The organism is Bradyrhizobium sp. AS23.2 (genome assembly GCF_001908185.1).
Lineage (GTDB): Bacteria > Pseudomonadota > Alphaproteobacteria > Rhizobiales > Xanthobacteraceae > Bradyrhizobium.
This window is the reverse complement of record NZ_LGHM01000041.1, coordinates 1-56980: the sequence shown is the minus strand read 5'-3', so window position 1 is coordinate 56980 and position 56980 is coordinate 1. Positions and strand designations below refer to the sequence as shown.

The following is a 56980-nucleotide window of genomic DNA, read 5'->3' as shown; positions in this document are numbered from 1 at the left end:
ATCTCCTGCGCAAGGCGACGCCTGCCCAGATCGCACAGGCCAAGGATCTGCTCGCCGGCGGCAGTGCAACCGCATCGCACCGCGCTCCGTTCTGCGGCATCGCGCTGATCGGCCTGCGCGGCGCCGGCAAGTCCACGCTGGGCAAGATCCTGGCGAAGAAGGTCGGCTGGAGCTTCGTCGAGCTCAACAAGGAGGTCGAGCAGCAGAACGGGCTCTCGGTCGCCGAGATCATCGCGCTCTACGGCCAGGAAGGTTTTCGCCGCATGGAGCAGGCGGCGCTGCAACAACTGCTCGCCCGCAACGAGCTGATGGTGCTGGCGACCGGCGGCGGCATCGTGTCGGAGCCGCTGACCTTCGACCAGATCCTGACGTCGTTCTACACGATCTGGCTGAAGGCCGAACCCGAGGAGCACATGGCCCGCGTACGCCGCCAGGGTGATTTGCGTCCAATGGCCGACGACCGCTCTGCGATGACGGAGCTGCGCAACATCCTCTTGAGCCGCGAGCCGCTGTATTCGCGCGCGACCGCGGTGGTGGATACCGCGGGGCTCAGTGTGGACGCCGCCGCCGCACGTCTCATCGATGCGGTCCGTCCGGTGCTGCAGAACGAGGCCCGCAGCTTTGGGCTGCGCAGCGTGGCGCTGTAGAAAGATTAGACCCCGCGACACCTACACCCACCGCTGTCGTCCCGGACAAGCGAAGCGCAGATCCGGGACGACAGCGGTGTTTGTGCGCGACCTCGAATGACCTATATCCGAGCCCAGCAACAAGCCTTGGGATAGATCTTGGGATAGATGATGACTGACAGTGACGTCGCAATCTCCATGTTCGAGCGGATCGGCGGCAGCGCCACGATCGATCGGCTCGTCGACCGATTCTACGAGCGCATGGATACGCTGCCGGAGGCGAAAGTCATCCGCGCCATGCATGCGGCCGACCTTGGCCTGATCAGGGATGTGCTGAAGCGCTATCTCACCGAGTGGACCGGCGGCCCGCGACTCTATTCGGTCGAGAAGGGGCATCCGCGGCTGCGGCAGCGGCACATCGGTTTTGCCATCGGCGATGCCGAACGTGACGCCTGGCTGCTCTGCATGCGCGGCGCGCTGGAGGAGACGGTTGTTGATTCTGCCGCGCGGCAAAATTTCGACCGGGCGCTATCCGGCCTTGCTGACTGGATGCGCAACCGGCAATGAACACATCGGGAGCCGACCGCACACCCGTGCCTTGCGGCCCGTGAAGACGTGGCATGCCCGCGTGCAGCCCTTCGACGCATCAGGCGATTTGAATTCCGTGCAGGTCACCTGCTAAGCTCAGATTATGACCGAGTCCCTCCCCGATACCATCCGCCGCCTCTACACCGATCCCGGCGAGTACATCGACAGCGATCATCCCGCCGTGCGGCAATTCGCCGAGACCGCCGTGCGCGCCGATGCGAGCAATCGCGAAAAGGCGAGCATGCTCTACAAGGCGGTGCGCGACGGCATCCGCTACAATCCCTATGTCAGCATGCGCGTCGCCGAGACCTTTCGCGCCTCGAGCGTGCTCGCCGCCGGGCAAGGTTATTGCGTCGGCAAGGCCGCGCTCTATGCCGCCGCCTGCCGCGTCCACGGCATTCCGGCCCGCGTTGGCTTTGCCGATGTAAAGAACCATCTCACCACCGAGAAGCTGCGCCAGAGCATGGGCACGGACATGTTCACCTGGCACGGCTTTACCGAGGTCTATGTCGACGGCGCCTGGCGCAAGGCGACGCCGACCTTCAACGACACGCTCTGCGCCAAGGTCGGCGTGGCGCCGCTCGATTTCGACGGCCACACCGATGCGCTGCTGCATCCGTTCGACGGCGCCGGCCGCGCCTACATGCAATATGTCAACGACCGCGGCAGCTATCACGACGTGCCGGCGAAGTTTTTGATGCGCGAAATGGCGCGCGAGTACGCCAACATGCAGGGCGAAGCTCTTGCCGGCCGCGACATGGAGCGCGAGGCCTCAGAAGCGTGAGTTGCGTGAATTCGCGGAGCGAAACCCACCGCTTTCCATCCGCAGATCCCACCTCACAAGCGGCGCGGCGGGTTACCCCTTGCAAATTCTCTCGTGGCGCGACCGAACTCGCGGCCCTGCTGCCCCACCCTACTCAGCAGCTCCGCTAGAGCGTTTTCGAGCGAAGTGGACACCGGTTCGCGTAAAGAAAACGCGTCAAAACAATAATCTAGTGTCCTGAACCAAAAGTCCGTTGGCTTTAGTTGGCGGGCGAATTGTAGGTGGAGAAGCGTTCGATCGAGCTAAGAATGTCGTCGGCTGATTTGGTCCATCGGAAGGGCCTCGGATCAGCGTTGTGATGTTCGATGAATGACACGATCTCGGCACGTAGCGCCGCCACACTTCGATAGATGCCGCGCCTGATTTTGCGCTCGGTGATGAGTGCAAAGAAGCGTTCGACCTGATTGAGCCAGGATGAACTTGTTGGCGTCATGTGAACGTGCCAGCGCGGTCTCTTGGCCAGCCAGTTGCGGATCAGCGGCGCCTTGTGGGTCGCGTAGTTGTCCATCACGAGATGAACGTCCAGATCGTCTGGAACAGCGGCTTCGATCTCATCGAGAAACTTACGGAACTCTTTGGCGCGATGGCGCCCGTAACACTTGCCGATAACCCGGCCAGTCGCGACGTCGAGGGCGGCAAACAGCGATGTGGTACCGTGACGCTTGTAGTCATGACTGCGGCGTGCCGGTTGGCCGGGCCGCATGGGAAACATGGGTTGGCTGCGGTCCAGCGCCTGGATTTGCGACTTCTCGTCAACGCACAACACGATGGCGCGCTCAGGCGGGGCCACGTAGAGGCCGACGACGTCGCGAACCTTGGCGACAAAGTCGGGGTCGGTTGAGAGCTTGAAGGTCTCCAACCGATGTGGCTGCAGGCCGAAGGCGCGCCATATCCGCTGTACCGTCGAGACTGACAGTCCACTGGCCCGCGCCATGCTGCGCGAGCTCCAGTGGGTGGCGTCGGAGGGCTTCGTCTCCAGGGTGCGGACGATCATCGCCGCGATCTGGGCATCCTCGACAGTGCGCGGCGTCCCCGACCGCGGTTCATCCCGAAGCCCGTCAAGCCGATGTTCGGCGAAGCGCCGACGCCACTTGCCGACCGTATCGGGGTCGATACCCAGGCTGGCCGCCACGATCTTGCTCTGCTCGCCTTCAGCACAGGCCAGGATGATCCGAGCCCGCAGCGCCAAACCCTGCGCTGTGCTTCGGCGTGAGGCCAGCGACCTCAACTCGGTGAGCTCAATCTCATTCAGTTCCAGCGGAGCAAAGCGTCGGCCCATAGCCAATCCTCCCCAAAGTGAGGAGATTCCGCCATCATCGAGTCATTCTGGAGTCCGCTGAACTTCAGATTCAGGACACTAGAGCCCCGTTCCGATTCCATCGGAACGGATATGGCTCTAGACCGTCCAGTAGTGCGGATGCGGATAGGACCGCGAGCGGTCGCCCCAGTCGAAGGCATCGCCGTCGAACTCGCAGGGGCCGCTGCGCAGGTCGTCCTCGATCAATTCGACCCTGAACGCCTGCTGCGCCGGATCATAGCGCAGCGCGCTCCACTGGACCGGATAATGATGGTGGGTGCCGAGCAGCCCGCCGGTCTTGATCACTGCATAGGCGACCGTGCCGCTCACCTTGTCGAGCATCAGTCGCTCGATCGTGCCGAGCTTCATGCCGTCGCGCCCGAAGACGGCGACGTGCTCCACGCGATCACTGGGAACCATGGTGTGCTGCATGGCTGCCTCCCGGGTCTCTGGTGTTGCGCGATATTATAGCGGCGTAGGGTGGGATTGCGAAGCGTAACCCACCACGTCGCGTTGGCAAATTCCGCTATCGCTGTTGGCCTGGTGGGTCATGCCTTGCAGTTTCGGTCGTGGCACGCGCCGAGATCGTGGGGCGCCAACCCATCTTGGGATCACGCGGATCGAGCGTTCAGCTCCGTCCGCTCCATGCCCGGCACGGCCGGCGCTGCCCCTGCGTTCGCAATGAGCTGCAACCGTCGCAGCGAGGCGGCGTTGCCGCGAAGCTGGGCGGCCATCTCCTCGGCGGGCATCGGCCGGCCGAGGAGATAACCCTGCACGGAGTCGCAGCCGAGGCGTCTCAGATGCGCCAGCTGAATCTCGGTCTCGACGCCTTCGGCGAGCACCTCGAGCCCGAGCGCCTTGCCGAGATTGACGACCACGGCACAGATCTCCATGCCCTTGGCATGATCGGGAATATCGCGGACGAAACTCTGGTCCACCTTCAGCTTGTCGACCGGAAAGCGCTTCAGATAGGCGAGCGACGAGTAGCCGGTACCGAAATCGTCGATCGCGAGCTTGACGCCGAGTTCCTTCAGCGCGGCGAGCGTGGCTTCGACATCGGTGCCCTGTGCCATCAGGCTGCTCTCGGTGATCTCGAGCTCCAGCGCCTGCGGCTCGAGACCGGTTTCCGCCAGCACGCCGGCGATCGTCCTGGCGACGTCCGGACGCTGGAACTGCTGCGACGACAGGTTCACCGCCATGATGTCGAGCGCGAGGCCTTGGGCGCGCCACTCCTTCATTTGACGGCAGGCCTCGCGCAGCGCCCATTCACCGAGCGCGATGCTGAAGCCGGTGTCCTCGGCGACCTTGATGAATGCCCCCGCCGGAATCACGCCTTCGCCCGGTGGCGCCCAGCGCAGCAGCGCCTCGACACCGTTGAGGCGACCGTCGGTCGCGTTCACCAGCGGCTGGTAGTACAGCAGGAACTCGTTGCGCTCGAGGCCGCGACGCAGGCGGCTTTCCAGGCTGACACGCCTGTTCGCGGCCTCGGTCAGCGCGGGGGGTGTAGAAACGGAACACGCCGCGGCCCGCGGCCTTGGCCTCGTAGAGCGCGGCATCGGCATTGCGGACGAGCTGGTCGACAGTGCCGCCGTCGCGGGGAAAGCGGCAGATGCCGATGCTGGTGCCGATGTAGATCTCCTGGCCGCCGCTGAGCACGAAGACCGACACCAGCGCATCGATCAGGCCCTGCGCGAGCTCGGAAATGGCGACATCGTCGAGCAGGCCGGGCGTCAGCACCACGAACTCGTCGCCGCCCACGCGCCCGAGCAGCGCCTCCGGCGACAATCCGAGCTGGAGCCGCTCGGCCACGAGGCGCAACAGCTCGTCGCCTGCCGCGTGCCCGAGACTGTCATTGACGTTCTTGAAGGCGTCGAGATCGAGCAGCAACAGCGAGCCCTGGGGACCGGCAGCGTCATTTAGCAGTGCTGCGAGCCGCATCTCGATCATGCGACGGTTGGGCAATCGCGTCAGCGAATCGTGATGCGCGAGATAGGCAAGCTCGCCCCTGCTGCGCGTCAACGCCCGCTGCGGCGCCACCACGCCGGCGACGAACAGCGCGCGGTAGAGCATGGCATAGGCGACCGCCTTGTAGACGTGCCCGAGCAGGTTCAGGAGGTCGCCGGGGGCGACGTAGAGCGTCAGCATGAGCTCGGCAAGCCCGAGCACGCAGGAGCCCGCAGCAAGATAGCAGAGGTTGGCATTCCGCCAGCTCTTGCGCCGGCGCAGCAGCAGCAGCGCCGCGAGGAAATAGGTTCCCGCCAGGCCACACTCGGCGCTGATCTTGAAGGCGGTCAGGCTGCCGTTCGACGTGACGTTCCGCGGCAGCAGGTCGCCATGGGCGAGGCTGATCCACCACACCAGTGCGCTGCCCGCGAGCGCAACCACCACGGCAGCCACGGCAGTATTCGGCGACCAGCTACGCGCTGGCAGAAGCGCAACAGCGATGAGCGCCAGCGCAGCGAACGCACGGCCGGCAAGCCAGAACTCGATCGTCAACTGCGGCCCGCTCTCGCCCAGCGCCGACGGCATGCCGGGATAGGTCATGGCGTGAGCGAAATCGATCACCGCCACGGCAAGGAAGGCCGCGGAGAGCAGCACGATGTGACTGTTGAGCTTCTCCCCGCGCAGATTCCAGCCGAGTCCGAACACCATCAGCGACACCGCCATGGCGGTGAATTCGAGCGCAGTGTGCACCGGCAGGTAGGACAGCGGCGTGAAGAAATGCACGACCGGCAAGAGCGGTGCGGCAAGAAGCAACGCCGTGAGAGCCGCGACCACGAACGCCAGGTGACGGATCTGCGGTTCGATCGCTCCACCGGTGTCTCGAGAGATCATGGGATACAATCAGCGGCTGTTGCGTGGCAATGCGGAAATAGGATGAATTCAACCACTCAATCGTGCCCATGAAGCCGTTAAGAAAGCCGGAACGCATCATACGCCACGCAACTGGCGTTAATGGTTCTTTGACGCCAGCGGAGGCACGCGACGTCGCGACACGCGACGTGCGCTACGGAATTACCACCTACAGCAATTGAGAGCACACCGACCCGGCGCCTTCACGCAGCAACGGCAGGAAGCGGTCGATCATCTCAGCCGTCGGCACACGGTCGACATGGGCGCCCATGTTGATGGCGGCGACGATGGTGTCGTCGTAGCGGCGCACCGGAACGGAGATGGAGCGGAAATGCGGCTCGGCCTCGCGGTCGACCAGCGAGTAACCCTGTGCGCGGTCGGCGATGATACTTTCGAGCAGCGATTTCGGATCGGTCACCGTGCGCGGCGTCAGCGCCTCGCGGCGCATCGCTTTCAATCGCGCGCGCAGTTCGACATCGTCGAGCTGGCCGAGCATGGCGCGGCCGACCGAGGTGCAGAAGGCCGGGAGGCGATAGCCAATCTCCAATCCGCCCGTGAACACCCGCGCGGGGCCGCCGCGCGCGATGAACACGACATCATCGCCGTCGAGCACCGCGAGCGAGGAGATTTCCTGCGCGGCGGTTGCGATGCGATCGAGCACGGGTTGAAGCACGGCGACGAGCTGGCTCGATCGCAAATACGACGCCGCGAGCGTCAGCACATGTGGCGTCAGCGAGAACAGCTTGCCGTCGCCGCTGACGAAGCCGCCACGCTGGAGCGTGAACAGCATGCGCCGGGCGGTGGCGCGCGGCAGATCGGCGGCACGGGCAAGGTCACTTAGCGTCATCGGGCCCGCCGTCGCGCCAAAGCACTGAAGCAGGCGCAGGCCGCGATCAAGGCTCTCGACGAAATCCGTCGCGCGCTCGTCGGTCTCGCTCCGCTTCAGCTTGGGCATGGTCCTCGGGACAATCCTGCAAAATAGTGCTTGCTGCCGGTCCAAGGCATGTCATAATTCGCCCATTCGTTCAATAGGCGAACAAAACGCTTTGGGTAGTTTCGGTTAGGTTAGCCGGTCTCACGCTCCCTCGCCCCGCTTGCGGGGAGAGGGTGGGGTGAGGGGGAGTCTCCACAGGGACGGTGATGATTGCCCTCGCGGAGAGTCCCCCTCACCCGGATCGCATCTTTCGATGCGATCCGGCCTCTCCCCACACGCGGGGCGAGGCGAAGAAAAACGTGCTCCGCTGACCTGATCGACAACGATCCTCATCAAGAAGGACGCGACCGCCATGATGAGCCAGGAGCAGAACGACCTGATCACCCGCACCGGTCCGAAGGACCCCTGCGGCAAGCTGATGCGGAGCTATTGGCAGCCGGCGGCGCTGGTCGATGAGCTCGAGGGCGAGCGGCCGATCCGTCCCGTCAGGCTGCTTGGCGAGAACCTGGTGCTGTTCCGCGACGAGACTGGACGCTACGGCCTGATCGATCGCCACTGCGCGCATCGCGGCGCCGACCTCGCCTTCGGACGGCTCGAGCATGGCGGCCTGCGCTGCGCCTTCCACGGCTGGCTGTTCGACGCGACAGGCCAATGCATCGAGACGCCGGCCGAGCCGAAGGACTCGAAGCTCTGCCAGAACATCAGGCAGCGTTCCTATCCCGTGGTGGAGAAGAGCGGCATCCTCTGGGCCTATCTCGGCGAGGGTGAGCCGCCGGCGTTCCCGGAGATCGACTGCTTTGTCGCGCCGGGGACGCACACTTTTGCGTTCAAGGGCCACATGGCCTGCAACTGGCTCCAGGCGCTCGAAGTCGGCATCGATCCCGCGCACGCCTCCTACCTGCATCGCTTCTTCGAGGACGAGGACACTTCGACCGCTTACGGCAAGCAATTCCGCGGCGCCTCCGCCGGCTCGGATCTGCCGATGACGAAGATCCTGCGCGAATACGACCGCCCGATCATCAATGTCGAGCACACCGAATACGGCCTGCGGCTGATCGCACTGCGCGAGATCGACGAAGAGCGCACCCATGTGCGCGTCACCAACCAGCTCTTTCCGCACGGCTTCGTCATCCCCATGAGCACGGAGATGACCATCACGCAGTGGCACGTGCCGGTCGACGACGAGAACTGCTACTGGTACGCGATTTTCACCAGCTACACGAACCCGGTCGACAAGAAGAAGATGCGCGACCAGCGGCTCGAGCTCTATGAGCTGCCGGACTACAAATCGCGCAAGAACAAGACCAACGATTACGGCTTCGATCCGCACGAGCAGCAGACGGCGACCTATACCGGCATGGGCAACGACATCAATGTCCACGACCAGTGGGCGGTGGAGTCGATGGGCGCGATCCAGGACCGCACCAAAGAGCACCTCGGCCAGAGCGACAAGGCGATCGTGCAGTATCGCCGCCTGCTGCGGCAGGAGATCGAGAAGGTCGCCGGCGGCGAGAAGCCGATGCTGTTTTTGGACGAAGCCAACGCGCGCAGCATCCAGGGACCGGCGACCATGGACGGCATCGGACCGACCCGGGGCTGGGAAACCTATTGGATGGAAGTCGACGTCAAGCGCCGCCGCGGCGCGCCCTGGACCGCGCCGGTGCCGAAGGATATCGCAGATAACGTGCATCGGCTGACGGCGGCGGAGTGACGGTGCCGCTTCCGGCCAGCCGGGCACGACGAGGGCTCCACAATCTCCGCTGTCATGCCCCGCGAAGGCGGGGCATCCGGTACGCCGCGGCCTCTCGTGGACACACGACCGTCTCTGGAATACTGGATCGTCCGCCTTCGCGGACGATGACAGCGTGGGTTATGCTCTCGACGAGCAGCAAGGAGCCATCATAGTGACTTTCGTCGCGCGTCATGCGCTGTGGTCGGATGAGCAGAAGGACGCGGCGACGCGCATGCGCCGCATCGTCGAGGAGAAGAACCTCGAGGTCATCCGCCTCGGCTTCCCGGACCAGCACGGCATCCTGCGCGGCAAGACCATCATCGCCTCCGAGGCGATCGCCTCGCTCGAAAGCGGCTGCTCCATCACCACCACCATGCTCGCCAAGGACACCTCGCACCGCACGGTGTTTCCGGTGTTCACATCAGGCGGCGGGTTCGGCATGAAGGAGATGGAGGGCGCGGCCGACGTGTTGATGGTCGCCGATCCAACCACGTTCCGCGTGCTGCCCTGGGCGCCGACGACGGGCTGGGTGCTGTGCGACCTCTATTTCAACGACGGCCGCCCCGTGCCCTTCGCGACGCGCGGGCTCTATCGCAAGGTGCTCAATGATCTCAGCAGCCGCGGCCACGATTTCGTCGCGGGCCTCGAGGTCGAGTTCCACATCTTCAGGCTCGATGACCCACATATGCGCGCGGAAGACGCCGGCCAGCCCGGCACGCCGCCCTCGGTGAGCCTGCTCAGCCACGGCTATCAATACCTCACCGAGCAACGTTTCGATCAGATGGAGCCGGTGCTGGAGATCCTGCGCCGCGACATCGTCGCGCTTGGGTTGCCCTTGCGCTCGGTCGAGGTCGAGTTCGGCCCCAGCCAGTGCGAATTCACCTTCCAGCCGAAGAAGGGCCTGGAGCCTGCCGACAACATGGTGCTGTTCCGATCCGCGGTGAAGCAGATCGCGCGACGTCACGGCTACCACGCCACCTTCATGTGCCGGCCGAAGCTTGCGAATTTGTTCGCGAGCGGCTGGCACCTGCACCAGTCGATCGTCTCGCGCGCGAGCGGCGAGAATCTGTTCATGGCGAAGGAGAACGGCCAGCCGCTCAGCGAATTTGGCCGCGCCTATCTCGCCGGCCTGCTCGACCACGCCCGCGCATCGACCGTGTTCACCACGCCGACCATCAACGGCTACAAGCGCTACCGCTCCTATTCGCTGGCGCCTGATCGCGCGATCTGGGGCCGCGACAATCGCGGCGTGATGATCCGCGTGCTGGGCGGGGCCAGCGACACCGCGACGCGCCTGGAAAACCGCGTCGGCGAGCCCGCCGCCAATCCCTACCTCTACATGGCCTCGCAAATTCTGTCGGGCCTCGACGGCGTTGACCGCAAGCTCGATCCCGGTCCTTCCGCCGACACGCCTTACGAGACCAAGGCGCCGCTGTTGCCGAAATCGCTGCGGGAAGCCGTCAGCGCGCTGAAGGACGATCCGTTCTTCCGCGAGAAGCTAGGTGCCGAGTTCGTCGACTACTACACCCACATCAAGAACGCCGAGATCGACCGTTTCCTGGCCGAAGTGACCGACTGGGAGCATCGCGAATACTTCGAGGTGTTTTGAGGCAGATATGCCTCACGCCCCCGTGAGGCGACTTCATCCGATCTATTCCGACGACATGTTGGAGCCGGCCGACGAAGCCATTTTCCTCACGCCGCGAAAATCGCCGGAAAGACACCCGGCCCATTATGCCACGCCATGATGAACAATGGAGTTCGGTCATGTGGGGTCAATTATTCAGCCTGATCTATCGTCTGTCCTGCCGGGCCACGCTGATCAGCATCGGCACGCACCACCTGGCAAGGTAGCGGCCAACCAGCGCCAATTGGGTAAGGTGGATTGACCAGATAAGGCGTGCTCCCATGCGCAAGTTGATTGTGATTGCCGCGATGTCGCTGCTCGCAACACAGGCCTCTGCCGGAGGCTCGCGGAGCCTCAGCTTGGCGGCAACAAATGCAAGCCAGCAAGCGACCGAGCCCCCGGCCGCGACGGCAACAGTCGCGCCGCCGGCAAATGCCCAGACGGCCACCACCACTCCCGCTTCAACCCCGCCGGCCGCAGCGTCGCAAACCGCGACGGCTCCTGCTGTAACGCCGGCGCCGGTTGCCGGCACGGGCGAAGTGGCCAAGCCGAAGCGCCGTCAGCCGTCAACCGAGGCTCGCGTGATCCGCGAACTGCACCGTCACGGGATCTATTGGTAAGAACGGAAGGCCCTCTTCCGTCATTGCGAGCGCAGCGAAGCAATCCAGACTGCCGCCTCGGAAAGATTCTGGATTGCTTCGCTGCGCTCGCAATGACGAAGCTGATGGAGCGGGACCTCAAATCCCGAGATATTTGTGCTGCAGGTCCGGCTCTGCCATGAGCTCGTCCGACGTGCCGCTCCACACCGTCTTGCCGCGCTCGATGATATAGTGGCGGTCGCAGATGCGGGCGAGGTGGTCGACGTTCTTGTCGACGACCAGGATCGACTGCCCCCGGCTCTTCAGCAGCGACAGGCAGTGCCAGATCTCTTCGCGGATCAGCGGCGCCAGCCCCTCGGTCGCCTCATCCAGGATCAGGAGCTTTGGGTTGGTCATCAGCGCACGGCCGATCGCCAGCATCTGCTGCTCGCCGCCGGAAAGCTGGTTGCCCATGTTGGACGCGCGCTCGGCGAGGCGCGGAAACATGACGTAGATGGCGGCAAGCGTCCAGGGATTGCTGCTGCCGAAGCGGTCGGCCGCGGCCGCGACCAGGTTTTCGCGCACGGTGAGGTTCGGGAAGATCTGGCGGCCTTCGGGCACGAGGCCAACGCCGAGCTTCGCGATCCGGTAGGACGGAAGCTGCCTGACCTCGACGCCCGCAAAGCGGATCGCACCGGCACGCGCCGGCGTCAGGCCCATGATGGAGCGGATGGTGGTGGTCTTGCCCATGCCGTTGCGGCCCATCAGCGAGACCATCTCGCCCGCCTTGATCGACAGAGACAGGCCGAACAGCACCTGGGAGAGGCCATAGCAGGTCTCGATGCCGTCGACGTCGAGCAGCGTGTCAGCCATCACCTTGTCAGACATGGCGCACCACATGCTGCTCGCCGAGATAGGCGCGCTTGACCTCCTCGTTCGCCCGGATCGCGGCCGGCTCGCCCGAGGCGATGACGCGGCCATAGACCAGCACCGAGATGCGGTCGGCTAGCGCGAACACCGCGGGCATATCGTGCTCGACCAGAACGATCGAGACTTCTTTCCGCAGCTCCTGGAGCAGCTTCACCATGCGCTGTGACTCGGTGACGCCGAGGCCCGCCATCGGCTCGTCGAGCAGCAACAGCTTCGGCTTGCTCGCGAGCGCGACCGCGAGCTCCAGCTCACGCCGTTCGCCATGGCTGAGCTTGCTCACCACGACGTCGGCGCGGTGCAACAGGCCGACGCGGTCGAGCGCGGCATGCGCGGCATCGCGCAGGCCCCTCTCCTTGCGCGCGTTGGCGAAGAAGCGGAACGACGTGCCGGCATGGGCCTGCGCCGCCAGAGCCACGTTGTCGGCGGCGGTGAAATCGAGCAGCAGTGAGGTGATCTGGAACGAGCGGGCGAGGCCCAGCGCGCAGCGGCGATAGGCCGGCAGGTAAGTGATGTCTCGGCCGCCGAGCGAGACGCTGCCGGAATGGGGCTCGAGATGCCCGGTGAGCTGGCTGATCAGCGTGGTCTTGCCGGCGCCGTTCGGCCCGATGATGGCGTGCAGCTCGCCGCTCGCAACGTCCAGCGACACGTTGTCCGTCGCGGTGATGCCGCCGAAGCGGCGCACCAGCTTTTCGACGCGGAGCAGGGGTTCAGCCACGGCCAACCCTCCCGAGCAGGCCCATGATGCCGCCGCGGCCGAACAGCACGATCAGCAGCAGGAGCGGGCCCATGATCAGCGCCCAGTATTCGGTGATCTGCGACAGGAACTCTTCCAGCAGCAGATAGACGACTGCGCCCATCACCGGGCCGAACAGCGTTCCCATGCCGCCGAGGATCACCATCACCATGAGGTCGCCGGAACGGGTCCAGTACATCACGGCGGGACTGACGAAATCGGTGTTGTTGGCGAGCAGCGCGCCGGCGAGGCCGCACATGGTGCCTGAGATGACGAAGCAAGCGAGCTGGTAGCGCTTGGCGGGGAAACCAATCGCCTGCATCCGCTGTTCGTTGGAGCGCAGCCCCTGCACGACGAGACCGAAGCGCGAGTTGGCGATGCGCCAGATCACGAAGATCACGCCGAGGAGGCAGACGAGGCAGAGATAATAGAACTGCGTGCGGTTCGACAGGTTGATCAGCCCGGAGAAGTCGCTGCGCTTGTACACCGTGAGGCCGTCATCGCCGCCGTAACGCGCAAGGCCTGAGGCAACGTAATAGGCCATCTGTGCGAAGGCGAGCGTGATCATGATGAAATAGACGCCGCGGGTGCGCAAACTGAGCGCGCCGATCACGAGCGCGTAAGCCGCCGAAGCGGCCAGCGCGACCGGAAACTGGATGAAGCCGGAGCCGACGCCTTCCTGCGCGAGAATACCGACCGCATAGCCGCCGATGCCGAGATAGGCGGCGTGGCCGAAGCTCATCATGCCGCCATAGCCCATGATGAGGTTGAGGCTTGCGGCCGCCAGCGCCAGGATGACGATGCGGGTGAACAGCGTCAGGATGAAGATGTTGCCGGAGAGCTGGGAATAGAGCGGCAGCAGCACGAGGCCCGCCAGCATCAGGGCCGTGACGGCCTTGCTCGCGCCCAAACCCTTCATCGACGGCTGGCCGGAAACAGCCCCTCCGGCCGCACCACCAGCACGATCGCCATCAGGAGATAGATCAGCATCGAGGACAGCGCGGGCGCGGCGGTGGAGGCGGCAGTCGAGCTCAGCACCTGCCGCAACAGGTTGGGCAGGAAGGCGCGGCCGAGCGTATCGATCATGCCGACGAAGATCGCGGCGAGGAACGCGCCGCGGATCGAACCGATGCCGCCGATCACGATGATGACGAAAGCGAGGATCAGGATGTTCTCGCCCATGCCGATCTGCACGGTGAGGATCGGCGCCTGCATCAGCCCGGCGAGACCCGCGAGCGCAGCGCCAAGACCGAACACCAGCGTGTAGAGCAGCTTGATGTTGATGCCGAGCGCACCGATCATCTCGCGGTTGGAGGCGCCGGCCCGGATCAGCATGCCGACGCGGGTGCGCATCACGCCGAGATAAAGCAGGAGCGCCACCAGCAGCGCGACGACGATGATGGCGAGGCGATAGGCGGGATAGTGAATGCCGGGCAGGATCGGCACCGGCACCGTGAGCCAGGCCGGCAGCGGCAGCGCAAGACCTGCAGGGCCCCAGATCAGCCGCACGGCTTCATTGAAGAACAGGATCAGGCCGAAGGTCGCGAGCACGTGGTCGAGATGGTCTCGCCCATAGAGATGCCGCAGCGCACTCATCTCGAGCACGATGCCGAGCACGAGCGTCGCGCCGAGCGCCAGCAGCGCGCCGAGCAGGAAGCTGCCGGTCCAGGCCGCGAAGGTCGCCGCAAAATAGGCGCCCATCATGTAGAGCGAGCCATGCGCGAGGTTGACGAGATCCATGATCCCGAACACCAGCGTCAGGCCAGCGGCGAGCAGGAACAGGAGCAGGCCGAACTGCAATCCGTTCAAGAACTGTTCGACGACGAGCAGCATCAAAACTCTTTCAGGCGCACGCAGCGTCGCGCCGATGTTCGAACACGGTCGCCATCAGTGAAAGAGCTCCCCCCCGCCTCTTCAAGGCAGAAAAATGGGTAATGGCAGTATCGTTCCGAGGCAAGAGCGATTTGGTGCCAAACATGCACTTTGTTGCATCCAGGTCCATGCGGTCGAAATCCGCCTAGCAAGAAGGCCGCCGCGCGAATGGGGCAACCTGCCGCACCCAAACGAGTACCCTCCTCCCGGTGAGCCGAGAAGAGGGCGCGAACGTCGTCGGGATGAGAGAGAAAAGGAGGGCGCGCCTAGTGCGATGTCATCCGCCGGGGAGGATCATCCGGTTCGGCGAGCCCGCTGCTTGCGGTCGAGGCCTCCAGCGCGGCCATCCGGAACAGGTAGGCGAGCGTCGCCAATCCGGAGTCTTCCGCCATCTGCGCCAGCTCGAGCGCCATGTCGGACATGTAGCCGAGATTTTCGTCCTTGGTCTGCGCCATTGTCTGGCTGTCTCGCATCATGTTCGACATTTCAGGCGATCTTTCGTTGCGCGGCGAAGCCGCAGAGGTTGGCACGGGCGACGGCGTCCAAACGTGGGCCGTCCTGGCGCACGACCGAAGTCATGCCAATGCGATTGTGCAGGGCAGCGAGCGTCTCCTGTCGAATGTCGATGGTCGCCGCCATGGTGCAGGCGTTCTCCACCAGCGCCGGCAGACCAAGCGGTGTCACGACGAAGCCGGCTTCATGGAAGCGCGGCAACCACCATGTTTCCATGATCGCGCTGACCTGCGCGATGCCTTGGCCGAGGCAGAACTCCTGGACCGCCGCCATCAATTGCAGATTGAGAGCGCCGGCGCGGCGATCGCGTACGACGAAATAGCGCGACCATTCCCAGACCAGCGGATCCGCGGGGCAACCGCGAACCGCAGCCAGATGCGGGAAGACCTCGCTCATCATCGAGGGTTTGGTCGTCGGGTAGAGCCTGTGACCGCCAATGACGCGGCGCCCCTCCAGCGCGAGCAGATAGACAGCGTCTTCGTTGTCATAGGAGTCGATCTCGCGGCAATCCGGCTTGCGCAGCGCCTCCCAGCGCCGTTCCTCGACAAAGATGTCGTGACGCAGCCGGAAATGCTGCTCGAGCACGTCTTGGTACAGGTGGCGATTTACCGCAGAAATTGCGTGAATCATGGACTCCACCCCATTCGACCTTAATGGGGGAAGCCTCCGCGAAAAGAGGAACGTTCGATATTGGGAAATTTCCCAGTGTGTCGCTCAGGGACTGATGATCTTGTGGCGAATCGCCAGCGCAACAGCATGCGTACGGTTGACGGCGCCGAGCTTGCGCGCCGCGGTTGCAAGATGCTCCTCGGCGGTACGCTGCGTGATGTGCAGGATCTCGCCGATTTCCCAGGCCGACTTGCCTTGCGAGGCCCAGGCGATCACCTCGCGCTCGCGCGGCGTGAGGCGTGTCGACTGATCGGGCGCCGGGTCGAGCAGACGGCGAATGTGGTCGAAGCCATACATCGCCATCAAATGCAGCGCCGGCTTGCTGCGAGGATTGAGGTCGAGATGGACACCGCCGAGCGACACCGCGGCCTCGTAACCGGTAAGCCCGTGGATCGGGACGGTGAAGCCGCGCGACATGCGAAAATCGGTGGCGCGGTTCATCACCTCGGCCGCACTCGGCTCGAGTTCGGCATCATAGGGCGCTTCCGACCACTCGAACGGATTGACGGATTGCCGGCACAGCCGCACCACCGGATCGAAGCGATCGTAGTTGTTTTCGGTGTAGAGGCTGAACCATCCCGCCGGCCAGCGCTTGGCGAGGACCATCTGTGCAAACTGCTGGTCGGGATTCGGCAATCCCGTTACGATGATGGTTTCGAAGCCGAAGCGACCAAAGGCTGCTTCGAGCGCATCCATGGCATCTGGAACCTTGCGATAGGTCCCCAGACCTTCGATGAAGTCGAGCGCCTCCCGGCCATAATCTACGGCGGACATCGGTGCGTTTCCTGACCCTTGTCGTCAGGTATAGCATGGCTTTGGGGACTGCCTCAATTCGCCGTTCCCGTAGTTTCCCGGTATTCCCCGTGCGCCGAAGATTTAATCTACTTGTGGAGGAAATTGGATCAAGATGCACCTGACGGCGCCCAAAGCGGAGAGCCACGATGGAAGACGAGAACATCGCCCTCAATAGTGTGCTCGGCCTGGAGCTCAACCGCGTTTTTTTTCGCCGTGCGCGAAACGGCAAACAAGCAGAAAATCATCGAATTCGCGCGCGACGTGCTGGAAAGCGAGCGCACGAAGCCAGCCGACACCGCCTCGCCGGAGGGACCGGCGAGCTGAGCCACGTTGTTGCAGCAATTGCGCGTCAGCGACACGAGCCGCTTCTGCATGCCGTTTCACCATTCGCATGTGGCGGCATAGTTGAATTGATCTGATCGTGATCCTCAACCGCCTCGCTGTTGGCGCCGTCTAGCCCAGCGATCTGCTTCTGAGATCGATCAGGGTGCGCCGCCCAACGGACGTCAGTTCATCCAGAGCGGTGACGCCCGAGCGGGCCGCGTCCAACAGCCGTGCGGCAATGAGCTTCCTGCTCTCATGATCGCCGCCATGTCTGATATCTTTGAAGGCCGCATCGAGTGCGGCATCCAACACGGTTTGCACGCGACCTTCGAACTCGCTCATCTCGTCCTCCCCATCCGGCAGGGCATCCGCCGCGGCATCATGAGCCACGGCGGCGCGGTCGTATGTACAGAAGTGAACGCAGCGATCCGGAAACCGGATACGACGACGATCAATTTTCGGGAGACAGAGATCAGCGCGCTCGCGGAACCCTGGCAACGGGCCGCATGGCGGCAACGAAACTCGAATTCCGCGGCATCCGCTTCTTCCATCGCCAGAACGGCCGCTACTTTCCGACGCCGGAAGCCGAGAACATCTTTGAGCAGATCAACGGCGTCTACAAGAAGGTCGACGATCTCTCCGAGATCATCTCCAAGATCGGCCGCGGCGGACTATCGGAATTGCGCATCGGCTCGGTGCCGAGCATCGCGCAGGTGATGGTGCCGCGTGCGATCGAGCGCGTCCGGCGCCGCTATCCCGATCTCGGCATCGACATCAACATCCTCAAGCTCGAGGAAGCCATCGACTATCTCATGCTCGGCCGCGGCGAGTGCGTCGCGATGAGCTACCGGCTCGAGCATTCCGGCCTCGACTTCATGCCGCTCGCCTCCGGCGAGCTCTATTGCATCGTGCCGCCCGGCCACGAGCTTGCCGGGCGCAAGCAGGTCTCTGCCGCCGAGATCACCCGCTATCCGCTGATCGGCATCGACCCGAACGACCCCTATGGACGGATCATCGCCGAGATCTTCGCGCGCAACCGGCTCGACTACAACATCACCATCCGCGCGCGCTTCGGCACCACGGTCTGCGCGCTGGTGAAGGCGGGCCTCGGGATCGCCATCATCGACCAGTTCACGGTGGCGCATGGCGGCTACCCTGGGATCGAGCTCTTGAAGATCACCGAGCCGACGCGGTTCGACACCTATATCGCGGTGAAGCGCGGCGCGCCGCTGTCGCTTCACGTCGAGCATTTCATCGAATCCCTGCACGCCGAGATGCGTGCAGTCGAGCCGTCCCGCGGCAACGGCAAGGTGCCTGCGGGACGCGGGCGGAAGAAATAACATGATGTTAGGTTTGCCGGACCAAAGGGTAATTGTGTTAGGCAGCGGAAAGGCTATCGTCGCACTTGGAATTGCGCGGTTTTCCCCGCTAATGGCCAGGACCGAACGCTCCGAACAAGACGATAGTGAATCATGTCGAAGCGCGGATACACCGCCAGCAGGAAGCTCCTCACAGGCCTGATCGGCGCGCCGATCGCGCATTCCGCTTCCCCCGCCATGCATGAGCGCGCCGCCGATGCCCTCGGCCTGCGCGGCCACTACCAGCTCATCGAGGTCGCCGGCGCCGATGCGACCGGGCTCAGCCTGATGCTCGAGGGCGTGCGGCGGCTCGGCTTTGCCGGCGTCAACGTCACCTACCCCTACAAGGAAGCGGTGGTCCCGCTGCTCGACGAGCTTGCGCCGGGTGCGGCTGCGATGGGCGCGGTCAACACCGTCGTCGTCAGGGACGGCCGCCTGACCGGCCACAACACCGATACGACCGGCTTTGTGCGCGCGGTGGCACCGCTGCTGACGCCGACCGGGAACGCCGTGGCCGTGATCGGCGCCGGCGGCGTCGGCAAGGCAATCGCGTTTGCGCTGGCGAGCCTTGAGGTTTCCGACATCCGCATTTTTGATAGTGAGCCGGCGCGTGCCGAGACGCTCGTCTCCCTGCTTGCCCCGCGGGGCGGCGTGAGGGTCGCCGCAAGCGTCGAGGATGCGCTCCAGGGCGCAACCGGACTCGTTAACGGCACGCCGGTCGGCATGCTGCCGAACCGGGGCATGCCGGTTACGGCCACGCTGCTGCATGACAAATTGTGGGTCGCGGATGCCGTTTATTCGCCGCTGATCACGCCGCTGCTCGCTGCAGCGCAGGAACGCGGCGCGCGGATCATGACCGGACGGGAGCTGGCGATCTATCAGGCCGCGGACGCCTTCGAGCTGTTCACGGGCCTTGCCCCATCGACCGAAGTCATGGGAGAGGCTTTCGACGAGGTGATGGCGGCGCGAAGTTCGACCTATCACGCAGCGTAACCGAAGCGGCCGGACACAAGGCCGCGGACAACATCAACGGAAATGGGAGGAGAGTCCATGAAATCGACCCTGCTGGCGGGCGCCGTGCTTGCCTTCGCGACTGCAACCAGCGCGCACGCACAAGCGATCAAGCTCGCCGACGTCGCCGAGCTTTCCGGCGGCGGCGCCACCGTCGGGACGAACTGGAAGAACGGCATCGACCTCGCGATCGAGGAGATCAACGCCAAGGGCGGCGTGCTCGGCCGCAAGCTCGAAGTGACCCACGCCGACTCGCAGTCGAACCCCGGCGTGGCGCGCGCGCAGGTGCAGAAGGCGCTCGACGCCGAGCCCTATGTACTGCTCGGACCCGGCTATTCCGGTTCGGTCAAGGTGACCGCGCCGCTCGCGGCAGAGGCCGGCATCACGCAGATCATGGGCGGCGAAGCCGCCGAGCTGACGCAAGCCGGAAACAAATTCCTATTCCGCACGTCCTTCGGCCAGCAATCCTCGATGCCGAAGGTCGCCAAATACATCCACGACGACATGAAGGCGAAATCGGTCGCAGTGGTCTGGGTCAACAATGATTTCGGCCGCGGCGGCCGCGATGTCGTCGTCAAGGAGCTCGACCGCCTCGGCTCCAAGGTCGTCGCCGATCTCTCGACCGAAGCCGGCCAGGCCGACTTCGCCGCCGACGTCGGCAAGATCAAGGCTGCCAATCCCGACGCAGTGTTCGTCTATCTCAACGAGGAAGAGAGCGCCCGCATCCTGAAGGAGCTGAAGCGCCAGGGCGTCGCCGCGCCGCTGATGGGTGAGACCACGCTGATCGGCCAGAAGGTGATCGAGCTCGCGGGCGACGCCGCCAATGGCGCGCGCGGCCATGTCGGGCTCACCACGGACGCCCCGGTCGACCTGGTCAAGGGGTTCCGTGAACGCTTCTCCAAGAAGTACAACTATGTGCCTGATCACAACGGCCTGAAGGGCTATCTCGCCGTCTACATGGTGAAGGCCACCACCGAGAAGATGGGCAAGGTCGATTCCAAGGCGTTCGCCGACGCGCTGCACGGCCTCACCATCAAGGCCGCGGACGAGCCGGGCATCCTGATGGACGTCACCTTCGATCAGAACGGCGACATCGATCGCCAGAGCTTCCTGGTCGAGGTGGTCGAAGGCAAGCAGGTCGTGAAGCAGGTGCTGCCAAAGGTGAAGTGAGATTCTGCCCTTCTCCCTCGCCCCGCTCTTCGCGGGGAGAGGGTTGGGGTGAGGGGCTGCTTCCGCAAAGACGGTGAGAGATGAGCTCGCGGAGCGAGCCCCTCACCCCACCCTCTCCCCGTAAGGACGGGGAGAGGGAGCGATAGGCCTGAATTCGCGTCGAGTTCACCCGGGCTCTAACGATCAAAGAGAACCCATGTCCAATATGTTCGATCTTCTGGTCGCGGGACTTGCCACCGGCGCGATCTACGCGCTGGTCGCGGTCGGCTTCACGCTGCTGTGGCAGACCTCGCAGACCATCAATTTCGCGCAAGGCGAGTTCGTGATGCTGCCCGCGTTCCTGATGCTGGCGGCGATGCATGTCGGCGCGCCGTTCTGGCTCGCGATCATCCTCGGCATCCTGTTGTCGATGATCCTGCTCGGGCTCGCCTTCAAGCTCCTCCTGGTCGATCCGATGATGCGCCATGGCGTGCTGCCGCTGGCGATCGCCACCATGGCGCTCGCGATCGGCATCAAGGAGGCTGTGAAGCAGTTCTTCAGCGCCGAGGCCTCGCCCTTCCCCTCGATCGTGCCGACCGGTGACATCTCCATCCTCGGACATGCCGTCTCGCTGCAAAGCATCGGCGTGCTTGTCGTCGCCATCCTCGCCGTGGTCGGCCTGACCACGCTGCTGAACCGCACTTCGCTCGGCCACCAGATGCAGGCGGCAGCGCAGAACCCGACGGTGGCGCGCATCATCGGCGTGCCGGTCGAGCGCATGATTCTCCTGACCTTCCTGATCAACGCCTTCCTGGTTGCGCTCGCCTCGCTGCTGATCACGCCGATCTATCTGGCAAAATTCTCCTCCGGCGAGGTGCTTGGCCAAGCCGCCTTCATCGCCGCGATCGTCGGCGGCTTCAACCAGGTCCGCGGCGCGATCGCGGGCGGCCTCTTGATCGGCGTGCTCGACAATCTCGCCGCGAGCTACGTCTCCACCCAATATCGCGCGGCGGTGCCGCTGATCTTCCTGATCGTTGTAATCCTGTTCCGGCCGCAAGGACTGCTCGGCCGCGCCGAGGAGCGCACGGTATGAGCGGCTTTGGCAAACCCCTGAAGATCGCGCTCGGCCTTGCCGTCATCGCGGCGCTGATCATCGTTCCCATGAACTTCAACCGCTACGGCCTGTTCATCCTGAGCCAGTGGGCGGTCATGACCATCGCCGCGATGGGACTGAACCTCACGCTCGGCTATGCCGGCCAGGTGTCGCTGGCGCAAGGAGCCTTCGTTGGCATCGGCGCTTATGCCGCCGCTATCACGACCACCCACGGCTGGCCGCTGCCGGCCGCGATCGTGGTCGCGATCGTCCTGAGCTTCATGGTCGGCTGGGTGCTCGGCTACCCCGCGCTGCGCGTGCAGCATCACTATCTCGCCTTCGTCACACTCGCCTTCTCCACCCTCGCCTTCCTCGTGTTCCGCAACGAGAGCTGGCTCACCGGCGGCATCTACGGCATCTCCAATATTCCGCGCCCGCACGTCTTTGGGCTGGCGACCAACAAGCCTCTGCCGTTCTACTATGTCTGCCTCGGCTCGCTCGCGATCGTCTCCCTGACGGTCTGGTGGCTGATCCGCTCGCCCTGGGGCCGCGCCTTCATGGCGCTGCGCGAAAACCCCTTGCGCGCACAATCGCTCGGCATCGACACCCGGCGCTACACGCTGATGGCCTTCGCGATCGGCTCGGCGCTCGGCGGCGTCGCCGGGGCGCTCTATGCGCCACTGACGCAATATATCGATCCCGTGCCGTTCAACCTGTCGCTCTCGCTCGACCTCCTGATGATGGTGATCGTCGGCGGCGCGGGTTTCTATTTCGGCCCCTTCATAGGGGCGATGATCGCGGTGCTGCTGCCCGAATGGCTGCGCTTCACCGAGGGCTATTATCTGATGCTCTATGCGATCGCGGTGATGCTGCTCCTGATCTGGTCGCCTACCGGCATTCTGGGAATTCTCGATCGCACCATGGCCGCGCGACGTACCAAGGCGGCCTCCGCTCTGCGCGCCGTCGCGAAATCGCGCATGGAGACGGTGCAATGAGTGCGGTGCTCGAAGTCACCAACATCAAGAAGAACTTTGGCGGCATCAGCGCCGTTGACGGCGTTTCCTTCGACGTGCGCGAGGGCGAGATCCTCGGCCTGATCGGCCCGAACGGCTGCGGCAAGTCCACCCTGTTCAACTGCATCCTCGGCCAGCTCACCCCGAGCGGTGGCGAGGTCAAGCTCGACGGCAGGGTCGTCACCGGCCTGCGTCCCGCCGAGCTCAACAAGCTCGGGGTTAGCCGCACGTTCCAGCTCCTGCAGGTGTTTCCAAAACTCTCGGTGCGCGAGAACCTGATTCTCGCAGGCCAGGAGCATCAGGGCAGCATGGCCTCGCGCTTCGTCGGCCGCTCCGATGCCGGGCTGACGGAGGCCGCCAATCAGATGATCGGCTTCTTCAAGCTGGATCATCTCGCCGCCGAGCCGGCCGGCGGTCTCTCCTACGGCCAGCAGAAGTTGCTCGACGCCGCCATGGCCTTCATGGGCGGCCCGCGCCTGGTGCTGCTGGACGAGCCCGCCGGCGGCGTCAACCCGTCGATGCTGTCGGACCTGAAGGAGCGGCTGGTTGCGATCAACCGCGAGAAGAACGCCACCTTCGTCGTGATCGAGCACAACATGGAATTCGTGATGTCGCTGTGCTCGCGTGTGATGGTGATGGCGGAAGGCAAGGTGCTGGCGATGGGACGGCCGGACGAGGTGCGCAAGAACCCCGCCGTGATCGAAGCCTATCTCGGACACTAAAGCGCGATGGAGATTGAGATGAATCGTCATCGCGCTTTGGTTTTATTGTTTGCGCATGATCTCCGCGCAAACGCGTTCCGCGTTTGTTGCGAGGGAAAACCGCTTCACACTTTTCCGGATCATGCTGGAGGGAGCGAGCCATGAGCGACCCGATCCTCTCGGTTCACAATCTCGTCGGCGGTTACGGCAAGATGACGATCTTGAACGGCACGACATTTTCGGTATCGCCGGCGACCATCACCACCATCATCGGCCCGAACGGTGCCGGCAAGTCCACCGTCTTCAAGGCAATCTTCGGCCTGCTCAAGCTGCGCGAAGGCAAGATCAGCTTTGCGAACCGTGACGTCACGAACTTGAGCCAGCGCGCGCTGCTCAATGCCGGCATCTGCTACGTGCCGCAGGGCCGCAACATCTTTCCCGAGCTGTCGGTGCGCCACAACATCGAGCTCGGCGGCGTCGCCGCCGGCAACGGCATCGACCTGCAGAGGCGGATCGAGGCAGCGCTCGACCTGTTTCCCGCGCTCCGCCGCAAGTCGGCTCAGCAGGCATCGACGCTCTCTGGCGGCGAGCAGAAGCAGCTCGAAATCGCCCGCTCGCTGCTGCTCGAACCGAAGCTCGTCCTGATCGACGAACCCTCGATCGGCCTGTCGCCGCTGATGGTGCAGCAGACATTCGACATCCTCAAACGCTTGCGCGACCGCGGCGTCACCATCCTCATGATCGAGCAGAACGCGCGCTCGGCGCTGGAGATCTCCGATTTCGGCATCGTGCTCGAACTCGGCCAGACCCGCATGGTCGACGGCGCGAAGCGCATCCTGAACGATCCACGGATCGGGCAACTCTTCCTCGGCGGCGCCATGGAGGACAACGCAGCGTGAACAAGCGTTCGATCGCAACGGTCTCCCTTTCCGGCGCGCTCGACGAAAAGCCCCGCGCCATCGCGTCAGCCGGCTTCGACGCGGCCGAGATCTTCGAGAACGACCTGTTGTCGTTCGGCGCCAGCCCGAGCTGATGGCGCAGCTTCGCGCCAATCACATCCTCTACGACCGCGAAGGCGACGGCGAGTTCTTCCAGGTCTACACCCACATCTTCGACGAGCGCTTCTTCTTCGAGATCGTCGAGCGGCGGAACTATCAGGGGTTTGGCGTGGCCAATGCCGGAATCACGCTCGCAGCGCAGGCCCGCGAGGTGCAACCCGCGAGCATGCCGCGGGTGTAAGCTCTATCCACGCCGTCATTGCGAGGAGCGAAGCGACGAAGCAATCCAGCGTCTCTCCGCGGAAAGAGTCTGGATTGCTTCGCTTCGCTCGCAATGACGGAGTGGCGGGGTGAGAGCCCTCTCCCCGCTTGCGGGGAGAGGAAGAGGCAACGCCTCACTTCATCGGGCACTTGTCGTGGAAACGATCCTGGTCATTCTCGACGATGGTGGCGACCGTCTTCAGCGCGAGCTGGCCTTCAGCGTCTTTCACCACGTCCTGCAGATAGAAGCTCTGCACCGGGATGTGGTTGTTGCCGAACTTGAAGGCGCCGCGCAGCGACTTGATGTTGGCCTTCTCCATCTCGGCCTTCATCGCGTCCTTTTTGCTGGTATCGCCCTTCACCGCGACAACCGCACTGTTGATGAGCTGCGCCGCGTCATAGGCTTGCGCGCCGTAATAGGTCGGACGCAGGCCGGTGTACTTCTTGCGGTAGTCAGCGACGAAACGCTTGTTCTGCTCGTTGGGCAGGTCGTTCACCCATTCCTGCGCGCCGGGAACGCCGAGTGCGTTCTCCTTCTGCAGCGGCAGCGAGAGCTCGTCGACGGTGAAGGCGGTGTAGAGCGGCATCGTGCTCTTCAGGCCCGCCTGCGCATATTGATTGAGGAACTGCACGCCGGCTGCGCCGGGATAGAACACGAAGATCGACTCCGCGCCCGAGGCGCGCGCCTTGGAGAGTTCGGCGGAGAAGTCGAGCTGGCTCGGCCACACCGTGTATTCCTCGCCCTTGATCTCGCCCTTGAAGGTGCTCTTCACGCCCGCGAGCATGTCCTTACCGGCGGCGTAGTTCGGCCCGATCAGGAAGACGCTCTTGACGCCCTTCTGGTTCATGTAGAGGCCCATGGCGGCCGGCGTCTGGTCGTTCTGCCAGGAGGTTGAGAACACGTAAGGCGAGCAGAGTTCACCCGCGATCTGTGACGGCCCGGCATTGGCCGAGATCAGGAAGGTCTGCGAGTCCACCGCGGTCTTGAGCGAGGCCAGCAGCACGTTCGACCAGATGTAGCCGACGATGAAGTCGACCTTGTCGGACTGCACCAGCTTCTCGGTCTTCTGCTTGCCGACATCGGGCTTCTGGCCGTCGTCCTCGTAGATCACTTCGACCGGCTTACCGTCCATCTTGCGCCCCATGTGATCGAGCGCGAGCTCGAAGGAGTTGCGCATGTCGTTGCCGATCACGGCGGTCGGGCCGCTGAAGGTCGAAACGAAACCGATCTTGATGGTGTCGCCGGCGAATGCCGGGCTCGCCAGCGCGAGCGCAGCCGCGCCCGCCAGCCAGAATGCCGTCCTCATAACCACTCCCCTCCTAATTATTGCTCCCGGAAACGGGGTGATCGCCGCCCCGGGGCCTGTCTCTATTGAACGCAAAATCTGTCGAGCCGCCAATGGCTCAGCGCCTGCCCCTGCACCATATTTCGCCCCAATCGGGGATGGCAAGAAATATAATTCTACTCACTTCGGCGAAGGCTGCGGCGCTTTTTCGCGGGAGATCCATACACCCGGCCTATTCCCCGATTGAAGACGGCTATTGGACCGCGGCACCCGATCCGCACTTAAATGGGGGAGTACAGCAGCGAGATTCGAGGGCGCATCATGACCACGACACCGCATCGCGTCGTCATCGTCGGAGCCGGCTTCGGCGGGCTGGAAACGGCGTACCGCCTCGCGGGCGCACCTGTTACGATCACGCTGATCGACCGCCGCAACCATCATCTGTTTCAGCCGCTGCTCTACCAGGTCGCGACCGCGTCGCTGGCCACCAGCGAGATCGCCTGGCCGATCCGCCACCTCATGCGCGACCGGCGCGAAGTGACGACGCTGTTTGCGACGGTCAGCGGCGTCGATGCGTCGCGCCGCTGCGTGGTGATCGATGACGGCAGCGAAGTGCCATACGACACGCTCGTGCTCGCCACCGGCGCGCGCCATGCCTATTTCGGCCACGACGAATGGGAGCAGTTCGCGCCGGGCCTGAAGACGCTGGAGGACGCGACCACGCTGCGCCGGCACATCCTCGTGGCGTTCGAGCGCGCGGAGCGCGAGACTGATCCGGCAAGGCGCGCGGCGCGGTTGACCTTCGTCATCGTCGGTGCCGGTCCAACCGGCGTCGAGCTCGCCGGCACCATCGCCGAGATGGCGCACCACACCTTGCCCGGCGATTTCCGCAACATCGATACGACCAAAGCGCGCGTGGTGCTGATCGAGGCAGGCCCGCGCGTGCTCGCCGGCTTTCCCGACGAGCTCTCGGCCTATGCGCAGGCCTCGCTGGAGAAGATCGGCGTCGAGGTCGTGCTCGGGCAGGCCGTGACCGACATCGATCGCGAAGGCGTCGTGTTCGGCGGCACGCGGCTCGACGCAAAAACCCGGATCTGGGCCGCGGGCGTGCGCGCCTCGCCCGCCGCAGAGTGGCTGGGGGCACCCGCCGATCGCGCCGGACGTGTGCAGGTCGAAGACGACCTGACAATTCCCGGCCACCCCGAGATCTTTGCGATCGGCGACACCGTCAGCATCAACGCCTGGGACGGCAAGCCGGTGCCCGGCATCGCGCCTGCCGCCAAGCAGCAGGGGCGCCATGTCTCCGATACCATCAAGGCACGGCTGCGCGGCGCACCGACGGGCCCGTTTCGCTACAAGCACGCCGGCAGCCTCGCGCAGATCGGCAAGCGACTCGCCGTGATCGATTTCGGCCGCATCAAGCTGCGCGGCGCGATCGCGTGGTGGATCTGGGGCATCGCCCACATCTACTTCCTGATCGGCCTGCGCCACCGCCTCAGCGTCGCCCTGAGCTGGCTCTGGATCTACGCCCGCGACCAGCGCGCCGCGCGGCTGATCACGCAGGGAAGCAGCAAGGTGGTGGGGTGAGGCTTCTCTCGTGTCCCGGACGCGGCGCGGCATGCCGGGCGATGCGAAGCATCGTCCCGTATGACGCGACGCAGAGCCGGGACCCAGAAGTCGTGGGCCCCGGCTCTGCAGCGCAGCGCTACGCGCTGCACTGCGTCCGGGGCACGAGGCCTACTTCACCAACTCACACCCGCCTTCCGCCATCGGCCGGAACGCCTGGTCCGCGGGGATCGTCGAAACCAGCTTGTAATAGTCGTACGGATATTTCGACTCCTCCGGCTTCTTCACCTCGAACAGATACATCGGGTGCACGACGCGGCCGTCCTGGCGGATCGTGGTGTCGCCGAACAGTCTGTCCTTGCCCCTGAACTTCTTCATCTCCGGCACGGCGTCCTTGGCATTGTCGCTGCCGGTGGCCGCCACTGCGTTGAGATAGGCGAGCGTGGAGGCATAGACGCCGGCCTGGTTGCCGCTCGGCATCTTGCCGTTCATGCCGGGTCGCGCGGCGAAGCGCTTTGCGAAGGCACGGGTGTCGTCGTTCATGTCCCAGTAGAAGGCTTCCATGAGTTGCAGTCCCTGGGCCACCTTGATGCCCATGCCGTGGATGTCGTTGATGAAGAGCAGGAAGGCCACGAGCTTCTGGCCGCCCTGCTGAACACCGAACTCGGCGGCCTGCTTCACCGTGTTGATGGTATCGCCGCCGGCATTGGCAAGGCCAATCACCTGCGCCTTCGAATTCTGGGCCTGCAACAGGAAGGAGGCAAAGTCGGAGGTGCCGAGCGGATGCTTCGATGAGCCGAGCACTTTGCCGCCGTGCCCATCGATGTATTTCTGCGCTTCTGCTTCGATGCCCTTGCCGAGGGCGTAGTCGACCGTGAGGAAATACCAGTCCTTGCCGCCGCGCGACATCATCGCGGCCGCCGTGGTGTTGCCGGTCGCCCAGGTGTCGTTGACCCACTGGATGGTGTTGGGCGAGCAGGCCTTGCCGGTGAGATCGGAGCTTGCCGTGGACGACGCCAGGAAGGTCATGCGGCTGTCGCGCAGCAGCGCGTTGATGGAGAGGCCGACGGCCGAGTTCGGCACGTCGACGATGGCGTCGACACCTTCGACGTCGAGCCATTTGCGCGCGATCGCGTTGCCGACATCGGCCTTGTTCTGGTGGTCGGCGTAGACGATCTCGACCTTGATGTTCTTGCCGCCGCCGTTGAAATCCTCCGCGGCCATGCGCGCGGCCTCGACCGAGCCCATGCCGTTGGTGTCCTGGAAGATGCCGGAGATGTCGTTGAGCACGCCGATGCGCACGACATTGTCGGAAATCTCTGCGCTTGCCGCGCCGCTCATCAGGCTCGCGGCCAGCGCAAGCGTCCACTTCAAGTGTTTCATTGTTCCTTCCCCGTTTGATGTGATGCCGCACCGGTCGTTGCCGGCGCGTCTTTGAAAGTCAGACGCCCTGGCGAGCTAGACCTGCCGTGCCGGCAGTCTCAGCACGAGCCCGTCGAGCGCAGGCGTGATGTTGATCTGGCACGACAACCGGCTGTTCGGCAGCCGCTCGGTCGCGGTGCCGTCGAGCAGCGCGTCCTCGTCGTCGGACATGTCAGGCAGGCGTGCGAGCCAGCTCTCGTCGACATACACGTGGCAGGTCGCACACATGGCGTTGCCGCCGCATTCGGCCAGAATGCCGTCGAGCCCGTGGCGGGTCGCGGCCTGCATGGCGCTCTCGCCGTCGCCGGTCTCGACGCGATCGGACTTGCCGTCGGGATGGATAAAGGTGATGGCGGGCATAGAACTCCTCGTCAGGCCGGGGTGATGGTAACAGGCAGGCTGTCGAGCCCGCGCAGCGTGTTGTTGAAGCGACGTTTGGGTTCGCCGCTGATCTCGATTTTCGCGATCCGCCGCGCCAGCGCGGTCAGCATCACCTCGCCTTCGAGACGCGCGACAAACTGGCCGACGCACATGTGGATGCCCGAGCCGAAGCCGACATGGCCGGAGGCACGGCGGGTGATGTCGTAACTGTCCGGCTTGTCCCAGCGGCGCGGATCGCGGTTGGCGGCGGCGAGGAACATCAGCACTTTCTCGCCCTCGCCGATGGTCGCGCCTGACAGTTCGACCTCGCGCGTCGTGGTGCGGAAGAAGGTCTGCACCGGGCTCTCGAAGCGAACGGCCTCCTCGAAAGCGTTGCGCGCAAGCGAGAGATCATTGCGCAGGCGCTGCCACTGATCGGGGAAGCGTGCGAGGCAATAGACCGCCGCGCCGATGCCGTTGACGGTGGTGTCGAGGCCGGCCGAGAGCAGCGAGCGCACCAGCAGCGGCGCCTCGGTTGCGGTGATCGCGCCCTCGTCGACATGGGCGTGGATGCAGGCGCCAAAGCCGCCCGGCGCAAGGTTCTCGCGCTGGCATTGCTCGGTGACATAGGCCTGGTGCGGCGCCGAGCGCGCAATGGCCTCCTGGCGTAGTTCGTTCGGCGGGCCGAAGGCGTTGAACACGAGGCTCGCATAGGGAATGAGATGCTCGCGGCCCTCCGGCTTCAGCCCCAGCGCATCCGGGAAGATTGAGAGCGGATAGGCTTCCGCAAGATCCGTGATCGCGTCGAAGCTGCGCTGTTCAAGTAGCGCATCCACGCGCTCCTCGGCCGCCGCGGCGAAGCGGTCGCGAACCTGCTTCATCACGGTGGGTGACAGCACCTTTGACAACACCGCGCGCGTGCGCGTGTGCGCGGGCGGGTCGGCCTCCAGGATCAGGCTCGGCGGCCGCCACGGCTTTTCCTTCTTGAAGTCGCTCAAGCCTACGCCCCTGCTGGAGCAGAAAGTCGCGGGATCGTTCAGCACGGCATGGACCTCGGCATAGCGTGCCACGCCGTAGACATTCCACTTGTCGAGATAGACGACAGGCCCCGCCTCTCGCAGCAACTCGTGCGTGGGATACGGGTCTGCAAAAAACTTCATGTCGAAGGGGTCGACGTCGAGATGCGGGACGGCCGAGCCGTTGATTTCCGGGGAGCTTGATGCGCTCATTGAAGTTCTCCCTCACTTTGATCTTGTGAAAGGGCGGCGCATGCCCTTAGGTCTGCGAGCACGCCGCGAGTCAAAAACCCGATATGCCGCCGCCTTCGACCAGATCCCGACAGAAGCCTGCGCCCGCGGAAGCGGGGCCGACGCTCGATCTCGATCGTTACGTTCCGGCCTTCATCACCTTCATCGCCAACAAGCTTTCGAACAGCGCGACCGCGTTCTATCAGCGGCAATTCGGCGTCAACGTCACGGAATGGCGGATCATGTCGCTGCTGGCGATCGAGCCCGGCATTCCCGCCTCGCGCATCTGCCACGTCATCGGCTTCGACAAGGGTCCGGTGAGCCGTACGCTCGCCGGCCTGGAGAAGCGCGGGCTGGTATCGATCCGCACCGATCCAAACGACGGTCGCACCCATTCGATCTCGCTGACGGCGAAGGGGCGCGCCACCCATGACAAGGTGATCGTCGCCGCGTTCGAGCGCGAGCGGCGCCTGTTGTCTTGCCTGAGCAAGGACGAGCGCGAGGTGCTGATCGATTTGTTGCGCAGACTGCACGACAATCTGGGTGCAGTGACGGGCGGCACGGACACCTGACAGGTCGCGCGCCGGGCGCAATCCTCCGTCATTTTCCGGCATGTGCGGGCGTCTGCCTGCGGCACCCTTCCGGCCGAGCATTGTTTCCTCCGAGATCAGGCGCGGCGGTTCCCCCACCGTCATCCTTGTTTGGAACGGTTCGCACAAATTAGTTGCTTGGGCAACAAAAGAATTATGCAGGATATTGCGGCAGGATGGCTGGCGTAATGCACCTGCCCAGCTCTCGTGTCCCGGACGCGCTGCAGCGTGAAACGCTGCTGCGCAGAGCCGGGACCCACGCCGCCACGCGCACTACGAGAGATGGGCCCCGGCTCTGCAGCGCATCACCATAGCGCGTTGAAGACGCGCGTGAACGCGCCTATGGTGCTGCACTGCGTCCGGGGCACGGGAGACGCTAATGCTTCAGCTGGCGCAGCCGATCCACTCGCCCGACGCATCATCGTCCAACCGCGCCACGGCATCCGCGCGCCGGGTTAGCACGGCGCGCTGGTTGATGTAGCCCTTGTCGGTGATCTCGCCCCCATCGACGGACGGCGGCTCGGCAAGCAGCAGCGCCCGCGTGGCATGGCCGGAGGAGTTGGCGCTCTGCTGCTTCAGCTTCACCAGGCCCTCCGCGATTGCCGACCTCACCTTGTCATGCGCCAGCACATCATTCACGCTCGCCGTCTCGGGCAGACCGGCGTGGGTCCGGCACGCTACAGGGTTCGGAAACACCAGGAAACGCACTTCATCGCCGCCATGACCGGTGACGACGATGTCCTGCGCAAGCGGCGCCAGCGCGGCGATGCCGGCGACGCGCAACGTGCCGACGCTGACCCAGGTGCCGGAGTTGAGCTTGAAGTCTTCCGCGACGCGGCCGTCGAAGAACAGGCCGCGCTCCGGCCGCCCGGCGTCCGCGAGCTTCACGGCGTCGCCGATGAGATAGAATCCCTCTTCGTCAAAAGCCTGCTTCGTCAGCTCCGGCGCCTTCCAATAGCCCGGCGTGACGTTGGGACCGCGCACGCGGACCTCCAGCTTGTCGCCGGAGCTGACGAGCTTCAATTCGGTGCCGGGAATCGGCACGCCGATATTGCCGGAGCGCTCGGCGAGGAAATGGCAGTCGGTGGCGAGCGGCGAGGTTTCGGTCGATCCCCAGGCCGAGACCATCGGCAGCGCGCGGCCGACAGTCTCGATGGAAAGCTGCTCGAGCGCGTCCCAGAGGTTTTGGGGCAGCGCGGCGCCAGCATAGAAGGCGAATTTCACCTCGCCGAAGAAGCGGCGGCGCAGCTCCTCGTCCCCGCGCAGCGCCGCGATCAGCATGTCGAAACCGCGCGGCACGTTGAAATAGACCGTCGGCATCACGCTTTTCAAATTGGCCAGCGACGTCGCAAAGAGACCGGGCGCAGGCTTGCCGCCGTCGATATAGAGCGAGCCGCCGTTGCGGAGCACGAGATTGAAATTGTGGTTGGCGCCGAAGGTGTGGCTCCAGGGCAGCCAGTCGAGAATGACGAGATCGCAGCCAGCTTGCTCGAGGAAGGTCCAGGTCTGCGCCTTGGCCTGCTGGCTCGAGGTCAGCATGCGCTGGGTGTTGATGACCGCCTTGGGCGCGCCCGTCGAGCCTGACGTGAACAGGAATTTTGCGATCGTGTCCGGCGTGACAGCGGCGAAGGCCTTTGCGACGCCGGGCGTTTCGGGCGTCGCCGCGATGGCGCGGAAGGCAAGCGCATCTGCGTCGCCATTGCCGCTGATGATCTGCGCCTTGTGCAGCGGCCTGATCGCCGCCAGCGCAGCCGCAAATGGTCTGGTCGCGGAGACATAGATCGCGCCCGGCTCCAGCAGGCCGATCATGCTCTTGAGCTTGTCGAAATCCCTGGACATCAGCGAATAGGCGGGCGAGATCGCCGCGGAGGGCACGCCGACATGCTGGGCTGCGAGCGCAAGCAACGCATGGTCGATGCTGTTGTCGGAGAGGATGACGATCGGGCGCTCGGGGCAAAGACCCTGCGCCAGAATCCAGGACGCTGCCCCGCGTACCTGCCGTAACGCCTGCGCATAGGTGACGGTAGTCCACGGCACTTCGGCGCTGCCGCGCTCGGCGAGGAAGATCGTATCAGGCGTTTGCAGCGCCCACTGCTCCAGCCAGTCGCCGATGCAGCGTGCGCTATCGCGCAGCGGCTCGGGCGAGCGCAGCACGATGCTGCCATCCGCGCGAGGCTCGGCGACGGTCTTCGGCGTTGCGAATAGGCTTGCGGCCTCACCGCGTTGGGCGGTTGTCATGGTTTCCTCCTCGCCCGGACGTCCGGATCGGCCGCGGCCTCGTTCCGGGCCGCGTTGGCCACAATGTTGGGCGTGGCAATTGTTGTCGTCAACAACAATCTTCCGCTCAAGTCGTCGAGGCGCTAAGGTTGCGCGGCAGGAGACATGATGTGACAGCCAGCGCAGCCCGAGCCGACACCCGCCTATCCCCGCGCAAACGCGCCGGCAACGGCCCGGCGCGGCGGATCGACGCGGACGAGATCGGCCTCGACGCACTGGTCGGCCACGCCGGCTATGCCGTGCGGCGCTTTCAGATCTGGATCTTCCAGGACTTCATCAAGACGCTCGGCGATGTCGACATCCGGCCGACGCAATATTCGGTCATGACGGTGATCGGCGCCAATCCGGGCCTGTCGCAGATGGCGGTGGCCAAGCGCCTCGGCATCGAGCGCGCCCGGCTCGTGCATCTGCTCGACAGCCTCGAGCAGCGCAAGCTCGTGAAGCGGATCAAGTCGAAGGCGGACCGGCGCTCCCACGCGCTGCACCTCACCGCGCAGGGCGAGACGGCGCTGGCGAAATTCAAGCGCCTCGCCGCGGAGCACGAGCGCCATGTCGAGGCGAAGATCGGCAAGGAGAACCGGGAGCGTCTGCTCCAGATCCTCGCCGGCTTCACGTGACCCGGGCCGCCCAATATTTGCGCAAATGCACCTAACAGGGCGTGGGCATGACGGCCCGTTCGACAATCGAACGCTCCCCAAGCCACTGATGCCTCGATAATATCTGAAGCAGACGCTCTGCTCGGATATTGTACACAATGGCACACTGCTTGCTTCAATCCGGGTGAACACAAGTTGCCGGAGTTTTGTCGCATGGGGGCTGAGCAGCCTGAAACGATCACCGCTATTGTGGCCGCGCATCGCGCGGGTACACTGACGCCGGCGCAGACGATCGCGCGGACGTATCAGCGCATCCGCGACCACAGAGATCCCGCCGTCTTCATCAGCCTGCGCGACGAGAAGGACGCGATCGCGGAAGCCGAGAAGCTCGCCGCGAAGGATATCGCCGGGCTGCCGCTCTATGGCGTGCCGGTCGCGGTGAAGGACAATATCGACGCGCTGGGATTTCCGACCACGGCGGCCTGCCCGGCCTTTTCCTACACGCCGGCGCATGACTCGACCGCGGTGGAGCGCCTGCGCGCCGCCGGCGCCGTCATCATCGGCAAGACCAATCTCGACCAGTTCGCGACCGGCCTCGTCGGCGTGCGCTCGCCTTACGGCATCCCCAGGAACTCGATCCGCGAAGGTCTCGTTCCCGGAGGCTCAAGTTCGGGATCGGCGGTCGCCGTCGGTGCCGGGCTGGTGCCGCTGTCGCTGGGTACGGACACCGCCGGCAGCGGGCGCGTGCCGGCGATGCTCAACAACATCGTCGGGCTGAAGCCGAGCCTCGGCATGATCTCGACCGCCGGTCTCGTGCCGGCCTGCCGCACGCTCGACTGCATCTCGGTGTTCACGCTGACAGTGGACGACGCCGCGCTCGCGCTGTCGGTGATGGCAGGCCCCGACCAGGCCGATCCATTCTCGCGCGACCGGCCGCTGGGGCCGATCACGCCGTTCCCCACGAACCTGCGCCTCGGCGTGCCGCGCAACGGGCAGTTGATCTTCTTCGGCGACAAGAAGACGGAAGCCGCCTATGCCGATGCGCTGAAGCGCTGGACAGCGCTTGGTGCTGATCTGGTCGAATTCGACCTCGAGCCGTTCTACGAGACGGCGCGGCTGCTGTATGAAGGCCCATGGGTCGCAGAACGCTATCTCGTGATCCGCAACCTGCTCGCCTCTGCCCCTGATGCGATCCACCCGGTAACGCGCGAGATCACTGCGGCCGGCGCGCGGCTGACCGCGACGGAAACTTTCGCGGCGCTCTACCGCCTGCAGGGCCTGCGCAAGATCGCCGAGCGCACCTTTGCCAATATCGACGCGCTGGTGCTGCCGACAGCGCCGACGGCCTATACGACCGCGCAGGTGCTCGCCAATCCGATCGAGCTCAACAGCCGGCTCGGCACCTACACCAATTTCGTCAACCTGCTCGACCTCTGCGGCCTCGCCGTGCCGGCAGAGATGCGTGCCGACGGCATTCCGTTCGGGATCACGCTGCTTGCGCCCGCGGGACGCGATGCGCTGCTCGCGAGCATCGGCCGCGTGTTCCATGCGGATACCAAGCTGACCGTTGGCGCGAGGGGCGTGCCGCAGCCACCGCTCACGCCGCTGCCTGCAAGCACAGGCGACGGGATCCCGATCGCGGTCGTCGGCGCGCATCTCTCCGGCATGGCGCTGAACGGCGAATTGAAAGCGTTGAACGGACACCTCATCGAGGCGACCAGGACCGCGCCCGACTACAAGCTCTATGCATTGAAGACCACGCCGCCGAAGCCGGGCATGTTGCGCGTCGAGGCCGGCAAGGGTGCTGCGATCGAGTTGGAGATATGGTCGCTGTCGTCGTCCGCCTTCGGCAAGTTCGTCAACGCGATCCCCGCGCCTTTGTCGATCGGCACAGTTCGACTTGCTGACGGCCGCAGCGTGAAGGGATTCATCGTCGAGCCTGAAGTGTTGGGCGATGCCCGCGACATTACTGCGTATGGTGGCTGGCGCGCGTATATGGCGGAAGCGGCAACGGGGTAATTCTCGTGTCCCGCGCGCAGCGCATCACGCAGTGGTGCGCTGCTGAACCGGGACCCATGGAGCTGGCTATACGCGGTGCATAGATGGGTCCCGGCTCTGCGGAGCAGCGCTACGCGCTGCACCGCGTCCGGGACACGGACGCATCTACACCGACACCGCGTAGATCTCGTACTCCCCGCGCACCAGCTCGATATGCGCGCGCATCGCCACCGCGGCGCCCTGCTTGTCGCCGCGCATGATCGCGACGACGACGCGGTCGTGCTCGGCCTGCGATTTGGCAAGACGCCCGAGGTTGCGGAACTGGGCGCGGCGGAACGGCTGGACGCGCACGCGCGTCGCCAGCGTGATCTCGGCGATGTAACCGTTCTGCGATCCCGCATAGACCGCGTTGTGGAAGCGCTCGTTGACCTCGTGGAAGCGATCGGGATTGCCGGTGTAGCTCAACACCCGCAGCTCTTCGTGGATGGCCTCCAAGCCGTGACGCTCGGCCGCAGACATGCGCTCGGCCGCAAGGCCGGCGCACAGCGCCTCGAGCTCCGCCATCGCTTCGAACATGCTCTTCAGCCGCTCGATCGAGGGCTGCGCCACCACCGCGCCGCGATGGGCCCGCGATTCGACGAGGCCGCTCGCCACCAGCTGGCGCAGCGCTTCGCGCACCGGCGTGCGTGAGACGTTGAAGCGGCGCGCGATGTCGGTCTCGTCGAGCGGCGCGCCGGGGGCTAGGGTTCCGCGCACGATCTCGTCGGCGAGCTGCAAGCGCAGCTCCTCGGCGCGCGTGACCTTATGCACGCTGGGCTGCGCGCGGTCGACGCGCGGCACCACCGGCTCGGCCGACACTGTCCCCTGCGGAAAGGCGTCAAGCGTCATGCGATCAGGTCTCTTTCGACTCGTCGATAATGCTGACATGGGCGGCGACGACGCGCCAGCCCTCCGGGAAGCGAATCCAGGTCTGCATCTGCCGGCCGACCTTGCCGGGCGCTGTGTCGCGATAGAACAGGGTGGAGGCCACGGCCGTGTCGCGGCCATAGCTCGATATGACGGTTTTGGCGGTGCGGCGGTTCAGGCCGACCGGCGAGCGTGCGGCGCGGAAGCCGGAGATCGCCTCGTATCCGTAGAGGTTCTCGCCGATGCCGTAGCGCAGCGTGCGCGGATCGTTGCGAAAGAGCTCGCCGAGCACCGCGACCTCGTTGGTGACGAGGGCCTTCTCATAGCGCTCGAACGCGGCTTTGACTTCCGCGATCACGTCGAGGAGATCGATCTCCATCTCAAATTCCTTTCGGCGACGGCGCTGATGCCACGCCCATCTGTTCCAACGCGTACGCGACACGCAACGCGACGTCTTCGCGCCAGGGCGCGGCGATGATCTGCACGCCGATCGGCAACGGTTCGAGCGGCACCGGCACAGCGACCACCGGCAGGCCGATGAACGAGATCGGCTGGGTGTGGATGCCGATATTGGCGCGCACCGGCAGCTCCACGCCGTCGAGGTTGAAATTCACCTGGCCGAGCTTCGGCGCGGTGCAGGGGGTTGCCGGCGCGAGCAGCACGTCGACCGACCTGAAGATCTCGGCAAGCTGCGCGCGATACCAGCGGCGGAATTTCTGCGCGCGGTCGACCAAGGGCGCCGGCACCATGGCGCCCGCAATCAACCGGTCGCGCACGGCAGGGTCGAAATCGTTCGGACGCCTGCGCAAGCGATCGAGATGCAGCGAGGCGCCTTCGGTCGTGGTGATGACATAGGCCGCCGCACGGGCGCGTGAGGCTTCGGGGACATCAATCACCCGCGTTGCACCGAGCGCCTTGGCGACGCGGCTGACGGCTTCGACTGCCTCGGGAAACACGTTCTTCTGAAAATGCCCGCCGGCGATGGCGACGCGCAAGCCTGCGATGGACTCGCCGAGCAGCGGCGCGGCCGGTTCGACGCCGCGCGTGGTGCAGGCGCCATCGTCGGCGTCCGGCCCCTGCATGACATCATATGCTAGCGCGAGATCGGTGACGGAGCGCGCGAACGGACCGAGATGATCGAGGCTGGCCACGAACGGGAACGAGCGCGCCCGCGACAGCCGGCCATAGGTCGGCTTCAGGCCGAAGATGCCGCAGAAGGAGGCCGGCACGCGGATCGAGCCATTGGTGTCCGAGCCGAGTGCGAGCGGCACCAGCGCGCCGCCGACGGCGCTCCCCGAACCGCCGGAGGAGCCGCCGGTCATGCGCGTCGTGTCATGCGGATTGCGCGAGGGGCCGTCATGGACGTTCTCGCCGGTGAAGTCGTAAGCGTATTCGCCCATGTTGAGCGCGCCGACCAGCACCGCGCCGGCCGCCTCCATGCGCTCGATCAGCGTCGCGTCGCGCTTCGCCGGCGCGAGGTCGCGGTTGATCTTCGAGCCGGCACGCGTCGAGAGGCCCGCGACGTCGAACAGGCTCTTCACTGCGAAGGGGACGCCGGCGAGCGGGCCGACTTTCTTGCCTGCGGCAATGTCGGCGTCGATCGCAAGCGCCCTGGCACGGGCGCGCTCGGCGGTGACGTCGGTGAAGGAGTTGAGAGTGGTGTCGTGCCGCTTGATGCGCGCGAGAGCCGCTTCAGTGGGATCGATCGCGGACATCCTGCCGCCGGCAACCGCGCTCGCGATATCGGAGGCTGTCATCTCTGGCTTGATGGTCATGGCAACATCAGGCCGTAAAGACAGGCGCCGGCTCGGTCTCGTCCGGCAGCGCGAATTCGTCGACAAGGCGGGCGAGCCGCAGCGACACTTCGAGATTGGCGCGAACCGCCGGCCGCCAGGCCTCCTCGACCGGCAGCGCGAGCGCCTTCGATACGGCGTCGATATAATCGTCCAACGGCTCGGCCATCACACTCCCAAACAATCTCTTAGTGCACCGGCAACGGCGGATGCGGAATCGCCGTCAGTAGTTCCTTGGTGTAGTCGTCCTTGGGATCGCTGAGGACCTTCTCGGAAGTCCCCTCTTCGACGATCCGCCCCGCCTGCATGACAATGACACGATCGCACAGCAAGCGCACTACATTCAAATCATGCGAGACGAACAGGTAGCTCATCCCCAGGCGCAGCTTGAGGTCCTGAAGCAGGTTCAGGACGACTGCTTGCACCGAGACGTCCAGCGCCGCCGTCGGCTCATCCAGGATGACGAGCTTGGGGTGCAGGGCGATGGCGCGGGCGATGCCGACGCGGGCCTTCTGTCCGCCGGAGAGCTGGTGCGGGAAACGGTCGAGCAGGTTGAGCGGCAGGCCAACCATGGTGGCCAGCTCCTCGCAGCGGGCGCGGAGCGCGTCGCGGCCCCTGATCTCGCCGAGCAGCAGAAGCGGGTCGGCGATGGCGCGCGCGGCGGTGAAACGCGGATTGAGGCTGTCGGTCGGGTCCTGGAACACCATCTGGATACGGCTGCGCTGTGGCAGCCGGGCAAACGCTGCCGGCGCGATGCCGCCGATGTCCTCGCCATCGAACTGGATCAGGCCTGAGGTCTGGTCGAGGAGCCGCATCACCATCATCGACGTCGTCGATTTGCCGCAGCCGGATTCGCCGACGAGGCCGACGCTCTCGCCGTGGCCGATCGAGAAGCTGATGCCGTCGACCGCGCGGAACACGTCCGGCTCGGGCGGGGGCTTGCGGCCGAACAGCTTTCCGAGCACGGCGGTGGCGCCCTGGCGGGGATATTCCTTGACGAGCTTTTCGACGAGGAGGAGGGGTCTCTCCCTCTCCCCGCTTGCGGGGAGAGGGTCGGGGTGAGGGGGGACTCTCCACGGGCGGAGTGCTTGGAGAGTCCCCCTCACCCGCCGCACTTCGTGCGTCGGCCTCTCCCCGCGTGCGGGGAGAGGCGAAGGAAGCGCCCTCCTCCTCCGGCAGCAAGTCTCTCAACGACACGCCGATCCGCGGGGTCGCGCGCATCAGCTTCTTCGTATAGGGGTGCTGCGGATTGGCGAAGATGTCGGCCGCCTTTGCCGTCTCGACCACGCGGCCCTTCTCCATCACTACGACGCGGTCGCAATAGGCTGCCGCAAGGTCGAGATCATGGGTGATCAGGATGGTCGACATCGCGCGGCGCTTGGTCAGCTCGACGATCAAATCCATCACCGCCTTCTGCGTGGTGACGTCGAGGCCGGTGGTCGGCTCGTCCGCGATCAGGAGCTGCGGGTTGCAGGCGAGCGCGAGCGCGATGACGACGCGCTGGCACGTGCCGCCCGAGAGCTCGAACGGATAGGCGTGGTAGCGCTCGCGCGGGCGGGCGATCTTGACCTGCTCCAGCGCTAGAAGCGCCTTCTCGCCGCGATCGGCGACCTGGGCCTGCTGGACATGGGTGCGCAGCACGTCCTCGATCTGATCGCCCACTTTTCGAATCGGATTGAGCGCGGCGCGCGGGTTCTGGAAGATCATCGAGACTTCGCGGCCGCGCAAATCGCGCATCTGGGCTTCGGTCGCGGCCTTCACGTCGATGCCGGAGAACATCACCGAGCCCTCGGCGATCTTGCCGGCGCGGTCGAGGATGCGCATCACCGCGTAGGAGGTCACCGACTTGCCGGAGCCGGACTCGCCGACGATGGCGAGCGTCTCGCCCTTGGCGACGGAGATGTTGACGTGCTGCACCGCCTTGACGATGCCGCGGCGGGTGGTGAATTCGACGGTGAGGTCCTGGACGTCGAGCAGCGGCTGGGCGGTCATGAATGGCTCCCACCCAAAAATGTCGAAAACAACCCCATGCACAGTAGAATGGGGTTGGAATCATTGGAGAATTTCGGCTGGAAATCTGCACGTGAGGTGGCCTCAGCTCTCTCATTCCCTCTCCCCGTTCTTACGGGGAGAGGGTTAGGTTGAGGGGCCTCTATCCGCGCGTGCAATTGCCAGGGGAGTTCGCGGAGAGCCCCCCTCACCCGGTCCGCTAACGCGGCCCGGCCTCTCCCCGCACGCGGGGAGAGGCGAAGGAAGACGCGGCTCAGTCTGGAAACAATCATCACGTCCTCCGCTGCGGGTCGACGATGTCGCGCAGGCCGTCGCCGAGGAGGTTGAAGCAGAACACGGCGATCATCAAAGCGAGGCCCGGGAACAGCGCGATCCACCATTCGCCTGACACCATGAAGCCGGCGCCTTCGGCGACCATGATGCCCCATTCGGCGGTCGGCGGCCGGACTCCGAGGCCGATGAAGGAGAGCCCCGCGGCATTGAGGATGGCATAGCCCATGGTCAGCGACATCTGCACGATCATGATCGGCATGATGTTGGGCAGGATGTGCACCAGCAAGATACGGAATTCGCCGTTGCCCGAGAGACGGGCCGCCTGCACGAAGCCGGCGTTGCGGCGCACGTTGGCTTCGGCGCGCGCAACGCGGGCATAGAGCGGGAAATTCACGATGGCCGTAGCCAGGATGATGTTCTGCACGGTGTTGCCGAGCGCAGCGACGATGCCCATCGCCAGCACGAACAGCGGGAAAGCCATGATGGTGTCGGCGATGCGGCCGACGATGCGATCGGTCCAGCCGCCGAAATAGCCTGCCGCGATGCCGGCGAGGCCGCCCATCAAAAACACCAGCACGACGGAGGCGACCGCAATGAACGTATCGAGCCGCGTCGCCACGATGACGCGGCTGAAGATGTCGCGTCCCAACTGATCGGTGCCGAACCAGTGCGCCGCCGACGGCGGTTTCAGCGCCGCGGCGGTGTCGGAGGCGAGCGGATCATAGGGCGCCACATAGGGACCGAAGATCGCGGCAACGAGGATCAGGATCAGGAGCGCGAAGGCAAAGCCCGTGACCTTGTTCTCGCCCAGCACATAGCGGGTCTGTTCGAGGATCGCGACGAACCCCGAGGTACGTGTGGGACCGACCGGTTCAACAGCCGTCGCAACGGAGCTCATCATCTCCTCCCTACCCTTCCAGCCGCACGCGCGGATCGATCACGCCATAGAGAATGTCGATCACGAGATTGAGCAGCACATACATGACCGCCATGGTCAGCACGAAACCCTGCACCGGCGCGAAGTCCGACGAGATCAGCGCTTCAACCGCGTAGGAGCCGATGCCGGGCCAGGCAAACACCTTCTCCACCAGCACGTTGGCGCCCAGCAGGAACGAGAACACCATGCTGAGCGTGGTGATGACAGGCAGCATCGCGTTACGAAACGCGTAGGTGACAATGACGGTTGAAGGTGACAGGCCGCTGGCGCGCGCCGTGCGGACGAATTCGGAGGCGAGCACCGCCAGCATCGAGGCGCGTGTCATGCGCGCGATCGGCGCCAGCGAGAAGATCGCAAGCGTCGTCGCCGGCAGGATGAGCTGGCTCAGCGCCGAACGGAACGTCTCGAAGTCGCGCGCGATCAGCGTGTCGATCAGGTAGAAGCCGGTCACCGTCGGCGGAGCGCTGTAGAACACGTCGAGACGGCCGAGCGGTGCGGGCGACCAGCCGAGCCGGAAATAGAAAACGTAGACCAGCACGAGGCCGGTGAAGAACACCGGTAGCGAGACGCCCGCTGTCGTCGTCACCCGGCAGAGATGATCGATCCATGATCCCGGTCGCGTCGCCGCCAGCACGCCGAGCGGGATAGCGATGACGATGGAGACGATGAGGCCGAGCAGCGTCAGCTCGGCGGAGGCCGGCAGGCGGTTACGGATCTCGGTCGCGACCGGCTGACCTGTCGTGAGCGAATTGCCGAAATCGCCGTGAGCGAGATCGTTGGTGTAGCGGAAGAACTGCTCGATCAGCGGCTTGTCGAAACCCAGTTTCTTGCGGATCTGCCCGACGGCTTCCTTGGTCGCGGCAGGACCGGCGAAATACGCAGCAGGATCACCCGGCAGCGCGCGCGTGAGCAGGAAGGTGACGATGACGACGCCGATCAGCGAGGGAATCGCGAACATCAGGCGCTTGCCGATCATGGTCAGCATGGTGTGGTGCTCCTGCGCGTGTTGTGCACGCCACTAGCCCCGCGCTCCGTCGCGTTCCCTCCCCCACGCAACCGAGGTTTACCTCGGTTGCGCATTCTTTGTTTGCGCAAGTCGGGCAAGCCCGACTTGCGACGGGGGGAGGGCTAGGGAGAGGGGTGGCCCCAAGCGAGGTCTGAGTTCGTGGCTACCCGCCTCCCTGCCCCTCCCCCGCAAGGGGGGAGGGAATGAGAGAGTGGTGCCCACCTCACTGAAATCAGCACAGCCAACAGATGCCGATGCGTCGCCGACCATCAGCATGACCGCTCACCCCTTCGCCATCGCGCGATAATCCAGGCGGCGGTGGAACCAGTATTGGTATCCGCTGATGTTCTTCTGCATCGCGATGTTGACGAAGGGCTGGTACAGCGGGATGCGCGGGATGTCGGCGTAGGCGAGATCGACGAAGCCTTTCACATCAGTGTCGTAGGTCGCGGTGTCGCCGATCGCGGCGGCAGCGCGCGCGCCGTCGATGAGCTTGTCCATCTCCGCCGACTTGTAGCTCATGGTGTTGAAGACGGAATTGTTGCCGTGATAGCACCAGTAGAAGAAGTACTCGGGGTAATCGAGCCAGCCCGAGAACACGTTGGTGAAAAGCGGCATCTCCTTCTTGTTGAGCTCGGTGCGCCAGTTGGCGCCGGGCACCTTGTTGATGGTGGTCTTGATGCCAAGCTGGGCGAGTGACTCCTGCACCAGCACGCAGAGCGGCTCGTTGACGCCGGCGAAGTTGAGGTCGAACGAGATCGTGGTCTCGAATCCGTTGGCGTAGCCGGCTTCAGTCAGCAGCGCCTTCGCCTTTTCCATGTCGGTGTTGTATTTGTGCGGCTGCGGCCAGGCGACTTCGGTCGGCTTGTCCGCAGGTGCGCCGAACATCGGGTTCGCCAGCCCGAACATCACGGCATCCATGATCTTCTGATAGGGAAGCGCGCAGGCGACCGCTTGACGTACCTTAGGGTTGTCGAAGGGTGGCCTGGTGACGTTCATGCCGATGTACTGGATGCCGTTGGAGAACGGCAGCGACACCACGTTGAGCTTGCCGTTCGCCTTCATCTCCTGAAAATCCTTGTTCGGCAGCTCGTAGGAGATGTCGGCGTCACCGCGCTCGAGCAGCGCGCGGCGGTTGCCCGCTTGCGGCACCATGCGCCAGATCACGCGCTTGATCTTCGGCAAGGGACCACAGACCCAATCGTCGTTGCGCTCCATGATGACTTCGGTGCCGGCGGTCCACTTCGTCACCTTGTAGGCACCGGAGCCCGCGGTCTGCTGTTTCGTGAATTCGAGCCCCCAGGGATCCTTCTCGCTCGCGTTCTTCTTGGCGAGTTCCGAGTTGACGACGCAGGGCACGATGACAGCGAGATCGGGGATCGTCAGCTTGTCCTTCTTCAGGAAATCGACGCGCACCGTGAAGTCGTCGACCACCACGAACTGCTCCGGCTTGGTCAACGAGCCCGCGCTCATCTGGAAGGTGGGGAAGCCGCCAACGCTGACCGCGCGGTCGAGCGACCACTTCACATCCTTGGCGGTCACAGGCGTGCCGTCGTGGAATTTGGCGTTCTTGCGCAGCTTGAAGGTGACCGACATGTCGTCGATCTTCATGTCCTCGGCGAGCTCGCCCTTGAACTTGTCGCGGTCGTAATAGGGCACGCCGCCGGGACCGCTCTTCATCTCATGGCCGATCAGGCGGTCGTAGCAATTCCAGGACACCTCATAGCCGGGCACGTTGGTGCCGACGCCATGGATGTCGAGATTGTTGGGACCGCCTTCCGAGACGATCAACAGCGTTTCGGAGCGCGCGTCGGCCCGGGCTGACGAGATGACGGACGGCATCGCCGGAAGCGCCGCGCCGGCGGCCAATCCGGACACGGACTTGAGGAAATCGCGACGCTTCATGAGACTGCTCCAACACAAGGCTTTTTGCTGGAACAGACTTCGCAAGGTTCGTGCCAAGGCACGCGCTTACGGTAATAGACTGATAGAACGAGGATATTTCTGATTTAGCGAGGCTGGGGCCAGAACCATCAGGGCGTTCATTGCATACAAAGAGGCGCGATTGCTCACTAGATGAGCTGATTTTGCCTCCGCCCGTCCAATAGGTACCGTCGTCATTCCGGGGCGATGCGCAGCATCGAGCCCGGAATCCATTGGGCGGCAGAACGCGCGGGACAATGGATTCCGGGCTCGCCGCTACGCGGCGCCCCGGAATGACGGAGAGGGGCGGAGCGCGAGCGCTCAACCCGGCCAGATCAGGTCCTGCAACTCGACGAGATCGTTCGCCTGCTGCTGCCAGCCCTCGATACAGAGGTGGCTGTTGAGGTCGCTGGCGCGGTGCAGCAGCATCAAGGCCATCAATCGCCGCTTGAGCGCGTAATCCGGCTTCCCATAGCCAAAGCCTTCGAGCAGGCTGCGCACCCGGCCCGGCCGGCCCGCCGCCATGAACGCGCTGGGACCGAGCAGATCGTAGTCACACCTTCCTGCCAGGACGTCGCCGAAGTCGAACAGGCCGGCGAGCGACCACTCACCGTCGTGGCAGCCGAGCAGAAAATTCTGCGGAATGTATTCGCCGACCAGAATCACCGGCGGCGCATCCATCGGAATGAGGTCGGCGGCCTCGCGCAGGAGATCGTCGAGGCCGGCGAGGAATTTTGGCGCGAGGCCGAGACGTTCATGCCGCGCGCGGCAGCCTTCCATCTGCCGGCGCATGAATGCGTCCCAGCGCGGCTCGATTCTTGCGAGCGGTCCGAGCGGGGCGCGCTGCACGGCCGCGATGGTCTCGCCGATCTGGCGCAGCAGGCGCGCTCCTTCTGCTCTTCCGGCAATGACGGCCAGACCTCCGAGCCGAGCGTGCCGGCAAGGCGCGTGATGACGAGATAGGGCCAGCCGTCGCGCATCCCTTCCGCGACGATCCCGGGGATCGGCAAATGCAGGCGACCTGCGAGCTGCATCAGCGAGCCGCGCTCGGAGACGAATTGCGCGCGGAGCGCGGCGGAAAGATCTTCAGGATCAGGCGCTCACTGAGCCCGACCACGAGATTGGTGCCGGTCGCAAACACGTGCGGCGAGCTGATATCGAGGCCGTGCTCGCGCGCGATATCGAGCGCGATTGACAACCATCGGGGCGGATCGGAACGCCAGGCGCGAAAGCTTTCCGCGTCGGCGAAAGCCGGCAACGCAGCGTTGGTCATCGCCCCTACCGGTCCGGGCTGGCGCGCTCGAACTGGCGCAATAGCTTGTTGCCGCGCTCGACCGCGGAATCGAGCGCGGCCTGTGCGCTCTTCTGGTCGGCGAAGGCCTGCTCGAGTTCTTCCTCGATCGCGCCGCGGATGAGATTGAAGGAGCCGAGCCGGACGCCCTTCGAATTCTCCGTCGGCGCATGCAGCGTGATCTCCTCGAACGAGATCGCCGAACCCGGATTACGCTCGTAGAAGCCTTGCGCGCGCGTGAGCTCGAAGGCGGCGCGGGTGACCGGCAAATAGCCGGTGCTCTGGTGCCAGGCGGCCTGGACGCCGGGCTGCGACAGATAGGCGAAGAACCGCGCCACGCCCTTGTATTCCTCGCGCGGGCGGTCACGCAGCACCCACAGCGTGGCACCGCCGATGATCGAGTTCTGCGGCGCGCCCTTCACATCGGGCCAGTACGGCATCATGCCGTAGCCGATCTCGAACTTCGAATTCGCCTTGATGTCGGCACGCGTCGCCGACGAGCCGATGAAGATGCCGCATTCGCCGTTCTGGAAGCGCGGCTCGGCCGACTGCCCGCGGCCGCTATAGTCGAACACCTTGGTCTTCTGCCACTCAGCCAGCTGGGCGATGTGTTTGACAACGACCGGGTTGTTGATGGTCAGCTCGGCATCGAGCCCCGCAAAGCCGTTGGCGCGAGTCGCAAGCTGCAGATTGTGGAAGGCCGACAGGTTCTCGACATGGATCCAGGACGGCCACGAGGTGGTGAAGCCGCACACCGCACCGCGCTCGCGCAAACGCTTTGCGGCGACGCCAAGCTCGGGCCAGGTCCTTGGCGGCTGCTCCGGATCGAGGCCCGCATCGCGGAACATGGTCTTGTTGTAGTAGAGGATCGGCGTCGAGGAATTGAACGGGAAAGACAGCAGATTGCCGGCCGCATCGGTGTAATAGCCGGAGACGGCGGGAAGGTAATCATTGAGCGAGAACGGCTCGCCCTGGTCCCGCATCAGGCTAAACACCGGATAGATCGCACCCTTGGCCGCGGTCATGGTGGCGGTGGCGACCTCATTGACCTGGACGATGGCGGGCTGGCTGCGCGAGCGGAAGGCGAAGATCGCAGCCGTCACCGTCTCGGTGTAATTGCCCTTGTAGCTCGGCACGATCCGGTAATCGGACTGCGAGGTGTTGAAATCGGAGACGAGCTTGTCGAGCTGCCGGCCGAGCTCGCCGGACATGGCGTGCCACAGCGCGATGTCGGTGGCGGCGCTGGCCTGCGCGGTGAATGTGAGGGCCGCGGCGGCCGCAACGATCTGCAAAAGGCGCCATGCTGAAGTCACGATCGAAGATCCCGTCTCGCGCGAACAAAAGGCGATCCTTGCCCTCACCTGCTTAAAGCGCCGCCTTCGCGGATTCAATCAGGAATGAGATTCGCAGGAATGAGATTCGGCCGCGCCGCACAATCGGTGCCGCCGCTGCCGGCAGGGCTATCGCGGATGAGATGAATGCCCTGCCTCTGCCGGGATGGCCTTCTCTTAATCATTTGTTAGATTGCTTTGAACCTTTTGGTCCCCGCCATAGACTTCACCACTGAGGGGTTGAGTGTGCCAGTGTTGAACCGTGCCGAACTCTCGCGGACCGGGGTGATTTTCGTCGCGCTTCTGTTCGTGATGTGCGCGACGGCCGCCCTTGCTCGCGAATTCCGCGCCGCTGACACCCAGCCCGAGGATTACCCGACCGTCCAGGCGCTGCGCTACATGGGCGCCCTGATCGCCGAGCGCACCGGCGGCCGGCACGAGATCAAGGTTTTTCACTCCCGCCAGCTCGGCGAGGAGAAGGAAACGATCGAGCAGACTCGTGCCGGTGCGATCGACCTCAACCGCACCAATGTGGCGCTGATCGGCAACTTCGTTCCGGCGATGAACGTGCTCGCCATGCCGTTCCTGTTCCGGTCCATCGAGCACATGCAGAAGGTGCTCGACGGGCCGATCGGCAGCGAGATCCTTGGCAGCTTCGAGCCCTACGGCTTCGTAGGGCTCGCCTTTTACGACTCAGGTGCCCGGTCCATCTACAATGCCGTCCACCCCGTGAAGAGCGTCGCCGACCTCAAGGGGTTGCGGATCCGGGTGCAACAGTCAGAGTTGATGAGCGAAATGATTCGCTCGCTCGGCGCCGAGCCGGTGGAGCTGCCCTATGGGCAAGTGCTTACGGGGCTTGCAAACCATCTGATCGACGGCGCCGAAAACAACTGGCCATCGTTCGTGACGACAGACCATTACAAATACGCCGGCTACCTTGCGCTCACCGAGCACACGATGAGCCCCGAGGTGCTGGTGGTCTCGCTCAAGGCCTGGCGGAGCCTGTCGGCGGACGACCAGACCATCTTCCGGGAGGCCGCGCAGCACTCCAGCCGATTCATGCGCGAGAAGTGGCGCGACCTCGAGGAACAGTCGCAGCGCAAGGCGGAAGACGCTGGCGTCACCATCGTCAGGAACGTCGACCGCAAGCCGTTCGAGGATGCGATGGCAGCGATCTATGCCAAGGCCGGGCGCAATCCCGCCGCGGCAGCGCTGATCGAACGCATTCGCAAGGTGGAGTGAGTTTCGTTGACGACGCCTGGAAACAGCGAGCACGCAGAGCGGCAGGGCGGCCCGATCGGGCGGCTGCGCGCGCGGCTCGTCGGCGTGCTCCGGGCCGTGCCGATCCGCTGGCGCATCCTGTCGATCGCAGCGCTGAACTCCGCCGTGGTGGTGGTGCTGGTGGCGCTCATCTGGAACGGCACGCAGGTGCTGAGCTCTGCCTGGGACGACGTGCGCCAGGTGCGCGAGTCCGACCGGATCCTGGCGCTGCTCGAAAGCGAGACCGGGCGGCTGCAGAACCTTATCCACCGCTACATCAACCAGCCGAGCCCGGACCTGTTCGCCGAGATCCTCCTGCTGCGCGAGGCGGTGCTGGGCACGCTGACCGACCGTGCCGCCAAGGACCCGATGCTGTCGGGCTCGGTCGAGGAGCTCGAGCGCACCACCGACCGCTTCCTCAACGGCTTCGGCGAATTGCGCAGCGTGCAGGCCACCATCGCCAAGACCTATGAGGAGCAGGTGCAGGGCCCGGCCAAGGACATGGCTGGCCTCTATTCCATCATCGAAGGCGCCACCGGACATCGCGACGCGCTGATCTGGCCGTCGCTCGGCAAATCCCGCGAGGCCTTCACCGCGATGCTGGTCGCGGCCAATTCCTACTATCTGTCGCTGTCGCCGGGCGCGGCGGACGATGCGCGCCGCAACACCGAGACGATCGAGACGACCATTCCGGTCATGATCGATCTCGCCGACAACGATCTCCAGCGCATGGCGCTGCAACGGCTGGGCGCCCGCACCATGGCGCTGCGCGAGGGCTTCGCAAAGCTCTCCGAGCAGCTCACGAACCGCACCGAACTGCTGCGCAATACCATCGACGCGAGCCAGGCCGAGGCGATCGGCGCCATCGACGATCTCTCCACCAAGATGCGCCAGCGCGAGCAGAAGGCGCAGGAGACTTTCGACCGCACGCTGGCGAATATTTCGCGGCGCGTGCTCTCGATCGCCGTGATCTTCCTCGGCATCATCCTCTCCGCCGGCGTGCTGATCGCGCTGTCGATCCGGCTGCCGCTGCAGCAGATCATGGCCGCGATGCGCGCGATCACGCTCGGCAACCTCGACCGCGAGGTGCAGGGCACGAAGGCGCGCGACGAGGTCGGCGCCATGGCGCGCGCGGTGGAAGTATTCCGCGAGAACGCGATCGCCAAGCGCCAGACCGAGGACGAGCTGCGCGCGTCCAAGGAGAAGGCCGAGAGCGCGCTGCTCGAGCTCAACACGGCGCAGCAGAATCTGATCGATGCGGAGAGGCTCGCCGCGCTCGGCGGCCTCGTCGCCGGCGTCGCGCACGAGGTCAACAACCCGATCGGCATCAGCCTGACCGTTGCGTCCAGCTTTGCCCGGCGCACCGAGATCTTCGAGGCCCAGCTCAAGGGCGAAGGCGGCTTGCGCCGCTCGCAGCTCGAGGAGTTCGTTCAGTCCTCGCGCGATGCCTCGCAGCAGCTCGTCGCCAATCTCCAGCGCGCCGGCGAGTTGATCCAGTCGTTCAAGCAGGTTGCGGTCGACCGCTCGCATGCCGAGCGGCGGCAATTCTCACTCAGCGAAGCCACCGACCAGATCATCGCGAGCCTGCGTCCCGTGCTGAAGCGATCGCCGATCACGCTTCAAGTCGACGTGCCCGAGGGGCTCCTGCTCGACGGCTATCCCGGCTCCTACGGCCAGATCCTGACCAACCTCTTCCTCAACGCCGCCAACCACGCCTTCGCCGACGGGCGCGCGGGCACGATCACGATCTCGGCGCGGCCGCGCGGGACCGACGACATCGAGATCATCTTCACCGATGATGGGGCAGGCATGACCCCCGACGTGCAGCGCCAGGCCTTTGACCCTTTCTTTACCACGCGGCGCAACGAAGGCGGCACCGGTCTCGGCCTCCATATCGTCTATAATCTGGTGACCCAGCAGCTCGGCGGGCGGATGATGCTGGAATCCAAGCTGGGACAAGGCACCACATTTCGCATTATCATGCCCCGGATCGCCAAGGGCGGCGCGCAAAGCACAGAGACTGACGGGACTTCTCAATGGCCGAACAGGACGATGTCCTCCACCTGATCGACGACACCGGCGCCGCGTCGGAGGATACCAACGCCCGGAAATGGAAGATCGCCGTTATCGACGACGATCCGGCCGTGCATGACGGCACGCGCTTTGCGCTGTCCGACTACAGTCTCAACGGCCAGAGCCTGGAGATCCTCTCGGCCTATTCCGCGGCAGAAGGTCGCAGGCTGATGGCCGAGCACAGCGACATCGCCGCCGTGCTGCTCGACGTCATCATGGAGACCGACGTCGCCGGGCTCGAGCTGGTCGAGTTCATCCGCAACGAGATCAAGAACGAGACCGTGCGCATTATCCTGCGCACCGGCCAGCCGGGCCAGGCGCCCGAGCGGCGCGTGATCGTGCAGTACGACATCAACGACTACAAGGCCAAGACCGAGCTCACCGCCGACAAGCTGTTTACCTCGCTGACCGCGGCGCTGCGCTCCCATCAGCAGCTCGAGCGCATGGTGCAGACCCGCCGCGGGCTCGAGATCATCATCGATGCGGCCTCGACGCTGTACGACTTCAAGTCGATGCAGCGGCTCGCCGAGGGTGTGCTGACCCAGCTCGCCTCGCTGCTCAATGTCGATTGCGCCGGTATACTGGTTTTACGCGACAATGGCGGCGTAGACCCTGAACTCTCGGTGCTCGCCTGCAGCGGCTGCTACAGCCGCTTCATCGGCACGACCTCGTCACGGGCGCTCGATCCGGATCTGCGCGAGCTGGTCGAAGCCGCCTTCCAGCGCCGCAAGAACGAATTCGCCGACCATCGCAGCGTGATCTATCTGCGCACCGGCAGCGGTCGCGAGGTCGTGGTGCTGCTCCAGGCCGAGCGCGAGCTGTCGGAAACCGACCGCTCGCTGGTCGAGATCTTCTCCAGCCGGCTCTCGATCGCGTTCGACAACGTGATCCTCTATCAGCAGCTCCAGGACGCCAACACCCAGCTCGAGGACCGCGTCGCCCAGCGCACCCGCGCCTTGATGCAGGCCAACCGCCGCCTCTCCGCGCAATGGCTGCGGCTGCAGCGCGCCAACGGCTTCAAGAACGAGATCCTGGGCACCGTCGCGCACGACCTGAAGAACCCGCTCGGCGTCATCCTCGGCCGCACCGAGATGCTGAAGGAGCTGATCTCGACCGGCGCGTCGTCGAGCGGCGTGGTCTCCCAGGTCGACCACATCCGCGACGCCACCAAGCGCCTGACCACGATGGTCGACCATCTGATCTCGGACGCGATGGCCGACGCCTTCGACATCACCATCCGCCGCGAGCCTGTCGACGTCGCGGCCCTGGCGAAAGAGGTCGCCGAGGCCAACCAGCCGCTCGCCGTCAACAAGCAGCAGGCGATCAGCGTCACCGCGCCGCCCAACATCGTCACCATGTGCGACACCGACCGCATCCGGGAAGCGATCGACAATCTCATCAGCAACGCCATCAAATACAGCCCGATCGGCGGCAAGATCGGCGTTGCCGTCACGCATGAGAGCAACGACACCATCGTCCGTGTCAGCGACGAGGGCGCCGGCCTGTCGCCGGAAGATATCGGCCGCCTGTTCGGCCGGTTCCAGCGGCTCTCGGCCAAGCCGACCGCCGGCGAGAGCTCGACGGGGCTTGGGCTTTCCATCGTCAAGCGTATTATCGACATGCATGGAGGCGAGATCACTGCCGAGAGCGACGGCCCCGGCAAGGGATCGACCTTCACCATCACGCTGCCCGCGACCGACCTGCCATGATCCCAGTGCAGAGATCTGAGTGATATGACCCAAAGCCAGCACATCATGATTGTCGACGATGAGGCTCCTGCGAGGGAGATGGTCGGCGATTACCTCAAGATGCACGGCTTCACCGTGACGCTGTGCGACGGCGGCAAGTCCTTGCGCGCCGCGATCCGGGGCAGCATGCCCGATCTCGTCGTGCTCGACCTCAACATGCCCGAGGAAGACGGGCTCTCGATCATCCGCGACCTCAAGAGCCGCATCAACGTGCCGGTGATCATGCTGACGGCGACCGCTAGTCCGATCGATCGCGTCGTCGGACTCGAGCTCGGCGCCGACGATTACGTCGCAAAACCCTGTGAGCTGCGCGAGCTGATGGCGCGCATCCGCTCGGTGCTGCGGCGAAGTGCGCCGGCCAGGGCCACCGCGCCGGAAGCTGCGGCTGCGAAATCCGACAAGGATCAGCTTGTCCGCTTCGGCACCAAATGGCTCGATCTCGAAGCGCAGGCGCTGCGCGACGACGAGGGCAACGAGCATCCGCTGACCGCGTCCGAGTTCGGGTTGCTGAAGGTGTTTGCGGCCAATCCGAAGCGCGTGCTGTCGCGCGAGCGCCTGCTCGAACTGGCCAATGCGCGCGACGCCGAAGCCTTCGACCGCGCCGTCGACCTCCGCATCATGCGCATCCGCCGCAAGATCGAGCCCGACCCGGCCAAGCCCGCCGTGATCCGCACCATCCGCGGCGGCGGCTATCTGTTCTCGCCGGCCGCGAGAAGGCGTAGGCGCGCGGCAACAGTCGCGCGGCAACAGTGGAGTGTGTGGCGCGACCGAACGCGGCAGCCCGAAATTCGTTCCGTCTAGTCCAAGTCGCCAGTACCGTATTGTCCGCACATTGAAATTCCACGATTTTTTGCTCCGAATGTTTCGTCGCAACTTGTCCGACGAAACAATTCAGCAGCGCACGAAACCATTTTCCGCTTTTCGTGCAGACGTCCCGAAACGTTGGCTCATTAACACTTTGGTCCAAGGAAACGCCGCTCGGTTGCGGCGCTACGGGGAGCAAGTCAATGCCGAACGTCATCGCCATCAACGCCCAGGCCAGCCAGGGCATCATTGCCGCTCAGGCGACTTCGGACGACATGCTTCTGGAAAGCATTGCCGACGGCAACCGGACGGCCATGCACATCCTCTATTGCCGGCACAATGTGCGGGTTTACCGATTCATCCTGCGCATCGTGCGCGACGGCACCACGGCGGAAGACCTCGTCAGTCAGGTGTTCCTCGACGTGTGGCGGACCGCCGGCCAATTCCAGGGCCGTTCGCAGGTCTCGACCTGGCTGCTCTCGATCGCCCGCTTCAAGGCGCTGACCGCGATGCGCCAGCGCCGCTTCGAGGACATCGACCAGGAGGACGTGCGCCAGATTCCCGACGATTCCGATACGCCGGAGAGCTCGCTCGACCGCAACGACACCAGCGCGATCCTGCGCGCCTGCGTCGCCAAGCTGTCACCCGCGCATCGCGAGATCATCAACCTCGTCTACTACCATGAGAAGTCGGTGGAGGAGGTCGGGCAGATCATCGGCATCCCCCAGAGCACGGTGAAGACGCGGATGTTCTATGCCCGCAAGCAGCTGGCCGATCTGCTTAGAGGTGCTGGCGTCGATCGCTTCGCCGCCTAAAGCTCAGGATTTCAATGGGATAGGACTTACTTCTTGGCCCTTTCCCGGACACGGAAGTGTTACCGCCGACGAAACAATTGAAACAAAGCACAACATCAGGCGGAAAAACTTCCCTCCTATAAAGCTCGCATAGGGTTTTCGTTAAACCTCCCAAGGACCTCCAACGACCCGGACGGGATGCCCCCCTCCGGGTCGTTTTGTGTTTGGGGTCAGGCCTATTTCCATCACTGACCATTTCCTGGGCCACCCCTCTCCCCAGCCCTCCCCCGCAAGGGGGGAGGGAGCGGCACCATCCGCGCGGTCAGCAGCTGCTCCCACGCAATGTCACTCGCTACTTCCGGCGAAACAGCCGCTCCGTCACAAACGTGTGACGCTGCGTAACGTCCGGTGCATCCGGCTCGAAACAACCTCGTGACCTCCATCACGAGTGCCCCATGCTCGACCTGATCTTTGCCGGCCTTGCCGGCGTCCTCACCATCGCCGCGCCCTGCACACTGCCGATGCTGCCGATCCTGCTCGGCGCGTCGATCGGGCGCGCCGGAAATCTGCGCCCGGCGATGATCGCGCTCGGCTTCGTCATCTCGTTCTCGGCGGCCGCGCTTCTGCTCGGTGCCGTCACGCGGCTGTTCGATTTCGATCCGAACGTGCTGCGCTCGGCGGCTTCGATCCTGCTGCTCGGCTTCGGCCTGTTGATGCTGTGGCCGGCACCGTTCGAGTGGCTGTCGATCCGCCTCAACGGCTGGTTCGATCTCGGCGCAGCAAGTGGCGCGCAGCGCGAGGGCGCGCTCGGCGGTCTCGTGCTCGGCACCACGCTGGGCCTGGTCTGGACGCCCTGCGCGGGCCCGGTGCTCGGCTCGATCCTGACCCTGGTTGCGACCTCGAAGAATCTCGCCTGGGCCGGCACGCTGCTGGTCGCCTACGCCATCGGCGCAGCCATCCCGATGCTGGCGATCGCCTATGGCGGGCAGGCCGCGACCACGCGCGTGCGCAGCCTCGCGCGCATCTCGCCGCGCCTGCAGCAGGGCTTTGGCGTCGTCGTGATCGCGTTCGCGGTTGCCGCCTACTTCCAATACGACACGCTGATCGTGGCGTGGCTCACCGGATTCTATCCCACCGGCCAGATCGGCCTGTGACCATCCCTCATCTTCACCGGAGGACGCTTCCATGACTTTCAAACTGCTCACTGTCTCCGCCGCGCTGATCGGCATCGCCGTGACCGGCGCCGTCATCCCCGGCATCTGCGACGAGGCCGCACGCGCCGTGCCTGTTGTCACCGCCGCCGCAAGCCAGCAGACCGCGCCCGACTTCGCCGGCATCAGCAACTGGTTCAACTCCAAGCCGCTGAGCATCGCGGACCTGCGGGGCAAGGTCGTGCTGGTCGACTTCTGGACCTATGGCTGCGTCAACTGCGTCAACACGCTGCCGCACGTCACCGACCTCTATGCCAAGTACAAGGACAAGGGGCTCGTCGTGGTCGGCGTGCACACGCCGGAATTTCCGTTTGAGCGCTCGGCCTCCAATCTGCAGGCCGCGCTGAAGCGCCATGGCATCACCTACCCGGTGGCGCAAGACAACGATTCCAGGACCTGGAATGCGTATCGGAACCAGTATTGGCCGGCGCAGTACATCATCGACCAGAACGGCAAGATCGTCTTCCAGCACGAGGGCGAAGGCCGCTACGACGAGATCGACCGCACCGTCGGCCGGCTGCTGAGCGCCAACAGCTGATCCCGCACGGAGATCGCGCGGCTGGTTTCACTTGTCGCCGTTGCGGCTTGACTCCACGGACCCGTCCGTGGAGTTTCGCGGGCGACGAAATCAGCCGCCCGCAATGGACGACGCGACCAACGACATTCGCCTTCGTGAAGGCTCCTCGATCGCGCAGCGGCTGGTCATGTCCGGCTTTGCGGCCGCCGTCGCACTCTGCTTTACGCCCGGCCTGTTCACGCACGACACCCTGGAGGTGATCATATCCGTGGTCGCGCTCCTGCTGGGAGCAGCGTTCGTCGGCGGCATCATGCTGGCGCCGGCGGTGGTGTGGATCATCACACCAAACGAGATCCTGATCGGGCAACAACGCCCTTTCGGGAAGCTTCGCACGAGGATCGTCACAAGAGACGACATCACCGGACTGCAAGTTCCCGGCAGCAAGAGGGCGAAAGCCCGCTTCCACCTGGCCTTCACGCTGGCCTCGGGGGAGCGCCTGACCTCCCCGCCGATCTCCGATGTCACGCATGTTCGCGAAACGGTGGCCCGGATCGCCGAACAGTTCGGCGTTCCCAACGTCGAAGCACCGGTCAATCCGCTCGATGCCAGCAATCCCGAGATGCATCTCGGCGAGCCGCTCGAGCCGTTTTCCGCAAGGGACATCCGGATCGTTGCACTGATCGCCGTCGCGATGTGCGCCGTTCCCTACGCCTACAAGCTCTGGCGTGGCCTGTCGCCGGGCCCGATCGACATCATGCTCCTGCCGATTGGCGCGATCGCCGCGTTCGCCGTGCACAAATACGCCAACCTCGTAACCGGCGCGTTCTGGATCGTCCGGCAAGGCGATATCCGCGTCGAGCGCCTGTGGGGCGACGGCAAGCCGTGCACGGACTATATCGAGGGGCGCGACGTGAAGACGATCATGGTCGAGCGCCGCGGCCGGTCCGAGGACGAGCACTGTATCGTCGTGATCCGAACGCACTCCGGACAGAGGTTTCGCAGCCCCCGCATCGGCTCAAGGCTCGAAGCCCGCGCCGTGGGCGCCGAGATCGTCCGGCGCCTTGGGATCGCACCGGAGAATGACCGGATCTGACACCCCCGCCCCCGACGGCTATCGCATATGAACGTGGCGGGAAGCTCACGTGCGGCCATCCTTCGAGACGCCCGCCTACGGCGGGCCCTCAGGATGAGGTCGCGTTTCGCGGCGAGATATCAAACCCTCATGGTGAGGAGCCCGCCGAAGCGGGCGTAGCGGACGATGCTTCGCATCGCCGCGAGAACCG

At 64.7% G+C, this 56980-nt stretch carries 51 protein-coding genes and 5 pseudogenes (1 of these 56 cut by a window edge); 27 read left to right on the top strand and 29 right to left on the bottom strand.

What is annotated here, in order from left to right; translation table 11 throughout:
- The 3 genes from AC630_RS09225 to AC630_RS09215 form a co-directional block, all read left to right on the top strand.
- Positions 1-647, top strand: partial view of a helix-turn-helix transcriptional regulator gene (locus AC630_RS09225; RefSeq protein WP_074118150.1) — the 3' portion only. The gene continues 262 nt to the left of window position 1, outside the view; only the last 647 of its 909 coding nucleotides appear in the window; its start codon lies off the left edge, out of view; the stop codon is at positions 645-647.
- Positions 648-797: 150 nt separating this feature from the next.
- Positions 798-1193 carry a group II truncated hemoglobin gene (locus tag AC630_RS09220; protein ID WP_074118164.1) on the top strand — a complete coding sequence of 132 codons (396 nt, stop codon included), beginning with the start codon at positions 798-800 and terminating at the stop codon, positions 1191-1193.
- A gap of 124 nt (positions 1194-1317) precedes the next feature.
- Positions 1318-1998 (top strand): transglutaminase-like domain-containing protein, encoded by a 681-nt coding sequence (locus tag AC630_RS09215; protein ID WP_074118149.1) that lies wholly within the window; start codon positions 1318-1320, stop codon positions 1996-1998.
- A 238-nt stretch (positions 1999-2236) separates the two neighbouring features.
- Here the strand turns inward: AC630_RS09215 and AC630_RS09210 are convergent, their stop codons facing one another.
- The 5 genes and pseudogenes from AC630_RS09210 to AC630_RS09190 all read right to left on the bottom strand — a co-directional run bounded on the left by AC630_RS09210 (position 2237) and on the right by AC630_RS09190 (position 7142).
- On the bottom strand, positions 2237-3316 hold the full coding sequence (locus tag AC630_RS09210) for an IS630 family transposase (protein ID WP_074118148.1): 1080 nt from the start codon (positions 3314-3316) through the stop codon (positions 2237-2239).
- A 117-nt stretch (positions 3317-3433) separates the two neighbouring features.
- The gene (locus tag AC630_RS09205; protein ID WP_074118147.1) at positions 3434-3766 is read right to left on the bottom strand and encodes a PRC-barrel domain-containing protein; all 333 of its coding nucleotides are present in this window, start codon (positions 3764-3766) and stop codon (positions 3434-3436) included.
- Positions 3767-3945: 179 nt separating this feature from the next.
- Positions 3946-4890 (bottom strand): putative bifunctional diguanylate cyclase/phosphodiesterase, encoded by a 945-nt coding sequence (locus tag AC630_RS09200; RefSeq protein ID WP_074118146.1) that lies wholly within the window; start codon positions 4888-4890, stop codon positions 3946-3948.
- Positions 4862-6169 (bottom strand): annotated as a pseudogene (locus tag AC630_RS09195) (MASE3 domain-containing protein); the annotation flags it as partial. The pseudogene AC630_RS09195 and the gene AC630_RS09200, both read right to left, overlap by 29 nt.
- A 187-nt stretch (positions 6170-6356) precedes the next feature.
- Complete coding sequence (locus AC630_RS09190; protein ID WP_074118144.1) at positions 6357-7142, bottom strand: IclR family transcriptional regulator domain-containing protein; 786 nt, start codon at positions 7140-7142, stop codon at positions 6357-6359.
- A gap of 331 nt (positions 7143-7473) precedes the next feature.
- Between AC630_RS09190 and AC630_RS09185 the strand changes: the two genes are divergently transcribed.
- The 3 genes from AC630_RS09185 to AC630_RS09175 all read left to right on the top strand — a co-directional run bounded on the left by AC630_RS09185 (position 7474) and on the right by AC630_RS09175 (position 11100).
- Positions 7474-8832 (top strand): aromatic ring-hydroxylating dioxygenase subunit alpha, encoded by a 1359-nt coding sequence (locus tag AC630_RS09185; RefSeq protein WP_074118143.1) that lies wholly within the window; start codon positions 7474-7476, stop codon positions 8830-8832.
- Positions 8833-9025: 193 nt separating this feature from the next.
- Positions 9026-10462: a glutamine synthetase family protein gene (locus AC630_RS09180; RefSeq protein ID WP_074118163.1), complete on the top strand. Its 1437-nt coding sequence runs from the start codon at positions 9026-9028 to the stop codon at positions 10460-10462.
- 299 nt (positions 10463-10761) lie between these two features.
- Positions 10762-11100: a hypothetical protein gene (locus AC630_RS09175; protein WP_074118142.1), complete on the top strand. Its 339-nt coding sequence runs from the start codon at positions 10762-10764 to the stop codon at positions 11098-11100.
- A gap of 117 nt (positions 11101-11217) precedes the next feature.
- On the opposite strand, the gene AC630_RS09170 is transcribed toward AC630_RS09175, so the two are convergent.
- From AC630_RS09170 to AC630_RS09135, 9 genes are all read right to left on the bottom strand, one after another.
- Entirely contained in the window at positions 11218-11946 is a 729-nt protein-coding gene (locus tag AC630_RS09170; protein WP_074118161.1) for an ABC transporter ATP-binding protein, read from the bottom strand.
- On the bottom strand, positions 11939-12703 hold the full coding sequence (locus AC630_RS09165) for an ABC transporter ATP-binding protein (RefSeq protein ID WP_074118162.1): 765 nt from the start codon (positions 12701-12703) through the stop codon (positions 11939-11941). Before AC630_RS09165 ends, AC630_RS09170 begins: the two co-directional genes overlap by 8 nt.
- A complete protein-coding gene (locus AC630_RS09160; protein WP_074118141.1) occupies positions 12696-13640 on the bottom strand; it encodes a branched-chain amino acid ABC transporter permease in 945 nt (314 codons plus the stop codon). The genes AC630_RS09165 and AC630_RS09160 overlap by 8 nt, the downstream gene beginning before the upstream one ends.
- Positions 13637-14554: a branched-chain amino acid ABC transporter permease gene (locus AC630_RS09155; RefSeq protein WP_074118140.1), complete on the bottom strand. Its 918-nt coding sequence runs from the start codon at positions 14552-14554 to the stop codon at positions 13637-13639. Before AC630_RS09155 ends, AC630_RS09160 begins: the two co-directional genes overlap by 4 nt.
- Positions 14555-14859: 305 nt before the next feature.
- Positions 14860-15078 (bottom strand): hypothetical protein, encoded by a 219-nt coding sequence (locus AC630_RS09150; RefSeq protein WP_074118139.1) that lies wholly within the window; start codon positions 15076-15078, stop codon positions 14860-14862.
- Between the two features lies 1 nt (position 15079).
- Entirely contained in the window at positions 15080-15736 is a 657-nt protein-coding gene (locus AC630_RS09145; RefSeq protein ID WP_074118138.1) for an acyl-homoserine-lactone synthase, read from the bottom strand.
- An 84-nt stretch (positions 15737-15820) separates the two neighbouring features.
- Positions 15821-16549: a helix-turn-helix transcriptional regulator gene (locus AC630_RS09140; protein WP_074118137.1), complete on the bottom strand. Its 729-nt coding sequence runs from the start codon at positions 16547-16549 to the stop codon at positions 15821-15823.
- Positions 16550-16677: 128 nt separating this feature from the next.
- Positions 16678-16944, bottom strand: a complete 267-nt coding sequence (locus tag AC630_RS45325; RefSeq protein ID WP_167561160.1) for a hypothetical protein — start codon at positions 16942-16944, stop codon at positions 16678-16680.
- Between the two features lie 79 nt (positions 16945-17023).
- Positions 17024-17236: a hypothetical protein gene (locus AC630_RS09135; RefSeq protein ID WP_074118160.1), complete on the bottom strand. Its 213-nt coding sequence runs from the start codon at positions 17234-17236 to the stop codon at positions 17024-17026.
- A 164-nt stretch (positions 17237-17400) separates the two neighbouring features.
- Here AC630_RS09135 and AC630_RS09130 point away from each other — a divergent pair, with 164 nt between their 5' ends.
- From AC630_RS09130 to AC630_RS09095, 9 genes and pseudogenes are all read left to right on the top strand, one after another.
- Positions 17401-18234 (top strand): LysR substrate-binding domain-containing protein, encoded by an 834-nt coding sequence (locus AC630_RS09130; RefSeq protein ID WP_245330316.1) that lies wholly within the window; start codon positions 17401-17403, stop codon positions 18232-18234.
- Between the two features lie 132 nt (positions 18235-18366).
- Positions 18367-19245, top strand: a complete 879-nt coding sequence (locus AC630_RS09125) for a shikimate dehydrogenase (RefSeq protein WP_074118136.1) — start codon at positions 18367-18369, stop codon at positions 19243-19245.
- A 57-nt stretch (positions 19246-19302) separates the two neighbouring features.
- A complete protein-coding gene (locus AC630_RS09120) occupies positions 19303-20433 on the top strand; it encodes an ABC transporter substrate-binding protein (protein ID WP_074118135.1) in 1131 nt (376 codons plus the stop codon).
- 196 nt (positions 20434-20629) lie between these two features.
- Positions 20630-21505 (top strand): branched-chain amino acid ABC transporter permease, encoded by an 876-nt coding sequence (locus AC630_RS09115; protein WP_074118134.1) that lies wholly within the window; start codon positions 20630-20632, stop codon positions 21503-21505.
- Positions 21502-22500, top strand: coding sequence for a branched-chain amino acid ABC transporter permease (locus tag AC630_RS09110; protein WP_074118133.1), 999 nt, complete (start codon positions 21502-21504; stop codon positions 22498-22500). Before AC630_RS09115 ends, AC630_RS09110 begins: the two co-directional genes overlap by 4 nt.
- On the top strand, positions 22497-23240 hold the full coding sequence (locus tag AC630_RS09105; protein WP_074118132.1) for an ABC transporter ATP-binding protein: 744 nt from the start codon (positions 22497-22499) through the stop codon (positions 23238-23240). Before AC630_RS09110 ends, AC630_RS09105 begins: the two co-directional genes overlap by 4 nt.
- Positions 23241-23380: 140 nt before the next feature.
- Entirely contained in the window at positions 23381-24118 is a 738-nt protein-coding gene (locus AC630_RS09100; protein WP_074118131.1) for an ABC transporter ATP-binding protein, read from the top strand.
- Complete coding sequence (locus AC630_RS45320; protein ID WP_167561162.1) at positions 24115-24252, top strand: hypothetical protein; 138 nt, start codon at positions 24115-24117, stop codon at positions 24250-24252. Before AC630_RS09100 ends, AC630_RS45320 begins: the two co-directional genes overlap by 4 nt.
- Positions 24243-24458: pseudogene (locus AC630_RS09095) on the top strand (3-keto-5-aminohexanoate cleavage protein); the annotation flags it as partial. The gene AC630_RS45320 and the pseudogene AC630_RS09095, both read left to right, overlap by 10 nt.
- Positions 24459-24612: 154 nt before the next feature.
- Here AC630_RS09095 and AC630_RS09090 read toward each other — a convergent pair.
- Positions 24613-25785, bottom strand: a complete 1173-nt coding sequence (locus AC630_RS09090; protein WP_074118130.1) for an ABC transporter substrate-binding protein — start codon at positions 25783-25785, stop codon at positions 24613-24615.
- Between the two features lie 300 nt (positions 25786-26085).
- Between AC630_RS09090 and AC630_RS09085 the strand changes: the two genes are divergently transcribed.
- Entirely contained in the window at positions 26086-27351 is a 1266-nt protein-coding gene (locus tag AC630_RS09085) for an NAD(P)/FAD-dependent oxidoreductase (RefSeq protein ID WP_074118129.1), read from the top strand.
- Between the two features lie 150 nt (positions 27352-27501).
- On the opposite strand, the gene AC630_RS09080 is transcribed toward AC630_RS09085, so the two are convergent.
- From AC630_RS09080 to AC630_RS09070, 3 genes are all read right to left on the bottom strand, one after another.
- Positions 27502-28713, bottom strand: coding sequence for an ABC transporter substrate-binding protein (locus tag AC630_RS09080; RefSeq protein WP_074118128.1), 1212 nt, complete (start codon positions 28711-28713; stop codon positions 27502-27504).
- A gap of 75 nt (positions 28714-28788) precedes the next feature.
- Positions 28789-29112 carry a 2Fe-2S iron-sulfur cluster-binding protein gene (locus AC630_RS09075; protein ID WP_074118127.1) on the bottom strand — a complete coding sequence of 108 codons (324 nt, stop codon included), beginning with the start codon at positions 29110-29112 and terminating at the stop codon, positions 28789-28791.
- A gap of 11 nt (positions 29113-29123) precedes the next feature.
- Positions 29124-30341: a cytochrome P450 gene (locus AC630_RS09070; RefSeq protein ID WP_074118126.1), complete on the bottom strand. Its 1218-nt coding sequence runs from the start codon at positions 30339-30341 to the stop codon at positions 29124-29126.
- 83 nt (positions 30342-30424) lie between these two features.
- Between AC630_RS09070 and AC630_RS09065 the strand changes: the two genes are divergently transcribed.
- Complete coding sequence (locus AC630_RS09065; protein ID WP_074118125.1) at positions 30425-30931, top strand: MarR family winged helix-turn-helix transcriptional regulator; 507 nt, start codon at positions 30425-30427, stop codon at positions 30929-30931.
- Positions 30932-31333: 402 nt separating this feature from the next.
- Here AC630_RS09065 and AC630_RS09060 read toward each other — a convergent pair whose 3' ends face one another.
- The gene (locus AC630_RS09060; RefSeq protein ID WP_074118124.1) at positions 31334-33187 is read right to left on the bottom strand and encodes a feruloyl-CoA synthase; all 1854 of its coding nucleotides are present in this window, start codon (positions 33185-33187) and stop codon (positions 31334-31336) included.
- Positions 33188-33336: 149 nt separating this feature from the next.
- Between AC630_RS09060 and AC630_RS09055 the strand changes: the two genes are divergently transcribed.
- Both AC630_RS09055 and atzF read left to right on the top strand, forming a co-directional pair.
- Positions 33337-33843, top strand: a complete 507-nt coding sequence (locus tag AC630_RS09055) for a MarR family winged helix-turn-helix transcriptional regulator (RefSeq protein ID WP_074118123.1) — start codon at positions 33337-33339, stop codon at positions 33841-33843.
- Positions 33844-34035: 192 nt separating this feature from the next.
- Positions 34036-35841 carry an allophanate hydrolase gene (gene atzF / locus AC630_RS09050; RefSeq protein WP_074118122.1) on the top strand — a complete coding sequence of 602 codons (1806 nt, stop codon included), beginning with the start codon at positions 34036-34038 and terminating at the stop codon, positions 35839-35841.
- Between the two features lie 144 nt (positions 35842-35985).
- Here the strand turns inward: atzF and AC630_RS09045 are convergent, their stop codons facing one another.
- From AC630_RS09045 to ugpB, 10 genes and pseudogenes are all read right to left on the bottom strand, one after another.
- A complete protein-coding gene (locus AC630_RS09045) occupies positions 35986-36708 on the bottom strand; it encodes a GntR family transcriptional regulator (protein ID WP_074118121.1) in 723 nt (240 codons plus the stop codon).
- 4 nt (positions 36709-36712) lie between these two features.
- Positions 36713-37105: an oxalurate catabolism protein HpxZ gene (gene hpxZ, locus AC630_RS09040; protein WP_074118120.1), complete on the bottom strand. Its 393-nt coding sequence runs from the start codon at positions 37103-37105 to the stop codon at positions 36713-36715.
- A gap of 1 nt (position 37106) precedes the next feature.
- Positions 37107-38501: an AtzE family amidohydrolase gene (locus AC630_RS09035; protein ID WP_074118119.1), complete on the bottom strand. Its 1395-nt coding sequence runs from the start codon at positions 38499-38501 to the stop codon at positions 37107-37109.
- A 7-nt stretch (positions 38502-38508) separates the two neighbouring features.
- Positions 38509-38688, bottom strand: coding sequence for a DUF4089 domain-containing protein (locus AC630_RS09030; protein WP_028182059.1), 180 nt, complete (start codon positions 38686-38688; stop codon positions 38509-38511).
- A gap of 19 nt (positions 38689-38707) precedes the next feature.
- Positions 38708-40511: pseudogene (locus tag AC630_RS09025) on the bottom strand (dipeptide ABC transporter ATP-binding protein).
- A 289-nt stretch (positions 40512-40800) separates the two neighbouring features.
- Positions 40801-41700 carry an ABC transporter permease gene (locus AC630_RS09020; protein WP_074118158.1) on the bottom strand — a complete coding sequence of 300 codons (900 nt, stop codon included), beginning with the start codon at positions 41698-41700 and terminating at the stop codon, positions 40801-40803.
- Between the two features lie 10 nt (positions 41701-41710).
- Complete coding sequence (locus AC630_RS09015; protein WP_074118118.1) at positions 41711-42724, bottom strand: ABC transporter permease; 1014 nt, start codon at positions 42722-42724, stop codon at positions 41711-41713.
- Between the two features lie 303 nt (positions 42725-43027).
- On the bottom strand, positions 43028-44650 hold the full coding sequence (locus AC630_RS09010; protein WP_074118117.1) for an ABC transporter substrate-binding protein: 1623 nt from the start codon (positions 44648-44650) through the stop codon (positions 43028-43030).
- 339 nt (positions 44651-44989) lie between these two features.
- Positions 44990-45941: pseudogene (locus tag AC630_RS09005) on the bottom strand (aminoglycoside phosphotransferase family protein).
- Positions 45942-45946: 5 nt separating this feature from the next.
- Positions 45947-47272, bottom strand: a complete 1326-nt coding sequence (gene ugpB / locus AC630_RS09000; protein WP_502691505.1) for a sn-glycerol-3-phosphate ABC transporter substrate-binding protein UgpB — start codon at positions 47270-47272, stop codon at positions 45947-45949.
- Between the two features lie 264 nt (positions 47273-47536).
- Here ugpB and AC630_RS08995 point away from each other — a divergent pair, with 264 nt between their 5' ends.
- The 8 genes and pseudogenes from AC630_RS08995 to AC630_RS08960 all read left to right on the top strand — a co-directional run bounded on the left by AC630_RS08995 (position 47537) and on the right by AC630_RS08960 (position 56790).
- Complete coding sequence (locus AC630_RS08995) at positions 47537-48532, top strand: TRAP transporter substrate-binding protein (RefSeq protein WP_074118116.1); 996 nt, start codon at positions 47537-47539, stop codon at positions 48530-48532.
- 54 nt (positions 48533-48586) lie between these two features.
- On the top strand, positions 48587-50617 hold the full coding sequence (locus AC630_RS08990) for a sensor histidine kinase (RefSeq protein ID WP_074118156.1): 2031 nt from the start codon (positions 48587-48589) through the stop codon (positions 50615-50617).
- Positions 50587-52332: an ATP-binding response regulator gene (locus AC630_RS08985; RefSeq protein ID WP_074118115.1), complete on the top strand. Its 1746-nt coding sequence runs from the start codon at positions 50587-50589 to the stop codon at positions 52330-52332. Before AC630_RS08990 ends, AC630_RS08985 begins: the two co-directional genes overlap by 31 nt.
- Before the next feature lie 24 nt (positions 52333-52356).
- A pseudogene (locus AC630_RS08980) lies at positions 52357-53088 on the top strand (response regulator); the annotation flags it as partial.
- 290 nt (positions 53089-53378) lie between these two features.
- Positions 53379-53990: a sigma-70 family RNA polymerase sigma factor gene (locus AC630_RS08975; RefSeq protein ID WP_074118114.1), complete on the top strand. Its 612-nt coding sequence runs from the start codon at positions 53379-53381 to the stop codon at positions 53988-53990.
- A gap of 434 nt (positions 53991-54424) precedes the next feature.
- A complete protein-coding gene (locus AC630_RS08970) occupies positions 54425-55123 on the top strand; it encodes a cytochrome c biogenesis CcdA family protein (protein ID WP_074118113.1) in 699 nt (232 codons plus the stop codon).
- Positions 55124-55154: 31 nt separating this feature from the next.
- Positions 55155-55718 (top strand): thioredoxin family protein, encoded by a 564-nt coding sequence (locus tag AC630_RS08965; protein ID WP_074118112.1) that lies wholly within the window; start codon positions 55155-55157, stop codon positions 55716-55718.
- Between the two features lie 103 nt (positions 55719-55821).
- On the top strand, positions 55822-56790 hold the full coding sequence (locus tag AC630_RS08960; RefSeq protein WP_074118111.1) for a hypothetical protein: 969 nt from the start codon (positions 55822-55824) through the stop codon (positions 56788-56790).
- Positions 56791-56980 lie beyond the last annotated feature (190 nt).

Excerpts from the sequence above, each read along its gene's own strand:
- AC630_RS09010 (WP_074118117.1), bottom strand. The coding sequence starts at position 44,650 with ATGAAGCGTCGCGATTTCCTCAAGTCCGTGTCCGGATTGGCCGCCGGC.
- AC630_RS09220 (WP_074118164.1), top strand. The coding sequence starts at position 798 with ATGACTGACAGTGACGTCGCAATCTCCATGTTCGAGCGGATCGGCGGC.
- AC630_RS09100 (WP_074118131.1), top strand. The coding sequence starts at position 23,381 with ATGAGCGACCCGATCCTCTCGGTTCACAATCTCGTCGGCGGTTACGGC.
- AC630_RS08970 (WP_074118113.1), top strand. The coding sequence starts at position 54,425 with ATGCTCGACCTGATCTTTGCCGGCCTTGCCGGCGTCCTCACCATCGCC.
- AC630_RS45325 (WP_167561160.1), bottom strand. The coding sequence starts at position 16,944 with ATGCAGAAGCGGCTCGTGTCGCTGACGCGCAATTGCTGCAACAACGTG.
- AC630_RS09175 (WP_074118142.1), top strand. The coding sequence starts at position 10,762 with ATGCGCAAGTTGATTGTGATTGCCGCGATGTCGCTGCTCGCAACACAG.
- AC630_RS09125 (WP_074118136.1), top strand. The coding sequence starts at position 18,367 with ATGTCGAAGCGCGGATACACCGCCAGCAGGAAGCTCCTCACAGGCCTG.
- AC630_RS08975 (WP_074118114.1), top strand. The coding sequence starts at position 53,379 with ATGCCGAACGTCATCGCCATCAACGCCCAGGCCAGCCAGGGCATCATT.
- AC630_RS09075 (WP_074118127.1), bottom strand. The coding sequence starts at position 29,112 with ATGCCCGCCATCACCTTTATCCATCCCGACGGCAAGTCCGATCGCGTC.
- AC630_RS08960 (WP_074118111.1), top strand. The coding sequence starts at position 55,822 with ATGGACGACGCGACCAACGACATTCGCCTTCGTGAAGGCTCCTCGATC.
- AC630_RS09210 (WP_074118148.1), bottom strand. The coding sequence starts at position 3,316 with ATGGGCCGACGCTTTGCTCCGCTGGAACTGAATGAGATTGAGCTCACC.
- AC630_RS09150 (WP_074118139.1), bottom strand. The coding sequence starts at position 15,078 with ATGTCGAACATGATGCGAGACAGCCAGACAATGGCGCAGACCAAGGAC.
- AC630_RS09085 (WP_074118129.1), top strand. The coding sequence starts at position 26,086 with ATGACCACGACACCGCATCGCGTCGTCATCGTCGGAGCCGGCTTCGGC.
- AC630_RS09130 (WP_245330316.1), top strand. The coding sequence starts at position 17,401 with ATGGCGGCAACGAAACTCGAATTCCGCGGCATCCGCTTCTTCCATCGC.
- AC630_RS09110 (WP_074118133.1), top strand. The coding sequence starts at position 21,502 with ATGAGCGGCTTTGGCAAACCCCTGAAGATCGCGCTCGGCCTTGCCGTC.
- AC630_RS09215 (WP_074118149.1), top strand. The coding sequence starts at position 1,318 with ATGACCGAGTCCCTCCCCGATACCATCCGCCGCCTCTACACCGATCCC.
- AC630_RS09145 (WP_074118138.1), bottom strand. The coding sequence starts at position 15,736 with ATGATTCACGCAATTTCTGCGGTAAATCGCCACCTGTACCAAGACGTG.
- AC630_RS08965 (WP_074118112.1), top strand. The coding sequence starts at position 55,155 with ATGACTTTCAAACTGCTCACTGTCTCCGCCGCGCTGATCGGCATCGCC.
- AC630_RS09030 (WP_028182059.1), bottom strand. The coding sequence starts at position 38,688 with ATGGCCGAGCCGTTGGACGATTATATCGACGCCGTATCGAAGGCGCTC.
- AC630_RS09120 (WP_074118135.1), top strand. The coding sequence starts at position 19,303 with ATGAAATCGACCCTGCTGGCGGGCGCCGTGCTTGCCTTCGCGACTGCA.
- AC630_RS09065 (WP_074118125.1), top strand. The coding sequence starts at position 30,425 with ATGCCGCCGCCTTCGACCAGATCCCGACAGAAGCCTGCGCCCGCGGAA.
- AC630_RS09200 (WP_074118146.1), bottom strand. The coding sequence starts at position 4,890 with ATGCCGCGCTCTACGAGGCCAAGGCCGCGGGCCGCGGCGTGTTCCGTT.
- AC630_RS09155 (WP_074118140.1), bottom strand. The coding sequence starts at position 14,554 with ATGCTGCTCGTCGTCGAACAGTTCTTGAACGGATTGCAGTTCGGCCTG.
- AC630_RS09135 (WP_074118160.1), bottom strand. The coding sequence starts at position 17,236 with ATGAGCGAGTTCGAAGGTCGCGTGCAAACCGTGTTGGATGCCGCACTC.
- AC630_RS09045 (WP_074118121.1), bottom strand. The coding sequence starts at position 36,708 with ATGACGCTTGACGCCTTTCCGCAGGGGACAGTGTCGGCCGAGCCGGTG.
- AC630_RS08985 (WP_074118115.1), top strand. The coding sequence starts at position 50,587 with ATGGCCGAACAGGACGATGTCCTCCACCTGATCGACGACACCGGCGCC.
- AC630_RS09070 (WP_074118126.1), bottom strand. The coding sequence starts at position 30,341 with ATGAGCGCATCAAGCTCCCCGGAAATCAACGGCTCGGCCGTCCCGCAT.
- AC630_RS09185 (WP_074118143.1), top strand. The coding sequence starts at position 7,474 with ATGATGAGCCAGGAGCAGAACGACCTGATCACCCGCACCGGTCCGAAG.
- AC630_RS09080 (WP_074118128.1), bottom strand. The coding sequence starts at position 28,713 with ATGAAACACTTGAAGTGGACGCTTGCGCTGGCCGCGAGCCTGATGAGC.
- AC630_RS09035 (WP_074118119.1), bottom strand. The coding sequence starts at position 38,501 with ATGACCATCAAGCCAGAGATGACAGCCTCCGATATCGCGAGCGCGGTT.
- AC630_RS09060 (WP_074118124.1), bottom strand. The coding sequence starts at position 33,187 with ATGACAACCGCCCAACGCGGTGAGGCCGCAAGCCTATTCGCAACGCCG.
- AC630_RS09090 (WP_074118130.1), bottom strand. The coding sequence starts at position 25,785 with ATGAGGACGGCATTCTGGCTGGCGGGCGCGGCTGCGCTCGCGCTGGCG.
- AC630_RS09015 (WP_074118118.1), bottom strand. The coding sequence starts at position 42,724 with ATGCTGACCATGATCGGCAAGCGCCTGATGTTCGCGATTCCCTCGCTG.
- hpxZ (WP_074118120.1), bottom strand. The coding sequence starts at position 37,105 with ATGGAGATCGATCTCCTCGACGTGATCGCGGAAGTCAAAGCCGCGTTC.
- atzF (WP_074118122.1), top strand. The coding sequence starts at position 34,036 with ATGGGGGCTGAGCAGCCTGAAACGATCACCGCTATTGTGGCCGCGCAT.
- AC630_RS09160 (WP_074118141.1), bottom strand. The coding sequence starts at position 13,640 with ATGAAGGGTTTGGGCGCGAGCAAGGCCGTCACGGCCCTGATGCTGGCG.
- AC630_RS09020 (WP_074118158.1), bottom strand. The coding sequence starts at position 41,700 with ATGAGCTCCGTTGCGACGGCTGTTGAACCGGTCGGTCCCACACGTACC.
- AC630_RS09115 (WP_074118134.1), top strand. The coding sequence starts at position 20,630 with ATGTCCAATATGTTCGATCTTCTGGTCGCGGGACTTGCCACCGGCGCG.
- AC630_RS09205 (WP_074118147.1), bottom strand. The coding sequence starts at position 3,766 with ATGCAGCACACCATGGTTCCCAGTGATCGCGTGGAGCACGTCGCCGTC.
- AC630_RS09105 (WP_074118132.1), top strand. The coding sequence starts at position 22,497 with ATGAGTGCGGTGCTCGAAGTCACCAACATCAAGAAGAACTTTGGCGGC.
- AC630_RS09190 (WP_074118144.1), bottom strand. The coding sequence starts at position 7,142 with ATGCCCAAGCTGAAGCGGAGCGAGACCGACGAGCGCGCGACGGATTTC.
- AC630_RS09170 (WP_074118161.1), bottom strand. The coding sequence starts at position 11,946 with ATGTCTGACAAGGTGATGGCTGACACGCTGCTCGACGTCGACGGCATC.
- AC630_RS09140 (WP_074118137.1), bottom strand. The coding sequence starts at position 16,549 with ATGTCCGCCGTAGATTATGGCCGGGAGGCGCTCGACTTCATCGAAGGT.